Source organism: Sphingobium sp. SA2, assembly GCF_032227065.1.
Lineage (GTDB): Bacteria > Pseudomonadota > Alphaproteobacteria > Sphingomonadales > Sphingomonadaceae > Sphingobium.
Map to the genome: position 1 here is coordinate 1 of NZ_JAPMXX010000003.1, position 55209 is coordinate 55209.

Annotated in this window: 61 protein-coding genes and 4 pseudogenes (1 of these 65 only partly in view); 33 read left to right on the forward strand and 32 right to left on the reverse strand. The window is 60.0% G+C overall.

The genetic code is table 11. The features are described from left to right. Positions 1–48: 48 nt before the first annotated feature. Positions 49–600, forward strand: a complete 552-nt coding sequence (gene mobC, locus OVY48_RS06700) for a plasmid mobilization relaxosome protein MobC (RefSeq protein ID WP_066532656.1) — start codon at positions 49–51, stop codon at positions 598–600. Then, positions 587–1633: a relaxase/mobilization nuclease domain-containing protein gene (locus tag OVY48_RS06705; RefSeq protein ID WP_313922238.1), complete on the forward strand. Its 1047-nt coding sequence runs from the start codon at positions 587–589 to the stop codon at positions 1631–1633. Before mobC ends, OVY48_RS06705 begins: the two co-directional genes overlap by 14 nt. A 33-nt stretch (positions 1634–1666) precedes the next feature. Here OVY48_RS06705 and OVY48_RS06710 read toward each other — a convergent pair. Next, positions 1667–1933, reverse strand: a pseudogene (locus OVY48_RS06710) (Tn3 family transposase); the annotation flags it as partial. 110 nt (positions 1934–2043) lie between these two features. On the opposite strand from OVY48_RS06710, the gene OVY48_RS06715 reads away from it, so the two are divergent. The 5 genes from OVY48_RS06715 (at position 2044) to OVY48_RS06735 (ending at position 6654) form a co-directional block, all read left to right on the forward strand. Then, positions 2044–2481 carry a DUF4158 domain-containing protein gene (locus OVY48_RS06715; RefSeq protein ID WP_313922239.1) on the forward strand — a complete coding sequence of 146 codons (438 nt, stop codon included), beginning with the start codon at positions 2044–2046 and terminating at the stop codon, positions 2479–2481. After that, entirely contained in the window at positions 2367–4901 is a 2535-nt protein-coding gene (locus OVY48_RS06720) for a Tn3 family transposase (protein ID WP_313922240.1), read from the forward strand. Before OVY48_RS06715 ends, OVY48_RS06720 begins: the two co-directional genes overlap by 115 nt. Before the next feature lie 142 nt (positions 4902–5043). After that, positions 5044–5910: a recombinase family protein gene (locus OVY48_RS06725; protein ID WP_086485392.1), complete on the forward strand. Its 867-nt coding sequence runs from the start codon at positions 5044–5046 to the stop codon at positions 5908–5910. Between the two features lie 73 nt (positions 5911–5983). Continuing rightward, complete coding sequence (locus OVY48_RS06730; RefSeq protein ID WP_313922241.1) at positions 5984–6127, forward strand: hypothetical protein; 144 nt, start codon at positions 5984–5986, stop codon at positions 6125–6127. Next, the gene (locus OVY48_RS06735; RefSeq protein WP_313922242.1) at positions 6124–6654 is read left to right on the forward strand and encodes a hypothetical protein; all 531 of its coding nucleotides are present in this window, start codon (positions 6124–6126) and stop codon (positions 6652–6654) included. Before OVY48_RS06730 ends, OVY48_RS06735 begins: the two co-directional genes overlap by 4 nt. Before the next feature lie 36 nt (positions 6655–6690). Here OVY48_RS06735 and OVY48_RS06740 read toward each other — a convergent pair whose 3' ends face one another. Together OVY48_RS06740 and OVY48_RS06745 are read right to left on the reverse strand one after the other, a co-directional pair. Continuing rightward, complete coding sequence (locus OVY48_RS06740; RefSeq protein ID WP_313922243.1) at positions 6691–8058, reverse strand: MFS transporter; 1368 nt, start codon at positions 8056–8058, stop codon at positions 6691–6693. 4 nt (positions 8059–8062) lie between these two features. Continuing rightward, positions 8063–11068, reverse strand: coding sequence for a TonB-dependent receptor domain-containing protein (locus OVY48_RS06745; protein WP_313922244.1), 3006 nt, complete (start codon positions 11066–11068; stop codon positions 8063–8065). Between the two features lie 320 nt (positions 11069–11388). Between OVY48_RS06745 and OVY48_RS06750 the strand changes: the two genes are divergently transcribed. From OVY48_RS06750 to OVY48_RS06765, 4 genes are all read left to right on the forward strand, one after another. Further along, complete coding sequence (locus OVY48_RS06750) at positions 11389–12435, forward strand: amidohydrolase family protein (RefSeq protein ID WP_313922245.1); 1047 nt, start codon at positions 11389–11391, stop codon at positions 12433–12435. A 3-nt stretch (positions 12436–12438) separates the two neighbouring features. Beyond that, positions 12439–13716: an MFS transporter gene (locus OVY48_RS06755; protein ID WP_313922246.1), complete on the forward strand. Its 1278-nt coding sequence runs from the start codon at positions 12439–12441 to the stop codon at positions 13714–13716. A gap of 41 nt (positions 13717–13757) precedes the next feature. Continuing rightward, entirely contained in the window at positions 13758–14981 is a 1224-nt protein-coding gene (locus OVY48_RS06760; RefSeq protein ID WP_313922247.1) for a LysR family transcriptional regulator, read from the forward strand. Positions 14982–15096: 115 nt separating this feature from the next. Continuing rightward, positions 15097–16176 carry a PAS domain-containing protein gene (locus OVY48_RS06765; RefSeq protein ID WP_313922248.1) on the forward strand — a complete coding sequence of 360 codons (1080 nt, stop codon included), beginning with the start codon at positions 15097–15099 and terminating at the stop codon, positions 16174–16176. On the opposite strand, the gene OVY48_RS06770 is transcribed toward OVY48_RS06765, so the two are convergent. Next, positions 16148–16912, reverse strand: coding sequence for an IS6-like element IS6100 family transposase (locus OVY48_RS06770; RefSeq protein WP_001389365.1), 765 nt, complete (start codon positions 16910–16912; stop codon positions 16148–16150). The two genes, OVY48_RS06765 and OVY48_RS06770, sit on opposite strands and share 29 nt — an antisense overlap. Before the next feature lie 63 nt (positions 16913–16975). Between OVY48_RS06770 and OVY48_RS06775 the strand changes: the two are divergent. The 3 genes and pseudogenes from OVY48_RS06775 to OVY48_RS06785 form a co-directional block, all read left to right on the forward strand. Next, positions 16976–17185, forward strand: a pseudogene (locus tag OVY48_RS06775) (DNA resolvase); the annotation flags it as partial. 1115 nt (positions 17186–18300) lie between these two features. Next, entirely contained in the window at positions 18301–18975 is a 675-nt protein-coding gene (locus OVY48_RS06780) for a YgjV family protein (protein WP_313921756.1), read from the forward strand. Beyond that, positions 18972–19571 carry a GNAT family N-acetyltransferase gene (locus OVY48_RS06785; protein ID WP_004212923.1) on the forward strand — a complete coding sequence of 200 codons (600 nt, stop codon included), beginning with the start codon at positions 18972–18974 and terminating at the stop codon, positions 19569–19571. The genes OVY48_RS06780 and OVY48_RS06785 overlap by 4 nt, the downstream gene beginning before the upstream one ends. Here OVY48_RS06785 and OVY48_RS06790 read toward each other — a convergent pair. Further along, positions 19563–19847 carry a DUF6118 family protein gene (locus OVY48_RS06790; protein WP_231736497.1) on the reverse strand — a complete coding sequence of 95 codons (285 nt, stop codon included), beginning with the start codon at positions 19845–19847 and terminating at the stop codon, positions 19563–19565. The genes OVY48_RS06785 and OVY48_RS06790 overlap by 9 nt on opposite strands. Positions 19848–19897: 50 nt before the next feature. On the opposite strand from OVY48_RS06790, the gene OVY48_RS23865 reads away from it, so the two are divergent. Continuing rightward, the gene (locus OVY48_RS23865) at positions 19898–20224 is read left to right on the forward strand and encodes a hypothetical protein (RefSeq protein WP_409593005.1); all 327 of its coding nucleotides are present in this window, start codon (positions 19898–19900) and stop codon (positions 20222–20224) included. Positions 20225–20239: 15 nt separating this feature from the next. Here the strand turns inward: OVY48_RS23865 and OVY48_RS06795 are convergent, their stop codons facing one another. The 5 genes from OVY48_RS06795 to OVY48_RS06815 form a co-directional block, all read right to left on the reverse strand. After that, a complete protein-coding gene (locus tag OVY48_RS06795) occupies positions 20240–20680 on the reverse strand; it encodes a recombinase (protein ID WP_082370061.1) in 441 nt (146 codons plus the stop codon). A gap of 77 nt (positions 20681–20757) precedes the next feature. Then, positions 20758–21864: a replication initiation protein gene (locus OVY48_RS06800; protein ID WP_047167713.1), complete on the reverse strand. Its 1107-nt coding sequence runs from the start codon at positions 21862–21864 to the stop codon at positions 20758–20760. A gap of 385 nt (positions 21865–22249) precedes the next feature. After that, on the reverse strand, positions 22250–22546 hold the full coding sequence (locus tag OVY48_RS06805; protein WP_047167714.1) for a hypothetical protein: 297 nt from the start codon (positions 22544–22546) through the stop codon (positions 22250–22252). Next, entirely contained in the window at positions 22543–23436 is an 894-nt protein-coding gene (locus tag OVY48_RS06810) for a hypothetical protein (protein WP_053000203.1), read from the reverse strand. Before OVY48_RS06810 ends, OVY48_RS06805 begins: the two co-directional genes overlap by 4 nt. Beyond that, a complete protein-coding gene (locus OVY48_RS06815) occupies positions 23436–23705 on the reverse strand; it encodes a hypothetical protein (protein WP_047167715.1) in 270 nt (89 codons plus the stop codon). Before OVY48_RS06815 ends, OVY48_RS06810 begins: the two co-directional genes overlap by 1 nt. A gap of 224 nt (positions 23706–23929) precedes the next feature. Here OVY48_RS06815 and mobQ point away from each other — a divergent pair, with 224 nt between their 5' ends. From mobQ to OVY48_RS06835, 4 genes and pseudogenes are all read left to right on the forward strand, one after another. Then, complete coding sequence (gene mobQ, locus OVY48_RS06820) at positions 23930–24994, forward strand: MobQ family relaxase (RefSeq protein WP_047167716.1); 1065 nt, start codon at positions 23930–23932, stop codon at positions 24992–24994. Continuing rightward, complete coding sequence (locus tag OVY48_RS06825; RefSeq protein WP_231635459.1) at positions 24957–25349, forward strand: type II toxin-antitoxin system RelE/ParE family toxin; 393 nt, start codon at positions 24957–24959, stop codon at positions 25347–25349. Before mobQ ends, OVY48_RS06825 begins: the two co-directional genes overlap by 38 nt. A 120-nt stretch (positions 25350–25469) precedes the next feature. Next, entirely contained in the window at positions 25470–25778 is a 309-nt protein-coding gene (locus OVY48_RS06830; protein ID WP_037447531.1) for a HigA family addiction module antitoxin, read from the forward strand. A gap of 231 nt (positions 25779–26009) precedes the next feature. Beyond that, positions 26010–26465, forward strand: a pseudogene (locus OVY48_RS06835) (recombinase family protein); the annotation flags it as partial. Between the two features lie 24 nt (positions 26466–26489). On the opposite strand, the gene OVY48_RS06840 reads toward OVY48_RS06835, so the two are convergent. From OVY48_RS06840 to OVY48_RS06850, 3 genes and pseudogenes are all read right to left on the reverse strand, one after another. Next, the gene (locus tag OVY48_RS06840) at positions 26490–27254 is read right to left on the reverse strand and encodes an IS6-like element IS6100 family transposase (protein ID WP_001389365.1); all 765 of its coding nucleotides are present in this window, start codon (positions 27252–27254) and stop codon (positions 26490–26492) included. A gap of 60 nt (positions 27255–27314) precedes the next feature. After that, positions 27315–27914: pseudogene (locus tag OVY48_RS06845) on the reverse strand (DUF4158 domain-containing protein); the annotation flags it as partial. Between the two features lie 9 nt (positions 27915–27923). Beyond that, positions 27924–28541: a recombinase family protein gene (locus OVY48_RS06850; RefSeq protein ID WP_015449304.1), complete on the reverse strand. Its 618-nt coding sequence runs from the start codon at positions 28539–28541 to the stop codon at positions 27924–27926. 216 nt (positions 28542–28757) lie between these two features. Here OVY48_RS06850 and OVY48_RS06855 point away from each other — a divergent pair, with 216 nt between their 5' ends. Beyond that, positions 28758–29150, forward strand: coding sequence for a hypothetical protein (locus OVY48_RS06855; RefSeq protein ID WP_054434835.1), 393 nt, complete (start codon positions 28758–28760; stop codon positions 29148–29150). 219 nt (positions 29151–29369) lie between these two features. Here OVY48_RS06855 and OVY48_RS06860 read toward each other — a convergent pair whose 3' ends face one another. The 17 genes from OVY48_RS06860 to OVY48_RS06940 all read right to left on the reverse strand — a co-directional run bounded on the left by OVY48_RS06860 (position 29370) and on the right by OVY48_RS06940 (position 43550). Beyond that, on the reverse strand, positions 29370–29795 hold the full coding sequence (locus OVY48_RS06860; RefSeq protein ID WP_313922250.1) for a hypothetical protein: 426 nt from the start codon (positions 29793–29795) through the stop codon (positions 29370–29372). 33 nt (positions 29796–29828) lie between these two features. After that, positions 29829–31013: an LPD7 domain-containing protein gene (locus tag OVY48_RS06865; protein ID WP_313922251.1), complete on the reverse strand. Its 1185-nt coding sequence runs from the start codon at positions 31011–31013 to the stop codon at positions 29829–29831. Beyond that, entirely contained in the window at positions 31003–32904 is a 1902-nt protein-coding gene (locus OVY48_RS06870) for a type IV secretory system conjugative DNA transfer family protein (protein WP_313922252.1), read from the reverse strand. The genes OVY48_RS06865 and OVY48_RS06870 overlap by 11 nt, the downstream gene beginning before the upstream one ends. Continuing rightward, positions 32882–33874 carry a P-type DNA transfer ATPase VirB11 gene (gene virB11 / locus OVY48_RS06875; RefSeq protein WP_313922253.1) on the reverse strand — a complete coding sequence of 331 codons (993 nt, stop codon included), beginning with the start codon at positions 33872–33874 and terminating at the stop codon, positions 32882–32884. Before virB11 ends, OVY48_RS06870 begins: the two co-directional genes overlap by 23 nt. Then, positions 33871–34947, reverse strand: coding sequence for a type IV secretion system protein VirB10 (gene virB10, locus OVY48_RS06880; RefSeq protein ID WP_313922300.1), 1077 nt, complete (start codon positions 34945–34947; stop codon positions 33871–33873). The genes virB11 and virB10 overlap by 4 nt, the downstream gene beginning before the upstream one ends. Before the next feature lie 187 nt (positions 34948–35134). Further along, on the reverse strand, positions 35135–35977 hold the full coding sequence (locus tag OVY48_RS06885; protein ID WP_313922254.1) for a TrbG/VirB9 family P-type conjugative transfer protein: 843 nt from the start codon (positions 35975–35977) through the stop codon (positions 35135–35137). Continuing rightward, positions 35974–36657 (reverse strand): VirB8/TrbF family protein, encoded by a 684-nt coding sequence (locus tag OVY48_RS06890; RefSeq protein ID WP_313922256.1) that lies wholly within the window; start codon positions 36655–36657, stop codon positions 35974–35976. The genes OVY48_RS06885 and OVY48_RS06890 overlap by 4 nt, the downstream gene beginning before the upstream one ends. 9 nt (positions 36658–36666) lie before the next feature. Further along, on the reverse strand, positions 36667–36978 hold the full coding sequence (locus tag OVY48_RS06895) for a hypothetical protein (RefSeq protein WP_313922257.1): 312 nt from the start codon (positions 36976–36978) through the stop codon (positions 36667–36669). 11 nt (positions 36979–36989) lie between these two features. Then, positions 36990–38018, reverse strand: a complete 1029-nt coding sequence (locus OVY48_RS06900) for a type IV secretion system protein (RefSeq protein ID WP_313922258.1) — start codon at positions 38016–38018, stop codon at positions 36990–36992. A 45-nt stretch (positions 38019–38063) separates the two neighbouring features. Then, the gene (locus tag OVY48_RS06905) at positions 38064–38369 is read right to left on the reverse strand and encodes a hypothetical protein (protein ID WP_313922259.1); all 306 of its coding nucleotides are present in this window, start codon (positions 38367–38369) and stop codon (positions 38064–38066) included. A 2-nt stretch (positions 38370–38371) separates the two neighbouring features. Then, positions 38372–39085 (reverse strand): type IV secretion system protein, encoded by a 714-nt coding sequence (locus tag OVY48_RS06910; RefSeq protein WP_313922260.1) that lies wholly within the window; start codon positions 39083–39085, stop codon positions 38372–38374. 13 nt (positions 39086–39098) lie between these two features. Beyond that, entirely contained in the window at positions 39099–41483 is a 2385-nt protein-coding gene (locus OVY48_RS06915; RefSeq protein ID WP_313922261.1) for a VirB4 family type IV secretion/conjugal transfer ATPase, read from the reverse strand. Continuing rightward, entirely contained in the window at positions 41470–41814 is a 345-nt protein-coding gene (locus OVY48_RS06920; protein ID WP_313922262.1) for a VirB3 family type IV secretion system protein, read from the reverse strand. Before OVY48_RS06920 ends, OVY48_RS06915 begins: the two co-directional genes overlap by 14 nt. Positions 41815–41820: 6 nt before the next feature. After that, on the reverse strand, positions 41821–42144 hold the full coding sequence (locus OVY48_RS06925; RefSeq protein ID WP_313922263.1) for a TrbC/VirB2 family protein: 324 nt from the start codon (positions 42142–42144) through the stop codon (positions 41821–41823). Positions 42145–42179: 35 nt separating this feature from the next. Beyond that, positions 42180–42845: a lytic transglycosylase domain-containing protein gene (locus OVY48_RS06930; RefSeq protein WP_313922265.1), complete on the reverse strand. Its 666-nt coding sequence runs from the start codon at positions 42843–42845 to the stop codon at positions 42180–42182. Between the two features lie 13 nt (positions 42846–42858). Continuing rightward, complete coding sequence (locus OVY48_RS06935; protein ID WP_313922266.1) at positions 42859–43182, reverse strand: hypothetical protein; 324 nt, start codon at positions 43180–43182, stop codon at positions 42859–42861. A 59-nt stretch (positions 43183–43241) separates the two neighbouring features. Beyond that, positions 43242–43550, reverse strand: a complete 309-nt coding sequence (locus OVY48_RS06940) for a hypothetical protein (RefSeq protein WP_313922268.1) — start codon at positions 43548–43550, stop codon at positions 43242–43244. A 159-nt stretch (positions 43551–43709) separates the two neighbouring features. Here OVY48_RS06940 and OVY48_RS06945 point away from each other — a divergent pair, with 159 nt between their 5' ends. The 13 genes from OVY48_RS06945 (at position 43710) to OVY48_RS07005 (ending at position 53935) form a co-directional block, all read left to right on the forward strand. Next, complete coding sequence (locus OVY48_RS06945; protein ID WP_313922302.1) at positions 43710–43973, forward strand: ribbon-helix-helix domain-containing protein; 264 nt, start codon at positions 43710–43712, stop codon at positions 43971–43973. Between the two features lie 283 nt (positions 43974–44256). Next, positions 44257–45039 carry a replication initiation protein gene (locus tag OVY48_RS06950; protein ID WP_313922269.1) on the forward strand — a complete coding sequence of 261 codons (783 nt, stop codon included), beginning with the start codon at positions 44257–44259 and terminating at the stop codon, positions 45037–45039. A gap of 112 nt (positions 45040–45151) precedes the next feature. Beyond that, positions 45152–46033: a toprim domain-containing protein gene (locus tag OVY48_RS06955; protein WP_313922270.1), complete on the forward strand. Its 882-nt coding sequence runs from the start codon at positions 45152–45154 to the stop codon at positions 46031–46033. Beyond that, positions 46027–46617 carry a thermonuclease family protein gene (locus tag OVY48_RS06960; RefSeq protein ID WP_313922271.1) on the forward strand — a complete coding sequence of 197 codons (591 nt, stop codon included), beginning with the start codon at positions 46027–46029 and terminating at the stop codon, positions 46615–46617. Before OVY48_RS06955 ends, OVY48_RS06960 begins: the two co-directional genes overlap by 7 nt. Before the next feature lie 128 nt (positions 46618–46745). Further along, the gene (locus OVY48_RS06965) at positions 46746–47063 is read left to right on the forward strand and encodes a hypothetical protein (protein WP_313922273.1); all 318 of its coding nucleotides are present in this window, start codon (positions 46746–46748) and stop codon (positions 47061–47063) included. A 283-nt stretch (positions 47064–47346) separates the two neighbouring features. Next, the gene (locus OVY48_RS06970) at positions 47347–49122 is read left to right on the forward strand and encodes a ParB/RepB/Spo0J family partition protein (RefSeq protein ID WP_313922274.1); all 1776 of its coding nucleotides are present in this window, start codon (positions 47347–47349) and stop codon (positions 49120–49122) included. Between the two features lie 470 nt (positions 49123–49592). Further along, positions 49593–50465: a zincin-like metallopeptidase domain-containing protein gene (locus OVY48_RS06975; RefSeq protein WP_313922276.1), complete on the forward strand. Its 873-nt coding sequence runs from the start codon at positions 49593–49595 to the stop codon at positions 50463–50465. Between the two features lie 150 nt (positions 50466–50615). Beyond that, on the forward strand, positions 50616–50876 hold the full coding sequence (locus OVY48_RS06980) for a hypothetical protein (protein ID WP_313922277.1): 261 nt from the start codon (positions 50616–50618) through the stop codon (positions 50874–50876). 3 nt (positions 50877–50879) lie between these two features. Next, positions 50880–52160 (forward strand): Fic/DOC family protein, encoded by a 1281-nt coding sequence (locus OVY48_RS06985; RefSeq protein ID WP_313922278.1) that lies wholly within the window; start codon positions 50880–50882, stop codon positions 52158–52160. Between the two features lie 325 nt (positions 52161–52485). Then, positions 52486–52875, forward strand: a complete 390-nt coding sequence (locus OVY48_RS06990; RefSeq protein WP_313922279.1) for a DUF3768 domain-containing protein — start codon at positions 52486–52488, stop codon at positions 52873–52875. 11 nt (positions 52876–52886) lie between these two features. Continuing rightward, on the forward strand, positions 52887–53189 hold the full coding sequence (locus OVY48_RS06995; protein ID WP_313922280.1) for a hypothetical protein: 303 nt from the start codon (positions 52887–52889) through the stop codon (positions 53187–53189). Between the two features lie 6 nt (positions 53190–53195). After that, positions 53196–53405 carry a hypothetical protein gene (locus tag OVY48_RS07000; protein ID WP_313922281.1) on the forward strand — a complete coding sequence of 70 codons (210 nt, stop codon included), beginning with the start codon at positions 53196–53198 and terminating at the stop codon, positions 53403–53405. Then, positions 53402–53935 carry a hypothetical protein gene (locus tag OVY48_RS07005; RefSeq protein WP_313922282.1) on the forward strand — a complete coding sequence of 178 codons (534 nt, stop codon included), beginning with the start codon at positions 53402–53404 and terminating at the stop codon, positions 53933–53935. Before OVY48_RS07000 ends, OVY48_RS07005 begins: the two co-directional genes overlap by 4 nt. A gap of 459 nt (positions 53936–54394) precedes the next feature. On the opposite strand, the gene OVY48_RS07010 is transcribed toward OVY48_RS07005, so the two are convergent. Next, the gene (locus OVY48_RS07010; protein WP_313922283.1) at positions 54395–54733 is read right to left on the reverse strand and encodes a hypothetical protein; all 339 of its coding nucleotides are present in this window, start codon (positions 54731–54733) and stop codon (positions 54395–54397) included. Positions 54734–54829: 96 nt separating this feature from the next. Further along, a protein-coding gene (locus OVY48_RS07015; RefSeq protein WP_313922284.1) for an SOS response-associated peptidase family protein crosses the window boundary here: on the reverse strand, positions 54830–55209 show its 3' portion. 265 nt of this gene lie beyond the right edge of the window; 380 of the gene's 645 nt are visible here — the last part of the coding sequence; the start codon falls outside the window, past its right edge; it ends in the stop codon at positions 54830–54832.

The window sequence follows — 55209 nt, forward strand, 5'->3', positions numbered from 1 at the left end:
GCTCAATCCATTCGGATCGCGCTTAACGGTTGGAGATACCTACCCCCCATGGATAAGACGCTGGGCTTCAAGATCGAGGCGGCCAAACTCGCCAAAGTCGATGCCCTCGCTCAGCCGAGGGGAGGGCGCGGACCTTTCATGCGCCAGCTGGTTGATGCCGTGCTCAGGCAGTCGGGTGCCAGCGACGCGGCGGAAGAAATGGTCGACCGGGAGACAGCCGGTGCACACCGCGTTTATCTTCGGCCGACCCAAACGGAGATGGCCGTCATTCGGCATCGCGCGCAAGAGCAGCGGATGACCCCGGCGACCTGGGCCTTGTCGCTTGTGCGGCGGCACCTTGGCATTGCAGCGCCCGTCGATCGCGAGTTGCGTGAAGAGCTATTGAACTGCCGACAGGCGTTGCAGCGTATCGGTCGCAATGTGAACCAGATTGCTAAAGCCGCGAACAAGATGGCGCTCGCGGATAATGCGGCCGAGATCGCGGGTGAACTCAAAAAGGTCAACGAGCTGCGAGAGGCCATCGGCGCAGCGGTTGAAGGCATCGGCGCTGCGACAAAGGCTGATCTTACCTATTGGGAGGTTGCCGGTGAGCGACTTTGACAGCAGCTTTGAAGCGGGTCAGGTCGCGGCGCTTTTCAAGCCCAAGATCACCGCTGACCCGAACGGACGTGGGGCTAACCAGCTGTTGCGCGGCCTGTCATCGGGCAAGGCGCAACGTGCTATTAGTACGCGGGCACGTCTTGCCCGCGTCGTCGGGCGCGCTCCGGAGGTCATGGTCAAAGTGACAGGGCGGCCCAAGGGCAAAAGCCATGCGGCGGCCCATTTCGATTATATCGGTCGCAAAGGCGACGTTCCGCTTGAGACGCGCGACGGCGATATTCTCTCTGAGAAGGACGATCGCGCCGCTCTCGCGCGTGATTGGGGCGATCCTGCCTACTGGCGTGACAGTTCGACCGTTGCCGCCGTGAGCATGGTTTTCTCGATGCCGGCAGGAACCGACCCCGATAAGGTTTTGTCCGCTGTGCGTGAAGTCGCGCGCAGCGAGATCGCCCATGAATGGGATTATGTTCTGGCGCTCCATACCGACACGCCGCGTCCCCATGTCCATTTGACGGTTGCAGCGCGGGGGGACACTGGACGCCGGTTCAATCCACGTCCGCAAACGCTCCACCAGTATCGTGAGCGTTTTGCCGAGGAATTACGGGCGCGTGGCGTGAGTGCCGAAGCTACGCCGCGCGCAGCGCGTGGTATTGGTCGTGCTGGGCAGAGCATGGCACTGAACCAGATGCGGCAGCGTTACATGACAGGCACGGCCCCCGCGCCGTTGGCGAACCGCAAGATCACCGCAGCGGCGCAAGATCAGCATCGAGGCCGAGCGGAAGCGCCGGAATTTGTCGGGCGTGGCCGACAGCAATGGGATGAGGCCCGCAAGCGTTATCTTGCGGCTGCGCAGCGGCTTGGAGAGAGCGCGGACCCGGCAGATCGTCAATTGGCAGATCAGGTGCGCCAGTTTGTGAGGGCGGGCAGGGCACCGACAATCCATGAACAGTCGGTTGCCGCGATCGAGCGGCAGAGCCAGCAACGCGAGCTATCGGGACAGAGGGGGCGACTGCCTTCTGAACCAGGGGTCTGAGTAGCAACGGAACAGAAAACCTACATAAGGATTTCAAGGCTCTTCGTCCGGATCGGCGGTTTTCGGATCACGTAGCGGCCTGAGTTCACCGCGAGCGACGAATTCCGGGAGTGTGAAGGCGTATCGGCCGAGCATGTTGACGTGGCCGAAGCCGAGCGGCGAGAGACGCGCGACATCCTCCGGCTTGGCGTCGTAGCCTTCAGTGACGAGCTGGTTGATGGCGGCGTCCATGTAGATCGTATTCCAGAGCACGACGAGATTGACGACCAGGCCGAGCGCTCCAAGCTGGCCCAGTCGGCCCCAAGCTGCGATTTTGGCCAAGTCGGAGAACGTTTTGGGAACGTGGCATTCGGTATTGACGATGGAAATCATAGAAGAGGACAGTTCGCTCCATCATAGGGAGTGGGTTGATGGATCGGAGTATTCCGGGCGGGGATTTGATCGGACGATGGAGCCTGAGCTTTGCCGATATTGATTTTGTAAATTCGAAGCCGGCCCTGACGCGCCTTGGCCTCGCCGCGCAGCTGAAATTCTTCGCTTCCCTGGGGTTTTTCGCGATCGATCCCGGCTCAATCCCTACCGATGGCCTCTCGTATCTGGCCGAGCAACTCGGTGTCGAGGCTGGCGAGATAGCCGGTTATGACTTTTCCAGTCGGACAGCACGACGGCATTGTGCGGAGATCCTGATCCATCTTGGATATCACCGCATGAAGCGGGTGAGTCGATCAATGCCATGCTTGAGCATGTTTTCCTGTGGTGCCGGGACCGGCGTATTTATGGGCCGTCGCGCAAGGAGCTTGAACGTGTCGTTCGCTCACAACGGCAAGATTATCTGGACACCTGGCTGATCGGAGCCAGTGATCGGCTTTCGTCAGATGCGGTGGCGTTATTGGAAGCCTCGCTTGCCGATCCGGACAGCTCGACCGGATTCAACAGGATGAAGGGTGACGCCGGACAGGCAACGCTCGACAACATTCTCGACGTGACCGAGAAACTCGCCTTTATCCAGAGACTTGATCTTCCCCATGATCTCCTGACGGCTACGGGCAAGCCATGGGTCGATCAGATTGTTCGCCGCGTTGCCGGTGAAAAGGCCTCGGAGATGCGCCGGCATGCGCCGGCGCGACAGCTCGGCCTTTATGCGATTTATCTAATGTCGCGGGAGGCGCAACTCACTGACGCGATGATCGACCTGCTGATCGAAACCGTTCACAAGATCGGAACGCGCTCGAAACGCAAGGTGGTGGGCGATATCGCGAAAGACATCGAGCGGGTCTATGGAAAGGAGCGCCTGCTGGTCGAGATCGCCAGCGCCTCGATCAATGAACCATCGGGGCGCATCTGCGATGTCATTTTCCCGATCGCCGGTAAGGCCAAGCTGGCGGCGATCGTCAAGGAGAGCCATGCGAAGGGCGCTCTGGACCGGCGCATCTACAAGGTGATGCGTGGTTCCTGGGCCAATCATTACCGGCGCATGCTGCCAAGCCTGCTTTCCGTACTTGAGTTCCGGTCGAACAACGCGGTGTGGCGGCCGGTCCTGGCGGCCCTCGACTGGATCAGGAGCAAGGTGGATGGCGGATGCCGCTTCGTGCCATTGCAGGATGTTCCGATCGATGAGGTGATTCCAGCGCGATGGCGCAGTTCCGTCATTGATGACGATGGGCGGGTAAACCGGATCAGCTATGAGCTTTGCGTCCTGACGCAACTGCGCGACCGCATCCGCTCCAAAGAAATCTGGGTGGTCGGGGCGGATCGCTATCGCAATCCCGATGACGATCTTCCCAAGGACTTCGAGATCAGGCGAGATGCGTACTATTCCGGCCTCAGCCTGACGCCAGATGCGCAGGCGTTTTGCGCCTCGATCCGGGAGGAGCTTGAACGGGAACTGTTGCTCCTCAATGCCAATATTCCACAAAACGACAAGGTCCGGCTCCTGTGGCGCGGCGACAACCGGATATCGATTACACCGTTCAAGCCCTTGCCCGAACCGAAGGGTCTCGCTTCGATCAAAAGCGAGATCGGTCAGCGCTGGCCGATGACCGGACTGCTGGACGTGTTGAAAGAGGCTGCTCTGGACACGGGATTGATGGATGCTTTCGAAACGTCGGCCTCGCGGGTTACCCTGTCGAAAGCAGCCTTGGCTCAGCGTCTTTTGCTGTGTCTCTATGGCTTGGGCACGAACGCCGGGCTCAAGCGGGTCGCTGGCGCAACACCCGATGTCAGTTACGAGGAATTGCTGCATGTCCATCGCCGTTTCATCCACGCGCCAGCGCTGAGGGAGGCGTGCGCGCGGGTAGCAAACGCGACACTGGCAATCCGCAATGCCGCAGTATGGGGAGATGCGGGCACGGCATGCGCGTCCGATTCAACGAAGTTCGGCGCGTGGGACCGCAACCTGATGACGGAATGGCACGCCCGCTATGGCGGCCGTGGCGTCATGATCTACTGGCATGTGGAGAAGCGCGCGACCTGCGTTTATTCCCAGCTCAAGCGGTGCTCTTCCTCGGAGGTCGCCTCCATGATCGAAGGCGTGCTACGCCATTGCACCGACATGGAAATCCAGCGCCAGTACGTCGATAGCCACGGCCAGAGCGCAGTCGGCTTTGCGTTCTGCCGACTCCTTGGATTTGAGCTTGCCCCGCGGCTGAAAGCAGTGGCACGCCAGAAACTGGCCCTTCCCCAAGCCGGCATGCGCACGCGGCTTTCCAATTTACTGCCGATCCTCTCCAGCCCGATCGACTGGGACGAGATCGAGCAACAATATGACGAAATGGTCAAATATGCCGCTGCCATGCAATCGCGCACCGCCGATCCGGAAGCGATCCTGCTCCGGTTTGCCAGAGCCGAAGTGATGCACCCGACCTACAAGGCGCTGAGTGAACTCGGCCGCGCGGTCAAAACAATCTTCCTATGCCGGTATTTGCGTCAGGAGGCATTCCGCCGCGAGATCCACGAAGGGCTGAATGTGGTTGAGAACTGGAACGGCGCTAATGGTTTCGTGTTCTTCGGCAAGGGCGGCGAGATCGCCACCAACCGCATCCATGAGCAGGAAATCTCCGTTCTGGCGCTACACCTCCTGCAAGCGTCGCTGGTGTATGTGAACACCCGCATGCTTCAGACCGTACTGGTTGAGCCGAAGTGGGCGGGGCGGATGACGCCGGAAGATTATCGTGGTCTCACGCCGTTGATCTACAGTCATGTGAACCCTTATGGCCGCTTCGACCTCGACCTGAACGACCGGATTGATTTTGGACGGCTTGCAGCGTGAGGCGGCTGATCGGCCTATAACATTTGGGTACACCCCAGAGTGATAGGGCCGAGTGACACCATTCGTCTGTCACAAAAGGGTGGGTTTGCGCTCAATGTGACGATACACTGCAAGAGCCACCCTAATGTGACGGATTTTGCACTTGGCTCGTATCGGATATGCCCGCGTCAGCACCACGGACCAGGATCTGGATATCCAGATTGGCCGCCTCAAGAATGCAGGTTGCGAAATTATCCGTTCCGAGACCGGATCGGGGGCCTCGCGGAGCGGGCGCACGGAACTGGAAACGATCATGCAGTTTATGCACACCGGCGACGAGCTGGTCGTGCTGCGGCTCGACCGGCTCGGCCGCTCCACGCGCGATGTCCTGAACCTGGTGCATGAGCTTGATGAAAAGGGAGCTTCGCTGCGCATCCTTGAGCCAGAGGTGACGACGGCGGGCGACACGGGGCGAATGGTCATCACCATACTCGGCATGGTCGCCGATATGGAGCTGAAGTTCATCAAGGATCGTCAGCGCGCCGGGATCGAAGCGGCGCGCGCCGAAGGCGTTTACAAAGGCCGGAAGAAGAACGTCGATGACGATGAAATCCGCCGTCGCCTTGCCGCCGGCGCCAGCAAGGCCCGCGTTGCCCGCGACCTGAAGGTCTCACGAATGACCGTCTATCGGGCGCTCGACATTATTCCGTCACAGACCAAACTGCCGGAAAAGCCGCCCACTGCCAGCATCGCCCTGCATCTGATTATCGAGAACTTCAACAAGCGTGGAAGAGGTAGAAAACCCGCTCGGGAGCGGATTGAGGCGATGCTGGAACGCGACTACGCCATGGTAAAAAACGGCAATTGTGATTACAAACTGACCGTCGCCTATGACCCCGATCCGGATGGCATTTCCCTTGATGAGGAAATCCAAAGCCTCCTCTCCGAGATGTTCAACATCGCAGAGAGCTACAATTGCTCCATGGAAGCCGATATCTACGAGGTCGGTGGTCAGCAACGGTCCTGGTAGAATCAATCAAGCGTTCAGTGTTCGTTCTTCAACCTGGCCAAAATCGCAGCTTCGGGCCGACTGGGCCTACCTGGTGTGCGTCCTGCTGACCGCCGCCGCCGCGCGGGCGGCTGCCCAGAAAGGCACGCATCAGGACGTGTTGCTGAACCACGTATCGGCCATGGGATATTCCGCCCTGTCGGAACTGAGCGCATATTTCCAGAAGGTGACGGCATGAACCAGTCGTTCGATACCCAATTGCAGGTGGTGCTCAGGGCGCTGGGTGAAGTCGTGCTGCCCGCACTGGGCGGCGCAGAGAAACATGTCGTCGAACAGCTCCATTTGTCGATGGCGGCGCTTACTTTAATGAGCGAGCGCCTGCCCCATGCGCGACGTTTCTACCGTGGCGAATTGCTTGTCTATGGCGCGCTCGCTGATGCGGTTGCCGACATAATCGGCACGCACGCTCCCAGCGATGCGGATGATCTGCGCTCGTTCGCCCAAAGCGCCAGGACATTGCTGCAAAGCGCTACCGCCGAATGGACGGACTATATCGACGCCACCCGTGACCTGCGCGCCCGCGTCGCTGGCGTGACGGAGCGCAGCGCGGGTGCGCCCTATGAACAGGCGCTCGACCAACTGGTCATCGCCACATCGACCGACCTGCACCTGCAATCGCGCCTGTGGTGCCTACCCTTCGGCTTCGAACTCAAGCCAGAGGATTTGCCAAAGCCTGCATGGCTGGGCCAAGCGGAGAAGCTGTAATGGTGTCCGGTTGCCTGTGAAGCAGCCCCGCCAAGCCTATAATCCCCGTTGCCTTACCAGCCGTACAATCGCCAGCGCAGCTACAAACGCAATGCCAAGGGGTAGCAACGGCACAAGAAAGAGATCCTGCGCACCTGCGCTGGCGCCACCCAGGACCAGTGCCCCGATCAGCGGCCCGCTGATGGAACCCAGCCTGCCCACTCCAAGGGCAAACCCCACACCCTTGGCGCGCATCGCGGCGGGATAGATCAAGCCCGCCGACGTATTGATGGCCGTTTGGCTGCCGATCAGGCTCACGCCGCAAAATCCCAGTCCCACTGCAAGCCACACGTCAGGCAGGGCGACAGCCGACAAGAGGCCCAGGATCGCCCAAGCCCCACCCAGCAAGGCCACGACCAGCCGCCAGCGCCATCGACCCAGAATAACGGCTACCACGATGCCCCCTGCCGCCCCGCCAAATTGCAACATGGAGTTCATGACCGCAGCGCCTTTGGGCGACATGCCGCTGGATTCCAGCGCAAGCGGGAGCCAACTGCTGAGCAGGTAAATGCTCATCAACACCCCCACGAACAGCATCCAGACGAGCGGGGTGATAAGCCGATACGGGCCTTCGAACAGGCTGGCGGCGGGCTGGCCGCTGGTCGTGGCATGGTCGTTTGGTCCCACGACGATCAGGCTTGTGTCGGAAACGGCAAGGCCGGGCTTTATCCGCCGCAACAATGCCACCATCTCTGCCCGGCGATTGGGGTGCAATGCCAGAAAAGAGGGCGATTCCGGCAGGACAAACCAGATCAGGATCGCCAGCAGGAGCGGCGCCGCGCCGCCAATCTGAAACAGAATGGGCCAGCCCTGCGCGGGAACCAGCGTGGCGGCAGCCACCCCGGCAATGGCACCGCCAAAGCTGATGCCGACCGTCACCAGCGCGGTCATCATCGGACGGACCCGGCCGGGAGAAAATTCGGCGGCAAGGGCAATGACATTGGGCAACACGCCGCCAAGACCGATACCGGTGAGGAATCGCAGGATCGCCAGTTCCGTTGCGGTGTCGGCCCATCCCGTTGCAATACAGAAAGACCCGTAGAGGACCGAACCCAGGATAATCGCATTGCGCCGTCCGAAACGGTCGCCGAACCAGCCGATCGCAGGGGCACCGATCAGAACCCCGACCAACCCGGCGCTCAGCGCCGATGCCAGCGCGCCCCGCGCTATCCCCAAATCCCGCACGATGGCGGGCGCGGCATAGCCCATCGCCTGAAGGTCGAAGCCATCGGCTAGAAGGGTCAGGAACAATATCGCGAAAACCTTGAGATACAGGCCAAAAACCGGCTGGTCATCGACGATATGTCCGACGTCTATCGCCTGACCGCGCGCCATTGCAGGGGTATCGAACGGGGAATCTGGCACTATGTTAAATCCTGGCACGGAAGGAAATGAACGCCTGCCGACCCAACACGTCATAGGTGCTGGTATCGGTGTTGCCGAATGCGGACCCGACCTGTGGCGGCGCCTTGTTGGCGATATTGGTCACGCCGCCGCGGATTTCGAAATTTTCATTGACCCCGATCCGCACATTCATGTCGAAATAATCATAGGCCGGAACGCCCGGAATGATGCTGGCGGCGTTGGTGACGCGTGAGGAATCTTCTACCGAACTCAAATGACGCCATGTGAATCCGAGAGAGAACATATCCTTGCTGTAGGTGGCTGATACCACCGATTTCCATTGCGGCTGCACGATACCGCCATTGCCGGTCGTGCCGATAAAGTCGAGTTCGGGCGAACCGGGCAGGCTTCTCACCAGGAAGCGGTCGACATAGGTGCCGATGAGGTTGAACCGCAGCGCACCCGGATTGCCGCCGACCACGCTTTCAAGGGGCAGCACCCAGTCGATCTGGCCATCGATGCCCGATGTCTTGAACGACGCCAGATTAAGCAGAGGCTGGGTCGGATTGGCGATAGCGCCTGTGCCGGGCGACCGGTCAATCTGCTGGCAGTTGATGTTTGTGGGATCATAATTGGGGTTCGACACGCCATCGCCATTGAAACAGCGGCTCAAGGCGACAGGCACGCCCAGCACGCCGATCGCATCGCTGATCGAGATATTATAATAGTCGATCGATGCGGTCAGCCGGGACAGGACGGACGTTGCGAAGGGGGATTTGAGAACCAGGCCGATCGAATAGGTGTCGGCGCTCTCTTCCCGCAATGCGGCATTGCCTTCATTGGTCGCGAACACCGTATTGCCGACATAGGTATAGCCCGCGATCGCTGACGCAGGCACGCCCTGCGCGACGCACAGCGCCGATACACGTGCGCCGTTGGGTCCGGTGCGATAGGCACCGCGCACATCGCACGGATCGCCCGTGAAGGCGGGCGCGCCGGTTGGCGACAGCGGCGCTCCCAATGTCACGCCCACGCTATTGGGGGCGGCAAAAAGCTCGCCGACGCTTGGCGCGCGCACCGCGCGGGAATAGCCGCCGCGCACACGCACTTCATCGACAATGGCCCAGTCGATATCCGCCTTGTAGGCGCTGACGCCGCCGATCGAGTCATAATTGGAGTAGCGATAGGCCGCGCCCAGATTAAACTCCTTGATAAAGGGCGTGTCATGAATCAGCGGGGCGAGCAGTTCCGCGTAGATTTCACCGACTTCGGTCGATCCCCCGCCACTGCGCGATGCGCCATAGCCTGTCAGGTCAGCCGCCGCGACCACGGGGTCGGCGGTGAAGGCGTAGCGGTTGCGGCGATACGTGGCACCGGCGGCGAATTTCAGCGGTCCGGCCGGCAGGGTGAGCACGGTACCCTGGATATTCGCTTCCGCTGTCTCCTGCTTTAGCACGGTAGTGTTCACCGCTTCGCGCAGAATGAAGGATTGGCAGCTTTGCGAGATGGGCTGATCGCCAAACAGGTTAAGCCCGCCTTCGCACAAGGGCGATACCGCCGCCACTGCACCACTGGCAGGGCGCCCGGCACCGCCAAAGGGATCGCGCAGCAACTGTTGCAGGGCGGACGCCGAAACGCCGCCGCGCAGCGTCGATTGATTTTCCGTCCGGCCATGCGTGAACGACACGTCCCACGTCCAGCCAAGGCTGGTGATGTCCCCTGAAAGACCGGCAACCACCTGATACAGATCCCATTCTTCCCGCTGGGTGCGCGGACCGAGCGGAAACAGGAGCTTATTATAGACAAAATCGCCTGCGGGATTGCTGCGGGAATTGAGCAGCGTCTTGAGATCGGCGGGAATGAAGGGATTTGTGGCCGGGACGAACGTGACCTGGCCAAGGCTGCCGAGCGGCGTGATCGAAATGCCGACATCGGCAACATAGGCCGTATATTGTCCCTGAACGAACGCCTTGAGCGTGTCGCTCAGTTCATATTCCGCGCGTGCAAAACCATTGAAACGCTCCAGGGGAATCTGGATGTCGTAATAGAGACCGGACGCTTGCAGCAGGGTGTTGTTCTGCGACCGGATCAGATCGTCGATCGGCCCTTTATAATTGAAGATCGGCGCTGTCACCGGGTTGGCCGTGAACAGCGACCCGTCATTGTTCACGCCGAAACCCCGCGTGCGCGATACGGTGGCGGGCGGCGTGCCATAGCGGTTGAATACGCCGTTCACGGCAAGCTGGCTGGGCGGATTGGCGGACAAATCCGCAACGCCGGTGGGCAGAAAGGCGATATTGACGGTGCCATTTTCCGTGAAGAAGGATCGATCCCGGCGCTGGACACGTTCGCGGCTGGTATAGTCCAGCGCAACAAAGACATTGCCCCGCCCCTGCGCGAAATCGGTTCCGGCCAGCAAGCCAAGCTGGCGGGCAGCCGCGTCACCACGGGTCGTCAGATTATATTGCCCGTCAATCTGAATGCCCTCAAACCGATCGCGCAGTTTGAAATTGACCACGCCTGCCATGGCATCCGACCCATAGGTTGCCGATGCGCCGCCGGTAATGGTTTCGACATTCTGGATGAGCTGCCGGGGGATGGTATTCACGTCGATCGTGCCATCGCCGTTCGATGGCTGCGCGCGTCGCCCGCTGATGAGCACCAAGGCACGGTTGGTGCCCAGCCCGCGCAAATTGAGGTTGGCCTGTCCGCCACGGGACGGAAAGGCGTTCGCCTGTCCAGTCGATGGCGTGAACTGGGGCAAATCGTTCAGCGCGCTTTCGATCGTTACGGCACCGCGATTTTCGATTGCCGCAACGCCCAGCGTCACGATGGGGCTGCTGGCGGTATAGTCCTGTCGCGCAATGCGCGATCCGGTCACCGTGATGTCGGCTGCGGCAGGCGCAGCGGGCGTGCTTTCGATGCTGTCTGCTTGCGCGATCACCGGGGCGGCATCACTGGCGGGGGTCGTTTGTGCATATACGCTGGTGGTCGACAACAACGTGCACATCATGCCGGTTATCAGGCGCATTCTACTCTCCCATGACTGTCGGCCGGTTCCGTGGCGCGATCTCATATTCGGTCCGGTCTGCGCGGTCGGACGATACCGATGCACAGACCTTTTCCCGGCCCGCTTCCTGTCATACTGGTGTGCGGCTAGCTATTTCGAATTGGCGTTTGCTATAAGAAAAATCGACCAAGATCATCCACCGCCGGACAATATGGCTGCCTTGTCTCGATTTTTGAATATCTCGCACAGCTTCCGAATATCGTGGAGACGTGGAAAGTCTTTAAGCGGTCGCCACACATTAGCGCCGCACTTGGCGATAATCTGATGCAGGAGAGATAAGGATGCAGGCGCTAGCAACCGGCGGGCAGCAGGGCTATCTTCGGATAGCAACCGAGGAGGCTTTCATAACGCCGCAGGTTCTCGACGGTTATCGGCGACTGGTTGCGCAAGGATATGACGATCCGGGGTTCGAAAGCCTATGGGGGTTTTATTCGACATCGGATGCGGACCGGCCGACATTCATCCGTGACGGGTTGCTCGACATGGGCGCGCAGCGGATCGCCCATATGGACGCAGCGGGCATCGATCGCGCGATCATAGCATTGACCGCACCGGGAACGCACGTGTTCGATCGCGATGAAGCGGTCGCTCTGACCATTGATGCCAATGACCAGTTGGCCCAGGCCTGCCTGGCCCATCCCGACCGTTTTGTCGGCATGACTGCGATCGCCCCGCAAGACCCGGCCTTTTGCGCCCGCGAAATTGAGCGAGGCGCGGCCATGGGCATGAAGGCGGTGATCCTGAACGGCCATGTTCGTGACGAATATACCGACGATCCAAAGTTCTGGCCGATTTTCGAGGCCGCCGAGGCGCTCGACCAGCCGATCTATCTGCATCCCCAAGGCCCTTCACGCCACTTGATCCAGCCGTTTCTGGAACGTGGCCTGGATGGCGCGATATTCGGTTTTGGCGTTGACACTGGCCTGCATCTTTTGCGGCTGATCGTCATGGGTGTGTTCGATCGCTTCCCGAAACTGAAACTGGTCGTGGGCCATGGCGGGGAAGCCCTGCCCTATTGGGCCTTCCGATTGGATTACATGCACGCAGCGGGCATAAGATCGCAGCGCTATCCCATTCTCCAGCCGCTGAAACTGACGATTTCCGAATATCTGCGGCGGAACATCTATGTGACGTTCAGCGGGATGCCATGGGAACCGGCGGTCAAGTTCTGCCGCGATACGCTGGGCGCGGACCGCATCATGTATGCCATGGACTATCCCTACCAATATCAGCCGCAGGAAGTGGCCGCGATGGATGCACTCGCCTTGGAGCCTGCCGAAAAGAAGGCGTTTTTCCAGGGCAATGCCGAACATGTGTTCAATCTTTAGCCCATGTGGCGTGCGCCCAAAGCCCGGCCAAATCCGCGTTTCGGGCGGATAAGCGGCACGACATTATCGCCACTCACCCACCGGCTGTTCACGCTGCTCTGGGTCGCGACGCTGATCGGCAATTTCGGCAATGCGTTCCAGGCGGTCGGCGGTTCGTGGCACATGACGTTGATTGATGATCGTCCCGACATGATCGCGCTGGCGCAGACTGCCTTTTCCGCACCGATACTGGTGCTGGCGATGATCGGCGGAGCACTCGCCGATTTGCATGAGCCGCGGCGGATCATGGCGCTGGCCATGCTGACAGCAACGATATTGTCGTCGATGCTGGTGCTATTGGTGACGCTGGGTTTGTTGAATGCCTGGGCACTTATTGCGTTGCTGTTTGCGTCCGGCGGCTGCCTGGCTTTCTACAATCCCGCCATGCAGGTCGCGATCGGTCATATCGTCCCGCGTGAGGATATTGCCGGCGCGGTAAGCCTCAATATTCTGGGCTTCAACGTATCGCGCACTTTGGGTCCAGCCATCGGCGGGATTATCGTCGCTTTTGGGGGTGTCACGGCGGCATTCGCCTGCACGGTAGCGACCTCTCTTTGCGCGATGGTGATGCTATGGTCCTGGCACCCTCTCGCCAATCGACCGCCCCGCGACCGGCGCAACCATGTCTGGCATGCCATTGGCGAAGGGTTGAACAGCATCCGATCCAGCACGCCGCTATGCACGCTGCTGATACGCGCGCTGGCGTTTACATTTTGCGGCAGCGCGACCTGGGCATTGATGCCACTGATATCGCGTGACCTGTTGCAAGGCGGTCCGCAGCGTTTCGGGATGCTGCTGGGCGCATTAGGGCTGGGGGCCGTGATCGGCGCGGCGCTCAGCCATCGGGTGCGGGCCAGATATGCCAATGAAACGCTCGTCCGTGCGGCCGGGATCATCTATGGCACATCCTGCCTGATCGTTGCGATCGCACCCGGTTTTCCGGTCACGACCCTGGCCCTGATCGTCGCGGGTGCAGGCTGGGTGCAGGCTCTTTCCGGCTTTGGCGTGATGGCACAACGCTGGTCACCCCGCCCGGTCATTGGCCGGGTCAGCGCCGCGACGAGCAGCGTGATCTGGGGTGGTATGGCGGCGGGCAGTTGGGGCTGGGGGCATGTCGCAACCGCCGTGGGGGTCGCCCATTGCATTGCCCTGTCCGGTGCGGCCATGATCTTGCTGGCCGGTCTGGGCCTGCTGTTGCCGCTGCCTGCCCATGAGGATGCAACACCGATGGCCGGGCGCTAAGTGCGATTGCCCGGCCGGCCGCCATCGGGCTATGAAGCGGGATGAGCACAGCGGCGTTTCAGCTTAACATACGGCATCTGCGTGGTGTGGTGGCCATTGTGTCGCGTGGCAGCATGAGCGCGGCGGCGCAAGCCGTTAACCTGTCGCAGCCTGCGCTGACACAGGGGCTGGCGAAGTTGGAGCGGCAAATCGGCGTCGCATTATTCGATCGCTCGCCAAATGGGATGAAGCCCACAGCCGAAGGGCGCATTCTGGCCTATCGGGCGGAGGCGGCGCTGGGTCATCTGGCCAGTGTGATGCGCGAAATAGGCGTCAGCCATCCGCGCTCCTTTTCGCGGCCGGAATATCTGGTCACCGCCACGCAACTTAACGCCTATCTCAGTTTTGCCGAAGCCGGCAGCTTTGCCGGAGCGATGCAGGCGATCGGTTTGTCGAAGGCGGCGCTGCATCGCGCCGTGCGCGATCTTGAACAGTTGGTCGTTGTGCCCCTGTTTGAACGGCGGGCACGGTCGATAGCACTGACCGGCGCAGGACGAACGGTGGCGCGCGGCATTCGGCTGGCGGCGGGCGAAATCAATGCCGGTATTGCCGAAATCCGCCCCGACCGCGGCAGCATCGGTGGCCAGATTACCGTCGGTGCCATGCCCTTGTCGCGGGCCTATGTCCTGCCGCGCGCGATCGCAGCCTTCACCCGTATCGCGCCTTATACCCGTATAGACGTGGTGGAGGGCGCGTATAAGGAACTGGTCGAGCCGCTGCGTGATGGCATCATAGATTTGATTATCGGTGCCTTGCGGACGCCCCATGCTCCCCCGGACCTGATTCATGCGCCGCTGTTCAGCGACAGGCTCGCCATCGTCGCGCACGCTGGACATCCGCTTTGCGGCGTTGAGGCACCGACACTCGACGATCTGGCGCGCTATCCTTGGATTATCGGACGCGCCGATACACCGCTCAGAGCGTTATGGCATTCGCTGTTCGACGGGCGGGATTTGCCCAAAGCGCCGATCGAATGCGGGTCAGTGATTACCATCAGAGGCATTCTGCGCGACAGCAATTTCCTGACAATCCTGTCGCCCGATCAGGTTGCCGCGGAAATTGATCGTAAAGTCCTGGCCATGATTGGCGAGCCTTTGCACGATCAGGTCCGAACAATCGGCATCATCACGCGCGCGCTATGGCGTCCGACCGTTGTGGAGCAGCGCTTCATCGAGCAAGTCCACCTGGCAGCGGAAGCACCGCGACGCTATCATGACCCGATCTGAAGCAGAACTGCCTTCCCCTGTTCAACGACGAGCCAATGTTCAAGGCATCAGGATTTGGTTGCGATAGCGGGAGTGTGTGTCCTACCATTGCCCATAAGGACAGCAGGGTGACTGGATGACCACCAGTGCGGACACATCGCAATCAATGCAGCATGTCAGTTTTCTGACAGGTGGCGGTGCCATGGACGCGCTGTTCCGTTCGATGGACTGGACGGGCACGCCCCTTGGCCCACCATCAATGTGGCCGCTGCCACTCAAAACGCTGGTCGGCGTAATGCTGGGTGCCGATCAGCCGATGTTCGTTGGCTGGGGACCGGACCATATTCTGCTCTATAATGACAGCTACGCCGCAATACTGGCAGACCGTCATCCGCAATCGCTGGGGCGAGCATTTTTCGACGTCTGGCCCGAAGTGCGCGCCGATCTGACACCCCTGTTCCAGCAAGTATCCGCCGGTCAGGCAATCCATATGGACGATATCGAACTGTTTCTCGATCGCCCCGGCAAACCAAATGAAGCCCATTTCACCTTTTCCTACACGCCCGTCCGGGACGAAAGCGGGGCGGTTGCCGGCCTGTTTTGCGCGTGCATGGAAACATCCGTACAAATCCTCGCCGAGCGCGCCCTGCGCGAGGCGGAAGCGTCGGAACGCAACCGATTGTGGGTTCTGACGGAAGATTTGCTGGCACGGGCCAATTTCGAAGGGCACATGTCCGCCGTCAATCCGGCCTGGACGACGCTTCTTGGCTGGCCCGAAGCGCATCTGCTGGCTACCCCTTATTTGAACTTCATGCATCCTGATGACGCCGACATTTCCTTTGCCGCTATCGAGGCAATGGCGCGAACAGGCAAGCCGACGCGGTTCGAGAATCGCATTGCAACCACAGCCGGGGAATGGACATCCATTGACTGGACGGTTTCGCCAGAACCAGGCGGCCTGAACTTCATCGCCATTGGCCGGGATTTGACCGATGCCAAGCATGTGGAGCGGATGAAAACCGAGTTTGTGGCAACCGTCAGCCATGAATTGCGGACGCCGCTGACGTCCATCACCGGGTCGCTGGGCCTGCTGTCGGGTGGCGCGGCAGGCGCTCTGCCCGATCGCGCAGCACGGCTCTGTTGCAAAGATTGGCGGCAGTCAGAGGTAGGCTGTCGCTCTGCGCCGATCAGGCGGCTGCTGCGAAATGGTGGTTGAGCATGCCCATGGCCTCCGTCAGCGCCGAGGGCCCAATGCCAAAAGCTCTCTCCACAAGGCGCACCTCGCCCCTGATGCCGGGCTGCAGGCACCAGGGGCGAGCCTGTCCTTTGCGCAGGGCTCGCATGACTTCGAATCCCTTGATCGTGGCATAGGCCGTGGGGATCGATTTGAAACCGCGCACCGGCTTGATCAGTATCTTGAGCTTTCCGTGATCGGCCTCGATCACGTTATTGAGATACTTCACCTGCCGGTGGGCCGTCTCCCGGTCCAGCTTTCCTTCGCGCTTCAATTCGGTGATCGCTGCACCATAGCTCGGCGCTTTGTCGGTATTGAGCGTGGCAGGCTTTTCCCAGTGCTTCAGGCCTCGCAGGGCCTTGCCCAGGAACCGCTTCGCTGCCTTGGCGCTGCGGGTCGGCGACAGGTAGAAATCGATCGTGTCGCCCCGCTTGTCGACTGCCCGGTACAGGTAGGTCCACTTGCCCCGCACCTTGACGTAGGTTTCATCCAGGCGCCAGCTCGGATCAAAGCCACGCCGCCAGAACCAGCGCAGCCGCTTCTCCATCTCCGGGGCGTAGCACTGGACCCAGCGATAGATCGTCGTATGGTCGACCGAAATGCCGCGTTCCGCCAGCATTTCCTCAAGGTCGCGATAGCTGATCGGATAGCGACAATACCAGCGCACCGCCCACAGGATCACATCACCCTGGAAATGGCGCCACTTGAAATCCGTCATCGTTCCGTCCGTCCAATCTCCGCCAAGCATGCTCAAGCTTCACGATTTTTGCAACAGAGCCCTGCAGCGCGGGCACGTGGCCGCAAACTCGGCCGGCAACTGGGGGAGCGACCCAAGTCGGACCGCCTCGCGCCCAAAGTGTTGGCGCATATCGCTGAGGGGCGGAGCTATCGCTGGATCGCTCGCGACCTGGGACTCAGCAAGAACACGGTCGCCGGGATCGTGGCTCGCGCACGGGGTAACGTGAGCCCTGATGTCACGGTGACGACATGACCGGGGCGTCTGGACGGCTGCGTCCCGATCCCCGGCGCAAGGCGCGGTTTCGCGAAATCGCCCGAGGCATTGTCGCCAAGGATCGCTACAATCGGAAGTACGGGATCGCCGTCGACACTGCTGGCGCCATCGCGCAGGCGCTAGAGCGCGCGTACCGCGATGGAGTCCGGGACGACCCGGCCGCAGCCGTTCAAGCGCCCGAACAGGATGATGCCGGCCCGCTGGAATGGGCGTTGATCCCACCACGACCGCGAGATGCCTTCTGGAGTATCTGCCTAGGGTGTCATTTCGCCCTCAGCCGGAACCGACCCCCCTTTGATCTCCACCGACGCCTGGGGCGCGTTGGCCGAGTAAAGCGGTCGGATCGCAACCACCTGATCTAGTTTCACGCTGAGGGCGCTTTTGTCGGCGAGCGTGAGCGTAACGAGGCAACCACCTTTCACTCCTACGCTCGTGATCCTGCTGTTCCGCACGAAACCCGGCCAAGGCTTTGCGACGGCTGTGCCGCGGGTCAGCATGTCCTGGACGAACTTCGACGCACCCGCGGCGGTTCGTGGTTTGGCGGGCACCACCTGCTGAGCCGCCACGGGCGCTGCGCTTCCGAGCGAAAGTGCGTAGATCAATAGGTCAGGACGATGGGGCATCAGTGAACTTTAGCCGACCTTAGTCCTGCGTGGCGATAGGCGGAGGCGGCGCGGGCGCCTGATGCCGGGCGGGAAACAACGGCACGCCACCCCTATGATGGCCGTAGCCGTAATCACCTACGTCGAGCTGGAGAAGGCAATTCGCATAGCTCTCCGTTCCAGGCTGGAAGCCGTAGCTCGCACACGCCGCCCGATGGCGAGCGGCCATTTCTCGCGGACTGACGCAGCCAGAAAGCACGAGCGACGTCGAGATGGCGAGAAGCTTGAAAGCGTCACGCACCATTGTCCTGGTCCAAACAAGGGCGGAACCCAAGGGGAAGAGCGCCGCGCTGGACGCAGAATGAACCAGTCCTCGTCAAAAGCCAAATGCCATTGTGGCCGGGACTCGCGATGGGAAAGCGGTCGACGACAACGCCACATTAACCTTCTTCCTTCACGGTGGAAGCCGGACCAACCCCGACGCGAGCGTGCATGTCGCTTTTCCTCGATCAAACGTTTGCGAGCACCGGGTTAGCTGCGATCCTATTCGGGGCTGTTGGTCTCGGCTGCGTGGTGAGCTGGCCGCTCCTACCCTCGCGCCGGGGAGCGCTCATGGTGCAGGGCGCGGGCGCGGGCGCATTCGCGCTTCACTTCGCGCTGATCGGCGCGCCTACCGCTTCGGCCGCATGCGTTCTTTCCCTGATGCAGCTCACCGTCGCGCTGGTGATTCGTGACCGGGTTGCCAAGCTCGCGCTCGACGGCGCGACGTTGCTCGCGCTGCTGTTGCTCACCGTGGCGACCTGGCATGGAATCCTGTCCGGCCTTGCCGCTTGCGGCGGTGCATCTTCTTTCATTGCGCGGACCCAGCGATCAACGACGCGGATGAAGATCGTCTTTCTCGTGGCCGCGCCCTTCTGGCTGGCCCACAATCTTCTCATTGGCGCACCGTTCGCCTTGGCCGTTGATCTTGTATCGGTCGCGGGGAATCTGCTCGGGCTTTTTGCCTTTTGGAAGCGGGAACAGCGTCAAGCGGACGGGCCGCGCAGCCTCAGCTATCCGGCGCGGCTTTCCCCACGTCACGCTTTCCGCTCTGGTCACCTTTCCCTCGGCAAACTCGCGATCTCAAAGCGCGCGCGCGCGTTACAGGGAGTCCAGATCCTCACATGACACAGGTAATATACGCGCGCCCACTCCCGCCGGCGCGTTCGATAGCTCAAGTAGGCGGAAAGCAGAGCTGGAGCGAGCTACGGCCGGCGAACCTTGACGACGCTAAAGCTTTGGTACGCTTGAAGATCGCCCTCGCTCGCGAAGCGGAACATATGATCTTCGATGTCCGGGATCGAGGGGAACTCCTGCGCCGCACAACTGCCGAACTAAACGCCGCCGTAGCCGGCGAGCGAGGCATCTTCGTCCTGCAACGCATAGGCGACCTCGTCGGCTACATAGATGTACGGAGCGTGTGCATCGAAGGCGCTGCAGAATTTGCCTCTTTTAATCTGGCTATCCGGACACGGTGGCAGGGACGTGGGCTTGGAGCAAGCCTGGTGAAGTCCGCCGAGGAATGGGTACGTCGCCGTGGCTTGCTCTTCCTGATCTTCCACGTCGCTGTTCGCAACGACCGGGCGTTCGCATTTTATGAACGGCTTGGCTATACCGTGTGCGGAGATGTTGTGGCAGCCAATAAAGAATCAGGCGTTATTGGCGATTACTACGCGATGGGCCGAATGCTCGATGCTGATGCTGAGGAGGATGCGTTAGCGTGATGCATAACTATCATCCCGCCTTTCCAGACTGACTCTGATCGTACAGCGCACCGTCTCAGCGGCCTTCACCGCTGCCTTCTTGCAACCCTCGATCGCTTCGCGGTTGGCCGTTACGATCCTGTTACCGGCGATGATCGCGCTAAACGCGGTCGGGCTGGCGCTCTGCATCATGCGCTGACCCGCTTCCCAACGAGGCAAGTCGAGCGTCCGCGCCGCCATGCGCTCGGGCCATTGCCAGCTCGCCGGCGCGATCTCGCGCGCGACGAGGCCCGGCACGATCGCCCACCCGCAACGGCACCGTCGCCATCGATCGGGTTACCTATTCGGTGCCTTCCCGCCTCGTCGGACGGCGCCTCAACGCGCATCTCTTTGACGATCGCATTGAGCTCTTCCTCGGTCCGGACAGGGTAATGTCCACGCCGCGTGTGCGGATCAGCCATCCCCACCGGGGGCACAGCATCGATTTCCGGCACATGATCGGTAAGCCGCGCACCGACACCTCATCGACGCGACTGTCGATCCCGAACGCTTCCGCCGCTCAATACCGTTGCGGATGTGCTGGCTTTCGCCCGCGAGAAGATCGCCGTTCTGACCGGCATGCCCGGCGATACGATCAAGCTCGACCTCAAAATGGGGGTGTAAATCTCATTTGATGGATGTGATCGCGGTCATTCGTCAGGACGGCCAAATAGACGACCGAAAAACCCCCTCTTGGATTCCGTGGGGCCGGGTCCGGCCAGCAGTCCGATCACTCGGGCTTGAGCCTCACGCCGTTCCTCATCCGATTGATCGAGGCGACGACGAAGGTCGTCGATCGTGCCGTCCCGATCGCGCAACTGTTCCAAGGCAGCATCAAGACGAGCCTGTAATACATTGGAATCTGACCCGTTACGGGTGTCAGCATTGCCGTTGCGTAGCGTTTCAAATGGTGTTTCGGTTACTGGTGCGGCTGACTTGGGAGGATACACCCGGTGCAGTTCGACTGGCTCAATCGAGAAAGAACCGTCATCCTTCTTTGTCGCAGAAATTCGACCACTATTGATGGCTCGCGATATGGAAGCCTTGCTAATACCTGTCGCCTTTGCGGCTTCTCCGAGGGTGTAAGCCATTTTATCCGTCCCTGTTGCGGATCGTTTCAAAACGTGATCCGCTAACTGTTAGCAGAAACGGTCAGGTGGCGAAATGGTCAGACTCTGCCCCACTTGGTGGCACACCCCGTAACCCATTTCGTCCAATCTGCCTTGAGGGCATCCCCTACCAATTTACGGCGCTGTTCGGGGCGGACGCGAGCATACTGATCCGCTAGGCGCTGTACGGAGTGACCACCGCCTAGGGCCATTCCGATTGCATGAAGCTCCGGGGTCTTGAACTCGTCCACCTGATCGTCGGCCGGCCAGCGTAGGGTGTCCGAAACCGATAGCCGAGAAGCCGCCGAGGCGATGAGGCTGGCGGTGTCGACGATGGTTTCTGTCGTCCCTTCCCGGCGGGCCTTTCGGCCGCTGCTATGGCGTCCTGCCTCATCGGCCGCGGCGTCAGTGGCGTCGTCGTCTTTAGGGGTGAAGGTCAGGGTGACGTGGGTGATCTTGCCCCGCGCCCCGCGCTTTTCCGACCAGTCCATCGTGAAGGCAGCGAGCTGATCGATTTCGGCTTTGCCAGGTGTCAGCACCAGACGCCGGAAGTCGGAGAAGTTGGGCATCGAATTAGAGGGTGCGCCAAGCCGCTCCCGCAGCTCATCGACCGTTCCGGACCATGTGGGGCTACGCCGTCCAGCCAGCAGGCAACCCATCTCATAGAGGGTGATCGCATACTTCGACCGGAAGGCGAGCAGAGCCGCCCGGTTGAGGCGAGCGTAGTAATCGCTCCCCTGTAGGATTGCCCTAGCCGGTGCCGTGAACTCCCACTCGACGGTGGCCCGGCCGTCTTCGGCATGTTCGTTGAGCGTCCAGGCAAGCAGGGCAGCGGTGAGCGTCGCCGCACGCCCTTGCGCCGAGGTCGAAGGCATTTGGAACTTCACATCCATCAGCTCATCGAGGGTGTCCTGGATCCGATCATTGGCGTTGTGGGTGCCTCGCAGATCGCGCTTGGCGATGACATGTGATCCCGGTCGCCACGCTTCACCGGCAGCTTTGGCGATTAGAAGGGCTAGGGTCTTGCGGGCCGCCAAAGAGGGTGACGTACCCGCGCCGAACCGTGCTTCGATGAACTCGCCAGCTTTGACGATGGCATGACCGTCACGAACCGAGATCGTGGAAGCCGCCTTCATCGTGCGGCCGATAGGAAGGTCGTCGAGCACAGCATGAGCTTAGCCAGTTACGACATAAGATCAACGTCAATGTCATAGATCGCACAGTTACCCCATTCCTCACGGGGCACCCGATCCGTCGTAACTGAGCACCCCATTTGTCGTAGGTGCTCACCCCATTTGTCGTAACTGAGCACCCCATTTGTCGTAGGTCAGGCCATTTTTCCTATATGAATCAACAGACAAGCAACCCCTGAATCATAGAATCAATAGAATCTAGAATCATCGCGCACGCGCGAGGCTGGCGTTGCATGATGACAAGCGGAATCGGCCTTCGGCCGATGCACCGATGATGCGTGCCGGCTACGCCGTCACAGGGGCGGCCTACCGGCCGCAGGCTTGGCGAGGAAGGAGTCGGGGCGAAGGCATCGTGCCATCATTCGCCGGTCGTCACGCGGCGAGGGGGTTTGCCGTCGCGCTCGTGGACAACGATCGCAGACACGCCGGAGGCGGCGATGCGATCGATCAGGCGATCGGCCTCCTCGTACTGGTCGCTGGGCCAGTCGCGGGCGACGTGGACGCGATCCCCGCCGATTTCCAGCGTCAGGTGCGAGATTGAGGGATCGAGGTCGAGCAGCCGCGCCATGTCCGCCTGGGTATCGAGCGTGACGCGCCGGAGATCATGTCCGGTCATGATGAGCTGCCAGGTGCGGGTGCGATCATCTAGGTTCATGGCAGCAGCCACCCGGTGTAGGATTTGGCATCAGGGTTCGCGCCGAAGCACCAGTATACCCCGTCGCGCTTCTCTCGCTTCCAACCGTGATCCTTGGGACAGGCGGCAATGGCGGGGATGGTCTGTTCGCTTGCCTGATCGATGCGGCGGGCGAGCTTACCGTTGACGGTGTTGGCCCAGCTCGCCGCAGCCGTTTCATCACGGGCGCGGGCATAGCCTTGCGCCTCGCCGGCCCCGTTACCCAGGTAGTAGCCGTAACCCCCGGCAATCGGCACCAGCAGGGCGAAGCCGGCGAGCGCGCCGTTCCACCACCTGTCCCACCGGCGCCGGCGCTGCTCATGGGCGCGGCGATCGGCGGCATCAGCCGCAAGACGATCGGCCAGGGCGGCGTGCGCGGCCGTGTCAGCGTCGATCCGACGTCGCAGGGCCTCTCCCGCCCCGGCAAGGCCGTCCGTGGCTCCACGACGCGCGCCAGCCTCTGCACGGGCCTCCAGGGCGGCAGGATCGACCAGGCGGGCCGCTATGACCTTGTCACGGGCTTCCTCGTCCTCGGCGCGCTGTGCGTCCCTGGCGGCGGCATCGGCAAGGCTGGCGCGCACATCGGCCACCAGATCGCGCAGGGTACCAAAGCCGGCGAGGACGCGCTGGATGTTGGTGTCGAGGTGGGAGAAGAAACTGTGCGCCTGGGCGGCGTCGGCGACATCGCGCGCGCGACCGGCGGCAGAGGGTGGCGGATCGGGGGGCGTGTCGAACTCGGCGGGATCGAACCTGCCGGCCGGGGCATCGGTTCGGCTCCCGCCACGAGCCATTCCCTTTCCGCGTTCCCGCTCGTTGAGCTGGCGGGCCTGTTCGAGCAGGCGACGGGGGTCGTCGTCGCGGTCGCGGTCCATCAGCGATCCTCCCCGGGCAGCGTCCATCCCTCGAACGGTTTGCGATCCTGATCCCGGCTGATGCGGTGGGTCAGTTCGGAGACGATGCCGGCGAACCGCTTGTCCTTGCTGGCGGCGTCGATGAGCAGTCCGCCCAGGATGATCTTGCGGCGGGTATCGAGACGACGGCCCTCGGCAGCGACACGGGCATTGAGCGCGTCGAGACGGGCCTTGGCCTGGTTGACCCGTTTGCGAGCCTGTTCGATGGCTTCGGGTGTTGGTGCCGCCATACCTTCTCCGCGTGAAAGCACGATAACAAAGCGAGCATAGCTCAAACCAACAAACGAAACCACCCGAGACGACGATAGGAGACAAGGGCGCACTTTAGCATTACTGCGTAATGCGTGCGGCAGGGATACCCTGCACCCATGTCGCGATGCGACAGCGGGGCCTCCGCCCCACACCCCGACCAGCGCAACGCCGCTGGACCACGTTGGAGAAGGCAGGCGCGACGATGGCGATCTACCATCTGGCGGTGAAATCGGTGTCGCGCTCGACCGGGCGCAGCGCGGTCGCGGCTGCGGCGTACCGGACCGGCGCTTGTCTCGAAAACGAGCGCGACGGCCTGGTGCACGACTACACGCGGCGGGGCGGCGTCGAGGACGCGTTCATCGTCGCCCCGGAAGGCGCGGAGTGGGCGCAGGACCGCTCCGCGCTGTGGAACGCGGCCGAGGCGGCGGAGAAGCGCAAGGACGCCAAGGTCGCGCGAGAATATGAGCTGGGGTTGCCGGCCGAGCTGGACGCCGGCCAGCGCCGCGACCTGGTGCGTGCTTTCGCGGAGGATATCCGCAACCGCTACGGGGTGGCAGTGGATGCCGCGATCCACGCCCCGCATGATTACGGCGACGATCGTAACCACCATGCCCACGTCATGACGACGACGCGGGTAGCGGAGGCGGACGGGCTGGGGGCGAAGACGCGCCAGCTCGACGTGCGCTCGACGGCCTCGGTGGAGGTGGAGGCGATCCGCGAGCGGTGGGCCGGGATGGTCAACAGCGCGCTGGAACACGCCCAGGTAGCCGAGCGGGTCGATCACCGCAGTTACGAGCGTCAGGGGCTGGATATCGAACCGACCGTGAAGATGGGCCATGCGTCGGCCGCGATCGAGCGGCGCGCGTCGGCCGAGCAGATCGCGGCCGGCAAGGAGCCGCACGCCGTTACCCCGCGCGGGCAGATGAACGAGGCGATCATGGAGAAGCGGGGGCTGGGCTTCTACATCGAGCGTGGTCAGGAGCGGATACGGGAGTGGTCCCACCAACTCCGCGAGCGTGCCGATCTAGCGATGCAGGGCATGTCCAGCTTGGTCCAGGGCGCAGCGCGGGCGATGCGATCGGGGCTACAGACCAGCAGCGAGGGCGGGTTCGGGGCGGTGCCGGCGCTCGACCAGTCACCCCAGCGCGACCAGGTGCCGGCGATTGAGCTGGACCAATCGGGGCAGCGTGGGCGGGATCGGCAGCGAGAGCAGGAGCTAGACCGTCAGCGTGGACGTGACGGGCCGGATATCGGGTTCGGGCGGTAGGGTCGCCGCCGAAGAATCGTTTTCGGCAGAGTGTAAGGTAATACTTGACAAATGTCAGGAAATGCCTTACAATGTGTCTATGATTAAAACATACACCAGCAAGGCGCTCGAAGCCTTCGCCACCAAGGGAGATGGCTCAAAACTTCCCGTCCAGAACCACAACCGCGTTCGCCGCATCCTGCTCACGCTAGATGCTGCCACGAAGCCCGAGGACATGAATGTTCCGGGCTTTCGCTTTCATGGGTTGAGCACCAAGCCCAAACGATATGCAGTCGATGCCAGCGGCAATTACCGGGTCACATGGGCTTGGGATGACGGCAATGCGATCGACGTGAATATCGAGGATTATCATTGAGGAGGGGCAAGCCCCTCCTAAAAATCTGTCAGCCAATGCTTGACATGTAAGGCTTTAGTTTACATATAGAGCTTATACAGAGACGCATGATGATCTGGGATCGGCCCGGACAGGAGACAGATGATGAACCAGCTCGTATCCGGCCTTGCCCCGATGCACCCCGGTGAGCTGCTGCGGGAGGACATTCTGCCCGCACTCAACAAGCCCAAGGCGGAGATCGCCAGGCTGATCGAGGTGTCGCGGCAGACCCTCTACGATATCCTCGCTGAAAAGCAGGATGTCACCCCGACTATGGCGCTTCGGATCGGCAAGCTAACCGGCACCACGCCCGAAATGTGGGTGAACATGCAGCGCAATTACGACTTGCGTGTGCAGGCAGTGAAGGACGCCGATATCATCGCGCGTATCCCTACGCTCGAAGCGGCGTGATCCCTTTATCAAAATTGCAGAAGGGCGGGGGTAGCCGCGGGCGCTCTGCCTCATTCATCGTCAGCGCCGCTTCGTCAGTCGGTAGGTCGAGTAGGGCCGAACGCTGTCGGGCGCTGAGGATATGGCGTCTCGGCATGCACGGCTTGTCCCCATTGAACAGAAGTCTGTTTTGGACAACACTGACCCCACGCAAATCAAGGCTTTTCGAGGCCTAATTCCAGAAGGGTTCAATTGGGACAGCGCGCCGCCATCTACGCCAGGGTTTCGACAGCCGACCAGTCGTGCGAACGGCAGCTCCGCGACCTGGCCGGCTTTGCCGAGCGTGGCGGCTATGAAGTGGTCGAGGTCTTCCGCGAAACCGCGTCGGGCATGAAGGCCAACCGTTCGGCGCGGGCTGAGGTGATGAAGCTGGCGCAGGCACGCCATATCGATGCGATCCTCGTTACCGAACTCAGTCGCTGGGGGCGTTCGACCCAGGACCTGCTCGATACACTCAACCGGCTGTCGGGCTGGCGCGTGTCGGTGGTCGCGATGAGCGGCATGACGTTCGAGGTCGATACGCCGCATGGGCGGATGATGGCGACGATGCTCGCAGGTATAGCCCAGTTCGAGCGCGACATGCTGAGCGAGCGGGTCCGCTCTGGCCTTGCTGCAGCGGGCTCTGTTGCAAAGATTGGCGGCAGTCAGAGGTAGGCTGTCGCTCTGCGCCGATCAGGCGGCTGCTGCGAAATGGTGGTTGAGCATGCCCATGGCCTCCGTCAGCGCCGAGGGCCCAATGCCAAAAGCTCTCTCCACAAGGCGCACCTCGCCCCTGATGCCGGGCTGCAGGCACCAGGGGCGAGCCTGTCCTTTGCGCAGGGCTCGCATGACTTCGAATCCCTTGATCGTGGCATAGGCCGTGGGGATCGATTTGAAACCGCGCACCGGCTTGATCAGTATCTTGAGCTTTCCGTGATCGGCCTCGATCACGTTATTGAGATACTTCACCTGCCGGTGGGCCGTCTCCCGGTCCAGCTTTCCTTCGCGCTTCAATTCGGTGATCGCTGCACCATAGCTCGGCGCTTTGTCGGTATTGAGCGTGGCAGGCTTTTCCCAGTGCTTCAGGCCTCGCAGGGCCTTGCCCAGGAACCGCTTCGCTGCCTTGGCGCTGCGGGTCGGCGACAGGTAGAAATCGATCGTGTCGCCCCGCTTGTCGACTGCCCGGTACAGGTAGGTCCACTTGCCCCGCACCTTGACGTAGGTTTCATCCAGGCGCCAGCTCGGATCAAAGCCACGCCGCCAGAACCAGCGCAGCCGCTTCTCCATCTCCGGGGCGTAGCACTGGACCCAGCGATAGATCGTCGTATGGTCGACCGAAATGCCGCGTTCCGCCAGCATTTCCTCAAGGTCGCGATAGCTGATCGGATAGCGACAATACCAGCGCACCGCCCACAGGATCACATCACCCTGGAAATGGCGCCACTTGAAATCCGTCATCGTTCCGTCCGTCCAATCTCCGCCAAGCATGCTCAAGCTTCACGATTTTTGCAACAGAGCCAGCGTATCGAGCCGGGTACGTTGCTCTGACGTCAGCTTGTCGACCAGGCGGCGATGGACGTGCGCGGCGACTCGCGTGCGGACCCGTGCGATATCGCGCTCGAGGACGGACAATCCCGGTAACATCACCTTGAACTCGAGCAGCCATGTCGCGGCTGCGTCGAACAGGGCCGACGGTCGATCGGTGCCCGTCCAGCACAGCGCATACAGGAAACGATGCAATCGGAACGCGACGCCGGGATCGGAGAAGACTCGGTAGCCATAATGAATGCGGATGCGCGGGCCGTGCCGCCATCGTCCCTTGGTCGCGCAATATCGCGCCATTAGTTCGGCCGATCCGTCGATCGCCAGTTGGTCGCCAGCAAATCGCGTGACGGACGCAGGTATTTGCGCCGGATCTTCGAGAAAAGTGCCGAGCAGCCTCAACGAGCCAAGCTGCACCGCGACACCGAGCCGGTTGTGGTCGCCGCGGTGTGCGCCGATGAACGCCCGGTCCGCATCGTCGAGATGAAAGTGCCGCGCCAGCTGTTCCGAGGTCGGATCGCCTACGAAGCGACCATATCGCAGTGCCTGGTCGTCCGAGAGAAAGCTGACTGGCACCGCTTCACGCTATGCCGCTGCCGCGGATCTGGTCCCGCGCTTGGCCAACAGTTCGCTGGCCCGCTCTCGCGGCTGTCCTTTGGCGTCGACATAGGCATAGAGTGTCGACACCGATACTCCGAGCTGGACAGCGACGTCGCGCGCGGCATTGTCGCGGTCTGCCATCAACGCCATTGCGGCCTTCAACTTCTGTTTCGTCATCACCCGTGGCCGCCCGCCCGCGCGGCCACGGGCCCTGGCCGCAGCCAGCCCTGCCATCGTGCGCTCGTGGATCAGGTCGCGCTCGAACTCGGCCAGGGTTGCGAAGATGCCGAACACTAACCGGCCCGTGACGGTCGTCGTATCGATATCGCCGGTCAGCACCTTCAGGCCGACGCCGCGCTTCTGCAGATCTCCGACCAGCCCGACGACGTGAGGCAGCGACCGTCCAATTCGGTCGAGCTTCCAGACAACAAGAGCGTCGCCATCACGCATGATATCGATTGCCTTGTCGAGCCCAGGCCGTTCGGTCGTACGGCCCGAGCAAACGTCGTCGAAGATCCGGTTGCATCCGGCACGATCGAGCGCATCACGTTGCAGATCGAGATTCTGCTCGCCCGTCGACACCCGCATGTACCCGATCAGCATCGACGCCCGCTCCCTCTTGCATCAATCTATCGAACGATGGGTTTACCGGCTATAGGTTTCTGGACGGGTAGATGTGAGATTGAAGGCCGTCCAGTGGGTCGATCGCGTTCGTCGGACCGCTTCGCATCAAACCGGGGTTTGTTGTGACGTTCAGGCAAGGCTTTTGTGGATGCCACCGGTGGAGCATGGGGGAAAATCTCTTGCGAGCGAAACGTGATGACTGACAACGACGACCACCAGGATGTCGCGGACCTGCCGCCAGAAGATAAAATGGGCTTTGCTGTTCCGAAGACACCGACCCACTCGCTCATGCTTTTGAACAGCTACATGCGGACCGACATGCTGCAACACATCCATTTGCGCCTTCATAAGATGAGGGATGAGAATGGACCTGGTTCGCCGTTGCATCATATGGCGAAAAGCCTCGAACAGGTTATCGACACCTGGGACGGCATCAATCTGTTCGAGTGCTTTACCCGAAACCGATTCTACATCGATCCGGATTACGAGTTTCGGCCGGAGCAGGATTACCTCCACGACATCAGGCTGATGAAGCATCACCTCAAATGTCACAGGAAAATGATCAAGGACCTGGATAGCTGGCGCTAACTAACCGAGCTATGCGGGAAAAGTCGGCTGATCCCTTATGTAGGTTTTCTGTTCCGTTGATACTCAAACCCCAACCAGTGCCGCCACGTCCGCCTACACAGCGCAAACGATAAAGCCGGTGGCAGCTGCCACCGGCTAGGCCGAACCCATCCCGATTTATGTAACGTCGCGGATCGCAGGCGTGTTGTGGTGGTGGCAGCTGCCACCAACGACCCCTCCCTATCTTACTTTGAGCACTTCGGCATCTAACATCGGCAAGGCAATCGGAGGGTGCTCTTGGTCATAGCGCTCACGCGCGCGGCCTTCATCTATTCCATATGCGGCACCCAGAAGCATTCCTATGAACAGCACCGGCACCATTAGCAGGAGGATAGAACCAAAGCGTGTTCTTCGACGGTAGCGCTGGGCGCGAAGCGCGTCGATTAGGGTTTCCACCGCAAGGGCAATCTGGTGGGCGTCTTCGCCAACGGATGCGAGCAAATGTTCGGCGGCCGATAGAGGGCGACTTGGCCGGTTTTCCACTTCGCTCAGATCGGAAAGGGCGAGGTTTTTGGAATGGATCAGAAGAAGCAGGGCTTCGATATGGTCATCGAGGGCGCGTGCGCCCTTCGATGACGGCGGATCAGGCCGTAGGATGTTCATCATGCGACTCCTTCTCCTTCGCGGCACATGCCACGCTTAGCGCGACCGGTTCGGCTTTTTCTCCTGCTGGCGGAGCGTTATGTCCTCCCGCGCAATGCGTGTGGCCTCATTCTGGCGCTGTTGCTCGAAGCGAGCCGCAGGAACCGGCGCGCCGGTTTCAATCCGCTTGGCCACAGTTTCTTTGGCTCGCTCTATAAATCGGTCCCTGTCGTCCTTTTGCGTGAAGCGGGTTTTGGCTTCGATCGACGCCGCCAGGACGTGGGATTGAGCAGCCTTGAATTGCGGATTGGTCGCGTTCTCACGGTGCGAGTTACGCCGAAACTGATCGGCGGCGGAACGTGATTCCGAGGGGTCTTGCTTTGACATGCTCGCTCTCTTTGTTGGGTCTTGCGCATCACGGGCCTTATCGCGTGCGGCCAGTCTCTCACCTTCGAGCTTGAGCTGGGCAGACGGCTTAAAGTCTTTCACTTCGACGCCTGACCGAGCCGCTTCCAGATAGACCGCTTTCTTGAAATCGTCGCTCCCATTGATGCGGATCGACTGCCAGCCATTGTGTTTAGCAATGGCGATTGCATCGCCAATGGCATGGTCCTTGTTGATGCGAATGCCGTCCTGTCCCTTGATCGACATATCGGGCCTTTCATCGCGGCCGCTACGAAAGAGGTCATCACCGACGCGCAGATATTTGCGCTCGATCTGCGAAGGCAGCGCCATACGGCCATCATCGACTTGCTTGGTTTCTTTCTGCGCCGACTTCGACGGGGGATCAGAACGAGCGGGCTGTGCCGCCTCTGGGCGTTCCGACCTGGCCCGCTCGCCTTCCTGAATATTGAGCGATTTTTCAGCCGGGGCGGACGGTGTTGCTTCGCGCTTCACTGTCCGAGGCCAAGCGGCCACATCGGCTTGTGCTGCTCGCTCTTGGCTTTGCAGTTCGTCAGACGATCCTCCCCGTTTGAGAGCCTTGTGGTACTCTTCGACGGCAGGGGTAAGATATTTCGCTACCGGCGTTGAACCATCATTCTGCCAGTCTGTGGTCGCTAGAACGGCGGTTTTTCCGCCTTTCTGCATCGTCAGCGCATGGTCATGCTGTCTTTCCAGCTTGGCAAACGCCTGCATCGCGTCAGGGAAATTCGCGAATGGCTGTTTGCTGTTGCCCGGTCCATGAATCTCGAAGGAGGGCGATTGTGCCGCCTCGCGATCGGTGGTGCCCTTATCGGCCATATTCTTCTCCCTCACTTAAAACCAAACTACGGCGCTGCCCCTCCCATTCCTCTTTCGTTGGGTCCGGGCCGAGAATGTCGTCCATGTCGATCAAACCGAATGCGCCTGTCCCATCCTTCACCGTGAGGTTGGGAGCGTCGCGATCGAGCGCGAGAACGTCATCAGGAATATCCTGCACCTGATCGTCATCGAGCGCCGAAAAGTCGTTGAATGCTGCCAGCTCTTCATCGGTCAGGTCATCGTCCGGAGCCACCGGCGCGACCGGCTTTGGCAAAGCCGCAACTTCTGGCGCCGGTTGAAGGCGCTTTTTGAACACGCCTTCCTTGAAGTAGCGGATTTTCTGGCCGCGAATGACCGGGATACCGCCACGGACCACCAGAATGTCATCCTCCGACATTTCCATCAACTCTTGCGGGAGCATGAGCGCGCGGCGCTGTTCGGAAATCGTCTTGCTCCGATTGGCGAGCATCCCGTGTATCGTGAGTGACCGGCTTTCTGCCTCCTGGCCAAGATAACCGAGACGTTCCGACAGTTCCTTGGCGACACGCAATTCCTTGGGCGTAAATGCTACTTCAACGCCGCAGTTCGACACAATGTCGTCCGCTCCATGCTCACCATAGACCTGGCGCAGCTGCGACCGTGATTGGATGACCGGCAAGAGACGAAGCCCGTAGCCACGCACATACGAAAAGGCGTTTGCAATGACTTGAGCGCGGCCAAGCCGCGCAAATTCGTCAAGGATCAGCAGCACCGACAGCTTTTCGTCTTCGCCGGGCAGGTTCCTTGTGTTGAGGTCGATGAGCTGTTGGAAGAACAAATTGTAGAGCGGCGCAACGCGATCCAATTCGTCTGGCGAGACGCCGAGGTAGATCGAGGTCGGAACGCGGCGAAGGTCGAACAGCGAGAAGTCACTTTCAGCAGTGGCGCGATCGACAATAGGATTGATCCAGAGGTTCAGCTTGGAGGTGACGGTCTGGACGATGCCTGTAAACGTGTTGTCGGCGCTGGACGTGAAATCAGCCAGCGCCGCGCGGCATCCTTCGGATAGCCCGCGATCGACCGCTTCCTTGGCAAAGAATGCCTTCATCCCCGGCATCGTGATCGTCCGGTATATCTCACCAATTGAGAACGGACGTTCAGGCTTTGACGCGATCCACGCGGCTATGCCGACAAATCCGGTGCGAGCCGATTCTGTCCAAAACGCTTCGCCCTTTTCCGGGGGTACGAAGAGCATTGTCGCAATCTTTTGCAGCTCAACCAGGACTTCAATCTCATCTGCCCGGTTGATGTAGCTAAGGGGGTTATAGCGCGCTGTGCGCCCTTCCTTGTCGGTAGGATTGAACAGCACGACCTTTTGGCCGCCTGCACGGCGAAAGCCCGCTGTAATCTCATAGTTCTCGCGCTTAATATCCAGCACGACGACTGAATCGGGCCATTGGAGCAAATTTGGGATGACGATGCCGACGCCCTTGCCCGAACCAGTCGGGGCTTCGAGCAACACATGCTCCATCTTCCCGACCATGAGAAAACGACCGCGCACGCGACCGAGAACAATGCCCTTCTTTGCACGAAGGCCGGCGCGCCGAATTTCTCCCTCGCGTGCGAACCGGGCTTCGCCGTGAAGGTTTTTTTTGGGCTTAAGCGCGACGATCAAGAGCAACACCGGCAGCGGCACGCCAATGACAGAGGCCCGCCAAAGGGCTTCGATCACGACCGGATCATGACGATAATACCAAAAGAAACCGGGCAGCTTGAGCGGATCATATGCCGAGGCGGGCAACTTTAGAAAGAACCAGGCCGCGGTGCCGGTCAGCAAGCCGATCAGCAGTAGCGTGACCGGCACAAGGACGAGGAAAAGCGTGAACCGGTTAGCGCCTGTTGTCTGGGTCAAAATAAATCTCCGTCACGCGGAAGCGGCCATCGACCTTCTTGGTCTGGACCACCACATCAACCAGCAGCTTCAGCAAGCTGCGAATGTCGTCGCGGGCGAGATCCGCCCCGCCTTCGCTTTCCTTGACGAGCAAGGTCAGCTGCTCGAACGCCAGTTCTGCCGAATCCGCGTGGATCGTCGTGATTGAACCGGGGTGGCCCGAATTGACGTTGCGCAGATAGAAAAAGGCCGTGCCGTCGCGCAGCTCTTGCAAGAGAATGCGATCAGGCTTCATCCGAAGTGCCGATTCCAGTAGATCCTTTGCGGAAATCTTGGCCGTGCCTTGCTTGTCCTTCGCATAGAGCATGTGGACCACGTTGCGATGTGGCACCACCAGTTCGCGCGTATCCTCAATTGTCAGCAAACGCTCATGCATGGGGATCAGTTGGATCAGGCCCTTTGAGATCGTCGTCTTTCCCGATCCGGTAGCCCCTGAAATCAGGATATTCTTGCGCCCTTCGACTGCCTTGCGGAAAAATTCGACATGCTTGCCCGCGTCGAGCAATTCGCGAAGTTCAACGTCAATTGGCGACACGCGGCGGTCAGCGACCTTTGTTTCGCTGAACAACCCGCCGCGTTCAAAGTCTTCCATTGTCATCGTCACGGATGACGGTTTGCGGATGGTGATGGACACCGTTCCCGCAGGCACCGCAGGGGGAACCACAAGCTGCACACGCTCACCGCTTGGCAGGATTGTTGAGCAGATCGGGTTAGTCGCGCTTATGTCCTGATGGGTGAATGCCGCCGCCGCACGCGCGAGTGACAGCAGCGATTTTTCCGTCAGTTCAGGAAGGTCCATCCAAGTCCAACCGTCACGGGTTTCGATGGCGGCCTCGCTGGCGCGGTTAATCACCACTTCCGTTACGTCCTCACGCGCGAGCAAAGGACGCAACGGAAGCAAGGCGTTCTCGAGAACCGCCGTATTGCTCATTGAGGCCGCCTCAGCCGTAGGCCATAGATTTTCGAGAAGTCGAAATCCCGCGCGACCATGATACCCACTTCCGCGCCTTGATTGATCCGAAGCACCGGCTGAATTTGCAGCGTGTCGCGCAGGATCGTGTCGGAGGCTTGGCTAGGAACGCGCGTAACATTATCCGCGTCGGACACTTCCGAGGCGGCGATCGAGGACGCATCGTTGAGCGAGCTGAACAACAGCGCAGCCCCGAAGCGTTCCCAAAAGAAGTTCTTCACTCCGCCTGCCATGCCGGAACGCCCGAGGGAATCGCTGGCAGGTGAACCCACGTCGATCGCAACCCCGCGTGGCGTGACCGCGCGGTTCCACACCGCAAAGAGACGATACTTCCCGCGCTGGACGCCAGTTTGATATTCGCCCAGGACGCGCGTTCCCTTTTCGAGCAGAACGACACGCCCGTTGTCCGAATATACGTCGCGTGGAACGATGCAGCTGACATAGCCCGGTTGGCTGGAATCCATTGCTGTTTGCAGCACGCATGGAATGAACGAACCGGCCAAAATCAGCATATCCCGGTTGCCAATGTCGGTGCCCGACACGCGATCAATCTGCGACGTTTGCCGCAGATTTTCGAGGTTGGTCCGGCGCGAACCGCCTTGCCCACCTTCATCGCCAGCGCCCAAGCCAGGCCCCGCGCCGCCTCCCAAGAGCGATCCAGCTGACCCGGTGGCAGCTGCCACCGCCCCACCCATGCCGCCACCGTTTTCACCGCCATATGCCATGATACCGGCACGGCGCTGTGCCTCTGCAATGACTTGCCGTTCAGATTTTTGCGGACGCCCATTCGCGCCGCCAGTGCGCGGCTGTTGGCTTCCGTCGAGCGAGGGCACTTCGGTCCCTGTGACCGGCGCATTGGGATCATTCGCTGCATCGGCAAGCGTGGGCGCAATGATCGTCTTGGGATCGTAGGCCGCAAGGTTTCTATCATCAGGCTTTTCCGCCTTGTCGGCCGTCGCTGTGGGATCGCCGCGAAGTGCGTCGATCGTGCTGAAACCCAACACCACCGCACCGCAGGCGATGGCGGCCAACACAATGGCTTTCTTGGGGTCAACCGACCTGTTTGGAAGCGCGGCGATCTTGGCCTGGCGCTCGCTTTGATGCTCGATTTCATCGGCCGCAGGGACTGGCTGAGAGGCGAGAGGCCGAGGATCGACCGCTTCGCCCTGTGAAATGCCATTGTCGCCCTTCGGCGTGCTCTCATGATCGTTCGTAGCCATGTTACTGACCCCCCGTGGTTCGCTCGACTAGCCCGGAGGCCGTGTCGGTTTTGGGATCGCGCCCATAATAGTTGGTGGTCCGGTTATGGATGCACAGCACTTCCAGACCCCGGCGAAGCCGGATGGTCTGATAGATGCCGTGCAGCACCACATATTCATCGCGAACATCGAAGGGAGCGATGGCTTCCGATCCATCTGGATTGACGACGAAGAACGCTGGCAACTCACGCTGGTTCGGAAAGCGCATGACCGTGAACTGGCCGTTGTCCGAGACTTCCGACGGCTGAATAGCGGTCGATCCTTGCATGATGTAATCGGCGTTTCGCTTGCCTTCCAGCACGCCAATATCGAGCGCGGACTTCACTGCCCCTCGCTCCAACGCTTGAAGCTGGGCCAGCTGCGCCATTGCCGCTTGCGCCTGTGCTTCGGCGGCCTCTTGCTCAGGATAGCGAAATACGACCGTGTAGAACCCGCTGCTGCGCTGCGTAGGCGAAAGCGCGAAGCGATAGCTACGCGGGCCATAACGCGAGCGAGTGATGACCGTCAGATTGGTGCGGCCTGCCTGTTCACGCGGTTTGATGAACAACGAATTTGCGGCGGGGGCGACTTCCCAGGACACGGTATCGCCCAGCGCCACATGCTCGACCACTTCATCCTTTGCGAACACGATTTCAGTGGCGACACGGAACACGCCGGGAATCTCATAGACCTGCCGGTCATTGTAATTCGCTTCACGGACACGATGATCCAGCATTGTGGCACGAGGGGTTTCCTCAGCCATTGCCGGGGCAGCGGTCAGCGCGATCGCAAGCGCCGCTGGTGCGCTCCATTTCAACAAGGTCATTGGGGCACCTCCACGTCAGCGCGATAGCTTTCAACCTGATAGCCAAGCGGATTTTTGAAGCGGTCCACTTCCTGGCTAGGCGTGCCATCGACCTTGAATTTGATGGTTGCGACGGCATCGGTTTTTGCAACGGTTGAGCCTGTCACCGCCTCCTTGGTGAAATAGACTTGAGCGACGTTGCCACCGAGGAAGGACACTCGCTTAACTTCCACGAAAACATCGGTGCGGTTCGCCAAGATGTTTTGCGGACTTTGAGGATTGTCGGTCTTGTAGAACCGCGCCCAGCGGTCTTGTTCAGGTCTGGCAGACATGACCATGACAGCACTGAAATATTCATTCCGTGCAGCTGAAATCCAGCCCTCGCGATAGCGAACATAAGTGGCGAGGAAATACTTGCGGACAGCCTCGTCATACGTGATCGACGCATCGCCGTTCAGCTTGGCCGTAATCGCGGCTTCACCGCTATTACGGTCGACCGTGATAACGTAAGGTTCAACGGTCTTGAGAGGCGTCAGGGCTGCAACTGCCACAACGCCCGCGATAGCGAGAGCGCCAGAGACACCAGCGACGGCCCACGCCAGCTTTTTGGAGCGCTCTGCCGCCGCCAGCCTGTCACGTTCCCAGCTTGCAGCCTCTTCAAAATAGGCTTTCAGCTCATCTTTGGGGATACCACTTGCCATCTTAATACCTCAGCAATTCGAGAAAATCTGGCCGCGCAGAGACGCGCTCAGGCGCGGCACTTCGGCGGCCTGCCCGGTGCTTGATTGCTCATTGCCCGGTTCGGGTTGAGTATCCGCAGCGCCTTCCGGCGCGATCGGCGCGTTCTGCTTGAACACATCGACGTTGGCCGGGGCGGTTGGCTGCTCAGGCTGCGATGGGAGCGTAAGACCATGCGGATTTGCAGGCCGCATCGGTCCCGAGCATTTGGCAGGTTTTTTGACAGGCTGACCAGCGCAGGCCGCCAGCGCCAGGCAGATTCCGAGTCCAAGCAACTTGTGCATATTTCTCACCTTCACGCGTTTCTGATTGAGTTTCCGCCGCGATAGCGGCCGATCGCGGACGAGACGCCGCGACCAATTCCAGCGCCTATCGAACGGCCAGTGCTGTAGGCCCCCGCTGCCGTTTGGTTCGCGCCAGAGGCCAGTCCCTTGCCGCTAGTCACCACCGCGTTACCGAACTGCGAAACCATCGCCGCTGCGCCGCCGCCAAGTGAGGCAGCAATTCCGGGGATCTGAATGAAGAAGAAGCAGGCGAGTGCATTGAAGGCGATGATGCGAACACATGTGTCCCAAATGTGCTCAAAATTGCCGTCGAAACTGGCGCTTGCTGATTCGGCAACATTGGCAACGACCAGAACCAGCAGCAGCGCAAACAGCGACAGCATTAGGAAATTCAGGACGGCACCGAGCCAGGAGAAGAAATAGCCTCTCGTGGAATCGTAGAGCAAGGCGGCCATGAAGATCGGGCCGACCACAGCCAGACATGCCAGCGCAAAGAGCGCGTAGAGAACAATGACAAATCCGACAGCGAGCGCGAACAGTGCCGCAACAGCTGTCAAAAGGATGATGATTGTCGCGCCAATGCAAAGCATGATCGCCGACGCTGAGCCTTGCAAATCCCACATGCTGGCATTCTGCTCAGCATACTCTTTCGTGGCCTCCTGCATTCCTATCAGCGCTTCATCCACCCGCGCAAACATCGCATCGAACGTCCCGCCAACGCCATCAGGCGATCCACCAATGACCGAGGCAAATTCATTGGGGAGGCCAGTTACGATCATCTGCGCGATCGACGCGCCATAAAGGCTTGTCACTGCCCAATAGAGAGCCGCGAGCATGAGCGAGCGATAGACATATTCGCGAAACGGATATTGCACGGCTCCACGCATGATCGCGTATCCGAGCAGGATTACATAGATCACAATCCCGGTGCGGAGCGGACCGGAAATCCATCCGACGAACCCGGCGTAATTGGACACCACGACCGAATTGAGTTCGTTGACAAAGCCAGTGTAGGCCGTTGTGAATAGATCGTATTCCACCAGATCGCTCCGCGTTTATGTTATTAAATCGGGCCGTGGAGGGTTTTACATACCCGCCGCAGCGCGTGCGCGTGCGCGTTGCTCGTCTCGATCGCGTGAGTATTTGATCGAAGAAATCTTCGATTGAATGCCGCCGCAGTTCCTAGCGACCGGAATAGGAAGATCCGACTGCTTGAGTTCGCTGTTCATGATCTTGTCGCACTCCGCGACGATCACCGGGATTTGATCTTCATTGGCTTTGAGCCAATCCAAATCCCGGTAAGTCATCAGAATGTCAGGAAACACGGGCGCGCGGTCGCAGCTGGCAAGTATGCCAGCTGCGCTGATCGCAAAGACGACCATCTTCTTCATGGTCAAATTCCCGCCGCCGCGCGAGCGCGGGCGCGCTGTTCTTCTCGGTCACGACTATAATTGGATAGGGATTCGGCGGTTTTGGCGGAGGCTTCCGCACGCCGAGCGCGCTCCATGGCATCAATGCGAAGCTGGTCGTTCATCATCGACGCACTTTCGAGCTGGATGCGTGCCTGGAGATCGGCAACTTCCTTGGCAGTCGATGCCGTCGCTAGACGGCCACGCAGCTCTTCCAGCCCTTCACCTCGCGACGTCGCAGCCTCGCCCATGCCTTCGGCCATGGCCTTATCCATCGCGATCGAGCGGGCAGACTGATAGCGAACGTCGCTCTGGTCGCCATTACCCGACACGCCAAGGCGTTCGAGCATGTCCTGATAGATGGCGTCGGAACGCCCACCGTAGCTGCCACCACCACCGAAATCGCCGCGCGCCATTTTTTCGAGCGAGCTTACATCGACATTCAACGAGCGAAGCGTGTCCGTCTTGAGCTGATTGCCGATCGAGGACACATCCGTCAGCTTGTTCAGATCATTGTATAGTTTTTGGGCTTCGGCAATCTGTTGGCGACCTTGCTCAATCATCTGCATGGTCTTCTGGATTTGCTCGACATGTTTAAGCACCGCAGTGCTATCGAATGTCGGAATCCCTTGTGCGCTGGCTGGCGTCGCGGCCATAAGGCTCCCGATCGACACAGCCGCTAAGATTAGCTGCTTCATAATCTCACTCCTTTCAGCTTGGGCGCCGGCGCCGGTGAAATTCCGGCAACCAGAGCTTCGGATCATTGCCAAGTTCGGCAATCACTTCGCGGGCCACGCCCGTTGTCTCAGCACGGCCCGACAGCACGGCCAGTTCGTCATCCATGCCCATGAGATCGAGGCCGACCACAACGGAGTCATGGCCTTGCTTGACGAGGAATTTGCGGCTTTCCGGCGACAGCTCTTCGCGGACCAGCTTAAATTCGGCCTCGGATAGCGAGAACCCTTCGATGTAATCGCGGCGCTGGCCGAACGGATTGGGCAGGAAGATTTTCGTCGCAACCTGTTCCAAGATTGAATGGCTGATCGTTGAGCGCAGCGCATCGGCAGGCGACTGTGTTGCGAAGACGAGGAAAGCGTTGCGTTTGCGGTAAGTCTTTAGGCCGTCCTGGGCGAATGCAGTGAATGCCGGATCAGCCAAGGCCTTCCAGAATTCATCAATCGCTATGACCATGCGCTCGCCGGTTAGGAGCGCATCAATCCGCTCGAACAGGTAGAGCATGACCGGAGTGCGAATTTCGGCATTCTCAAGGAAATCCGTCATGTCGAAACCGACGAACCGGGAATTGAGCGACATGGAATCTTCCACGTTGTCGAACACCCAGCCAAGATTGCCTTCCGCTGTCCACTTGACGAGACGCGCGCCGACGCCGCCCGCATCCGACATGCCGAGCATGGTGCGCAGCGCCGATAGCGAGCGATGCTCGCGAGGGAGCTTCATCACCGATTCAATGCCATCGTCGATCAGGTGCGATTCCTGCACACTGATCGGTGCGCCTTCCTGTTTCACCAGTTGGCGGATGAAGCGGCCCAGGAACGCGCGATGCGATGCCGTGTTGTCGAGCGCCTTAAGTGGCGCGAAGCCCGTAGGCTCGCCATTCCGCAAAGCCAGATATGTGCCGCCGCTGGCGCGAACGAAAATCTCCGCGCCCTGATCCTTGTCGATGAAAATGTGGCGCGCGTTGAACTTTTCGAGCTGCGCCATCAAGAAGTTGACCAGCACCGTCTTGCCGCCGCCCGATGGTCCGATGACCATCGAATGGCCCAAATCAGCCGAATGGAAATTGAAATAGTAAGGGCTACGCGCGCTTGTCTTGAGCAAGGCGACAGCAGGCCCCCAATGGTTGCCATCCTCATGCCCAGCAGGAAATGTGTGGAACGGTGAAAAGGCCGAGAAGTTGAGCGACGTGATCGGCGCTGGACGCGCACGCCACGCGAAATTGCCGACCAGCTGCGACCAGTAGGCCGCTTCGAGAGCCGCGCCTTCACGCGCCGCGACCATGCCGGTATCCGCCAGCGCCGCGCGCGCAATCGACATATTATCGCGCAGTTTCTTCAAGTCGTCGGCAAAGACGGTCAGAGTGAAATGATGATCGCCCAGCACAAAGCGGTTCGACTGCAAGGCGTCGGCTGCGTCGATCAGCTCGTCCATTTGGCTGAAAGCCTTGTCGCCCGCGTTCGCCATCTGCGTTTGCCGCAGCCTGAAACGCTCTGTGGCCTTAGCCCGCGACAGGAATGTGAAGGACTGTGTTATGGCGAGGCTGAAATCGACCGACAGCAGCGATTCAAACTGGCGAGGCGTTGTCGATGACGGATATTCGCGAATGCCGAAAATGCCGCCGAACATGGAATCGTCGGCATCCCGAATTTCAAATGTCTCCGAGCCGATGATCGCACGGCTCGCGTAGAGCGCGGAGCCGAGGCGACCGCGCACCAGCGGGCAGCGACGAAAGCGACCCGTCATGACCTGGTTCAAGACTTCCAGCGGTTCCGAGAACATGAGGCCGCGACGCTCGTAAACGCCGACACGCCGGGGGCGGACGCGCAACAAGAGCTTTTCCAGATCGCGCACCTTGTCTTCCAGAAGTTCAAGGGCTTCCGCGATATTCGCGTCCTTGTCGTCCTGTTTTTTGCGCAGGAAATCGAGCAGTTTGTCGGTTGTGTTGGCCGTTGGCCGAACCACCACCGTCATGAAGAACCGATTGCGAAACATGCGTTCCGCCGTCATCCGCTCATAATATTTCTGGTCGAGGCGCGCAGCAAAGTGGGAGCGGAATGTTCCGCCCGGATAGTCGCGCACGCGCATACGAAGCAGATGGGTCCAGATCGAAACCCGTTCGTCATGGACGTTGCGCCACACACCGTTGAGGCGCGTGTGCCAATCGTTGAGATCACGCACGTCCGATGTTTCAAACGGACGGCCATCCATTTCGAGCATGAGCATGAGATCGCCATTGTCGAGGGCAATCACATGCTCATTCACATGCCGCGAATAGGGCAGGAACTTCTCGGGCATTTCCTCCCGTTTCGCCTTGTCAAAAGGCACCTTGTCCGCAAGCGCGCTTCTACCGAATGCCACGACCAAATCCCTTTCGTTTGATGCCGTAAAGGGGCAGCGGCGTGTAGCTCGACCCTCCCCAAAAGACGCGGTTCCGGTTGGTCGCTTTCGTGCGGCCCCACAGGAAGATCAGGCGGAACGCGTTCACATCATGGCGCACGACGAGACGCGCCAACGCATACAGAGCGATGGATGCAGCGCCGCCGTAGAGAGGATTGCCCGAGCCGACCAACGTGATCGCCCCCGCCATGATGATGAGCGCGCCCGCCTCAATAGGGACACCCGCCCACAGCGCGGGGCGGGTGACGGCCAAGAACAACGGGTCTTTGGTGATTTCTTCCTGACCGTCCATGTCCGATCAGCCCGTAATCGTGTCGACGATCCAAGGCGCGGAGAACACGATCACCACACCAACGACGACCGTAACGAGCATCTGAACCGATGCGCGGCCCAGGAACCACAGCAGACCGACGACGATGATCGCGATGATCGCCAGCGTCCGCAGCAGGCCATTGCTCAACAGGCCGAGGATATTGTCAGCCAGCCCTTCAAAATTGGCCTGCGCAAATGCCGGTTCGGCCACCAGCAGACTTGCCAGCAGCGAGAGCGGAAGAGCGCGAGCCATGAGAGGGGATGGCTTAAGGCGTGCCAAAACCGCATCGAGGCGGCCTTCGGCCTTCATTTTCCAGCTACGAAACATTCGATACTCCTTTTCGCTTAAGAACCTGCCCGCGCGAGGCTCGCGCGGCCAAACACATCCCATGCAGGCGGTGCAGGCGGGGGAGCCGACTGCATGTTTTCCGCTGCGATTTCCGCCAACTCTACCGTCACGCCATCACTCCCTGCGCTGCCTTGCGGCCCGCTCAGACCTTGATCGGCCACGGCATAGGTTGGGATAGCGGTGGCAGGACGACCGCTGATGCGGCGGCCTGCATTCTCCACGCGGGCGACATAGCCGTTGCGGAAACCTCTCGATTGAGAGCCGGTGTTATACATGCTGAGTGCGACCCGAAGGGCTTCTTGGGGGACACGCCCCGCCTTGGCCGAACGGTAGTTTGACAGGAGCACGCGGCCTGTTGCCTCGACGTTGGGGCACTGCTTGAATGCAGTTTCCCATGTCAGGCCGAGCCAGGCCATGTTGCGCGAGTTGATTTGGCCGAGGCCAAGATCGACGCTGTAACCGCGCGCCACATAATAGCGCGCCGTTGCAACGGCCTCCGCCTCATTGCGGGGTTGGCGTGGTTGTCGAGCCACGCCGTTGACGTTGATCGCGTAAACATAGTTCGAAGATTCCGCATCCACGATCGCGGCGATCGTGTGCGGCGCTACCGCTGGAGCGCATTGCGCAGCCAGCGATAGAATGGCCCCGGTTTCGAGAAGCACGCCCTCGCCCCGGTCAGTTGCGCGGCTGATAGTAGGTTTGTTGCCGTCCGTCGGTCCAACGGACCGTCAGCTGACCGGGCCGACCATCATCCGGTTTCTTGTATTTGGTTTTGGAAATGCCGCTGCCCGAGCAGGTCGGGAAACCGCCGCCGAGAGACAGCACCCGCCATAGCTTTGTGATTGGCGGAACGCATGCCCCGTATTGCGTCGGCCCCCCCGGATTCGAGAGGCAGAGAACGACCTCACAAGCCCAGGTGTTGTCCGACGCCATGGCGGGGGCCGATTGTACGGAGGCCCCCAAAAGAGAGACGGCCAGCGCGAAATTAAAAGCTTTCATTGCTTTCTCCCTCACATCGAGATTTATACACATATCACGATGAAGGGAAAAGCCAAGGCTCAAAACGCTACATTGTTGCTGCACGCCTTGTTTGGGACCACTCGGATATGGTCATCTTCATATCCGTAATCGAGCACGACATGCCGCACCGCACTTGACAGTCGCTTGTATGTTTTAAGCGTCGGCTGCTCAAAAAGGCACACATTCAGCCATTTGTCGCCATGCCACGATACCTTAACATTGATGATCCATTCACTAGACGGCAGCTGAACGATTTCTACCGAATGGATCAGCCCCCCAGGGGGGCGGCGCGTTGTTAGCTCGCGTTCAAAGATCGGATCATACTGCCAATCATCACTTTGCAGCATCGTGATTTGTTCCTTTTTGCCGATTGGGTTATGTCTATCCCTGCTTGCAACGAGAGGGCAAGCCGCCTTGTCTTCTCTTGCCGTGTACGCACATTAAGAGCATCAAATATGGGCGCGCGCCTGTCGGGCGTCCATTTAACGCATTGTCTATGGGAAGCTATGGCTCGACCAAAACGACAGGAAGACCCCCTGCTTCCGGTTCCGTTGCCCCGGCGACGGCCGAGCCGCGCCAATACGCGCGCTCTGGGGACGTGGGTGAAGCCTGAATTGGTTCATCAGATCAACGCTCTCGCCCAGGACGAGGACACTTCGGTTTCTGCGCTATTGGAAGAAGCTGCGATCCAGCTTCTTAGAGATCGCGGGATCGAGTTTCCCGACTACATGCGCCACTATCGCAAGGCCGACGCCGAGGTAGCGCCATAAGCGTATCGACACGCTTATTCTTGCCAAGCCCTAAAAGTTAAGCCAGTTATGACCCGCTGATTCCGCAAGGAGTCGGCGATTCATCTGTTGTTTGGGGGTGGCTCCCCCGGACAACGGGCAACAAAAAACCCTCGCTTGGCTGAGCGAGGGCTGTTTGTACCGCCAAAACGGGATCAACTATCTGTCCCTTTTATCGGCGGTGCTTCGGCAAATGTCAATCCTGAAAGCGTGCTTTCGGGAGCGATGGTGCTTGGCCTGGCGGGACCGACAAAAGGAGGTCGTTATGACCACTTCCATAGGGTCCGTGCTGCGTAGCAGCGGGATTGCCAATATCGAGCGCGCCCTATCGGCGCGCTCCGCAAGACCGCGCGCTAAAGTCTGGAAAAACAGCATCGCCGTAGGCCATGAGCAGCGCGTCAAAGCGTATATGCCCATCCGTAATGCCCGCCAGATGAGGGAAATGATCGAGGCGGCCAAGCTCTATGAACGGCAGACACTGGCCGAGCGGCGAACAACGACACCGCGCATTCGCAACGGTGCGATCGGGCAGGCCGGTATCCAGATCATCGAGTTCATGGCGCGCATCATCGACTATAGCAGCGGCGCGCTGTTCCCCAGCCTTCATACGATTGTTCAAGGCACAGGACTTAGCAAAAATTGCGTCGTTCAATCGCTTGCGCGCTTGAAGGAGGCACGCATCCTCGATTGGTTCCGGCGTTACGAGCCCATCCCCGAAGATGAAGTGGATGGCGCTGGCCCTCGCGTAAGGCAGGCCACAAACGCCTACCGTTTCCTGTTCCCCGCCTTCCTCGCAAGGATTTTCGCAGCGCGCCGCCGTCGCGGCATTGCCGCCGACACCGCGCCTGCGTGTGAGCAGTATCGCCAGATCGAGGCCGCACGCGACATGGACCGCATGATGGACCAGTTACCATTGTGGGAGCTGCCCCGCGAGCAGCGTAACAAGCGCGAACTGGCCGACAGCCTCTCTAGCTTAGCGCGAGCGCTTGGCATGTCTGAACGCGAGTCATCGTCAAGGGAAGATAACCCTCGGAGATATTTTATATAGAATGGCCCTAGCCGGGCCATCCGCATTTTATGCATATATCCCGACTGTTTGCCCTTCATCGTGAAATATGTATAAATCCCAATGTTGGGATACCGTTGACGGAAGAAGCTCGATGCAGATGGACGTGGAATCACGCGCGCGTCAGATCGTGGCGGAAATGGATGGCCAGTGGCGCGGTGCCTATGGGATGGTCTGTTGCCCAGCCCATAACGACCGCAATCCTTCGCTCCAGGTCACGCCCGGAAAGAAGGCAGTGCTCTTCAAATGTTGGGCCGGTTGCTCGAAGGAAGCTGTTTGGGCGGCCCTCAATGGCCGTAACATAAATCGGCACACCAACGGCGAGGTCAAGGAACGGGCGAACGAGCCTTCACGCCGCAAACTGGCGCTACAGCTTTGGGATTCCGCCGTGCCGATCGCTGGAACCGCAGGCGAACGCTATTTGCGTTCGCGCGCGATCGACCCCACCGGCTTGAAGGTCCGATATGCCCCGCGGTGCATAGTCGGTACGCCCGAAACTCGCGAAGTTCATGCGGCCCTTCTCGTTCCGTTCGAGGCCGACGAAGGCATAATTGCCGTGCAGCGGATCTTGCTCGACCCGGCGACCGGCGAAAAGCGATACCATGCGGCGCTCCGCGAGGCCAAATTGACACTTGGCCTGGTCCGCAGTGCCGCCATGAGAATTGGCGGTCAACCAGATGGCAATGTACTGCGCATCGCAGAAGGTTTTGAAGAGGCCGTTTCCGTCACGCAGCTGACCGGCGGAAAATTCAAGGTGTGGGGAGCAGGCGGCATCCGCCGATATGGCTTGATCGCCATTCCCGAACGCATCCAGAAAATCGTCATATACTCGCAACACGGCCCGGAAGCAGACGAAGCGATCGAGGCCGCTCGCGACCATCTGACCGCCAACGGCCGCGAGCTGAAAGTGATCCTCCCACCCGCCCCGGCTCCTATGGACTGGAACGATATTCTTCAGGAGAAAGCCCGGTGCTGATCCACGGTTATAAGAAATGGCCGCGTAATCAGAAGATCGCTTTGCCGATCCTCTCGGTTTTCGCGTTCGGCGCATTGTTCAATCAATTGCAGGGACGGCGAGACGAGCCGACCTCAATATTCGTGGAAAATCCGCGCATAATTGACGGTGATACGCTCGAAACGACCAATGGACTACGCGTGCGGTTTTCAGGGATCGACGCGCCCGACGATGACGGCAAAGGCAATTTTCCCAAGATCGCGGCGAAGCTCTATTTGGAGGAGCTGGTGGCACGAAACGGCGGTATGAATTGCACAAGCAAGTTTCTCGATCAGCCTCTTACAATCGAACCGATTTGTAACAAAAGTCGGACCAGTTGGGGCCGGTCCAATATGTCATGCCGGTTCCGTTCAAATGGTGCGTCGGTTTCCGCAACAATGGTGCGACATGGCTATGCAGTCGATTACAGGGCGCATTCAGGGTTGGCGTATGCCCGGTTCATGAAGCAGGCCGCCGACGAAAAACGAGGTCTTTGGGGCGAAAATTACGAGGACATGCGAAATCTGGCGATTGAGAGAGGCCAGTTACCCAATAAGTGCAAATGATAGCAGCCGGGAACCTGCCCTATTCCATCGCACGGCTGCGCCGCGCGCTTCCACGGAGCCAGCGAAGCCGTCTCCGCCCATTCGGGTAACGGTCAGGGCTAGAAGGCATGGACAGGAGCTTGCCGGGAATGAACATGATTCAGAGCACCGCCAAAATCCAATCCGACGATCCGCCACAGTTCGGCCGCGATAGGGCGGCGGCATGGCTGATCGCCGCGCTTATGGTCGCCAGCGGGGGCATAGTCGCTCGCCTCATCCTCGACTATCCAATGCTGCTGCCCAACAGCTATGTTGGTTTTGTGATCTATCGCTGTGCGCCCGCCTCCATACTCATATGGGCATGTGCCGGCGCAACGATTGCCGTCAGCCCCGCGCCAAGATTGCCCGTCTTGCTGATCGCACTGTGCGGCTCGATTGCCGCGTGCTTCGCGCTTTCCGGCTTTTAACGCCATCTGTTGAGCGGCCCAGGGCCGCGCGCCGTTGGTGGTGGCAGCTGCCACCGGGGGAACACCAAGGGCCACCGCCCTTTCGTTCCCGAAGCATAATCGACAGGACCGAGTTGCACGGCAAGTTCAGCCAGGCCGACGCGCTCACGCGCGACGGGGCTGTTCTAGCCGTGCGGCCCGCACCACTCCCATCGATTTTGCTTCCCCCTCCCCATCCCGCGCTTCGCCAGCGGGTCAGAGCCGCAGGCCGTAGGCAGCGGCTTCGCCTAAAAGGAGTGAGACAATGACCATCCAGAACATCGCTTTGAACAAGCTGGCACTTTCTGACCTCAATGTTCGGAAAGTGAAGCCCAAGGAAATCGAAGCCCTCGCAGCTGATATTCAGGCGCGTGGCGTCCTGCAAAATCTCATCGGTTATGACGAGGACGGCAAGATCAAGATTTGCGCTGGTGGACGGCGCTACCGGGCCTTGAAGCTATTGCAGAAGGCCAAGACCATCCCCGCCAATTTTGAGGTGCCTGTTGATCTTCGCAACAAGGACGATGCACTGGAAATCTCTCTTGCTGAAAACGCGCAGCGCGAAGCGATGCACCCCGCAGATGCCATCATGGCCTATCGGGCAATCATCGACAGCGGCAAAGAGGTTGACGATGTTGCGGCATCGTTTGGCGTCTCCCCCGCCTATGTGCGCCGCGTGTTGAAGCTGGCAGCACTGCACCCCACCATTCTCAAAGCCTTCCAGAAGGACGAAATCGGCATGGGCGCGGCACAGGCATTCGCCCTAACCGACGATCAGACCCGCCAGCTTGAGGTATTCAAGCGCACAGGCGACAACGCCCACCAAATTCGTGCCATGCTCACCCAGGAGAAGATGGCCGACAACGACAAGCATTTTCGGATCGCAGGTGAGGAAGCCTATGTCGCCGCAGGCGGCACCTTCACCGCGGACCTGTTCGGAGAGCGCCGCTATTGCGATGATGCGGGCCTCGTAATGGACCTTGTGCAAGATCGGCTCGAAGCGGTCGCAAAGGCTGCGCGCGATGATGGATGGCGCGATGCCGAGGCGCAGCTTTCCCGGCCCGACTCCTTTTGGATGCGCAGCCATCTTGAACCCGCAGGCAAGCGCGATCCGAGCGACGACGAACAAGACCAGTTGGCGCAAATCGAGGCTGCTATCCAGAAGCGCCAAAGCGAGATTGATGAAGACGAATACGATTATGATGATGATTTGCGCGCACTGACACGCAAGCATGATGCCATTGCATCCGGTTGCCGCGTCTTCACCGCCGAGCAAAAGGCCGACCACACCCTTATCCTGTTCATCGGGCATGACGGCATCGAACAGGTCGCGTTTACCCGCAGCGCCAAAGGGGGCGCAGCCGATGGGCCAAAGCCTCCACGGCCTGACTATTCGCAGAAGGTCATGGATCAGCTGGGCGCAATCCGCACCATGGCCGTTCGCGAGGTAATTGCCACTGACCCCGAACTGGCGTTGGACGTGCTGTTGACCGGCCTCTTGGGGCAGGTTCGCGGCGGTGTCTATTCGTGGCAGCAAGCCGCAGAAATCAAGGCCGAGCAGAACGCATTCCACGTTGACGAAACGATCATGGCCCATTCCGTGATGCGTGACATTGACGAAATCGCACAGGCTGATCTTGATCGCGTTGCCGAAAGTCCGGCACTGGATGACATGCGGCAGCTGGACACGGAAACCAAGTTGCGACTGCTGGCCTACTGCGTAGCCTCGCAGATCACGAGCCTTTCGTTCCATACCGACCGCGACCAACAGCTAGCGCAGATCGCCAGCGCCGCGCAGATCGACATGGCGGATAAATGGGAACCCAATCAGCCCTTCTACGACCAGCTAAGCAAGGCAACGCTCTTGAAGCTGCTGGACGAAGGTTGCGGCACCGAGGCTGCTACCAATTGCCAGACCATGAAGCGCGGCGATCTTGCCGTGACAGTGAACGAGCGTCTTGCGGGGCGGCGTATCCTGCCCCCGGCGCTTCGATCTTCTGCCCTGCCCGATACCGACGAAAGCGCAAGCGAAGCGGCATGACGGCACGGGGAGCGCGCCTCACTCCCGCGCTCCCCGAAACTTGGGGTGGTGGCAGCTGCCACCACCCCCTTTTCATTTGATTGTATCCATTGCGGAGTGAGGCACCAGCTGAACGGTTTGCGCGCGGGCACTGCAAATCGGCAATAATGGGCGGCCTTCGCCGCGCGCTTTTGGATTTGCCAGCTGCCACATAGGATCGAGCGGCCCAGGGCCGCGCGCCGTTGATGGTGGCAGCTGCCACCGGGGGAACACCAAGGGCCACCGCCCTTTCGTTCCCGAAGCATAATCGACAGGACCGAGTTGCACGGCAAGTTCAGCCAGGCCGACGCGCTCACGCGCGACGGGGCTGTTCTAGCCGTGCGGCCCGCACCACTCCCATCGATTTTGCTTCCCCCTCCCCATCCCGCGCTTCGCCAGCGGGTCAGAGCCGCAGGCCGTAGGCAGCGGCTTCGCCTAAAAGGAGTGAGACAATGACCAAGGAATCGAACCGGATCGACATTTATCAGGCCGTCACCGACGACATTCTTGCGATGCTCGAAACAGGCACAAAGCCTTGGGTGAAGCCGTGGACCGGAGGGCCAACCATTCCCTTGCGCCACAATGGCGTGGCCTACCGTGGCATCAACGTCTTGAGCCTTTGGGCGAGCGCCATGCGTCAGGGCTTTTCCTCGCCCTATTGGCTGACCTTCAAGCAGGCAATCGAGCTGGGCGGCAACGTCAGGAAGGGCAGCAAAGGCACCACCGTTGTCTATGCGAACAAACTTGTCGTGAAGGATTCCGAAACCGATGACGAGCGCGCCATTCCCTTCCTGAAAAGGTACACGGTTTTTAACGCCGATCAGGTTGAGGGGCTGGATGGCAAATATCCCGCGCCTGTTCCGATCATTAGCAATCCCGATTGCCGCGATGCTGAACTTGAAGCCATGTTTTCACGCATCGACGCCACCATTCATATCGGCGGATCGAGCGCCTACTATGATCCTCGCGCGGATTTTATTCAGATGCCGCCATTCGAGGTTTTCCATTCCGCAGATGATTATTACGCCACGCTGGCACATGAGGCGGTGCATCTTGCAGGACATGAGAGCCGCTTAAACCGTAAGACTCTGATTTCAACGAACCGCGCAGACTATGCGCGGGACGAACTTGTCGCGGAATTGGGAGCCTGTTTTATCGGCGCGATTATCGGCTTCAAGGTCGAGGATCGTGAGGATCATGCCGCATATATTGAGCATTGGTTGACCGCTCTTCGCAATGATAAACGTGCCATTTTCGAGGCCGCTCGCGAGGCTCAGAATGCCGCCGATTATCTCCTAGCGATCATGACCGACCAAGGGAGTTGAACGCCGCCCGTTCCATGGCAAAACAAAAGCCGCCGCGCAAGCGCGGCGGCTTACTCCCAAAGGGGCATATTTGGGGGCGATTCAATGTGGTTTATATACATATCCCGAAATGTTAACTATGGTCGGGAGAAGGTCGTTTTCAGGTGCAAAATGGAACATATCATCGACACCTACCGCAGTAAGATCAAGGCGATGGGCTATAATCCCCGGCGGCAAGAAGATTTGCCTGCTGTGATGGATGCTTATTGCGAAGCTATCGCAAATGTCAAGATCGAAGGGTTAGAATTGCTTTCCAACGATCATGCGTTTTGCTTGTTGTTGGTGGAAACCGAAATACCCGTCGATGTAGCGATTGGGCTGGCACAGGAATATAATCGTGAAGTCCTGAATCGCCAGAAACTCGCTGCATGACAGGTGATTGACCCATACACTTGGCGAAACAGCACCGTTCTTCGGAATAAGCTGGGACTGCGCGACGATAACATTCTCAAAGAGCGGGAAGCCTTCTTCTCGGTATTCAGGCATGGCGAGCTGTTGGTTCAGCGCGCCGCGCCCGCTTCGACGGCGCGCGAGTATCGCGACCTTCATAAACATCTGTTTCAGGACGTTTATGATTGGGCCGGTAAATTCCGAAATGTGGACATAAGCAAACCCGGCAGCACCTTTGCACGGGCGCATTTCGTACCGCGCAGCATTGAGCATGAGTTTGGCAAGCTGCCCGACCTTGCAGCGCTCAAAGCCATGGATCGCGACCGTTTTGCCGACGCCATGGGGCGGCACATTTCAGAGCTGAACGCCATCCATCCTTTCCGCGAAGGGAATGGCCGCACCATGCGGCTGCATTTGCAGCTTCATTCCGTGGCAGCTGAGAAGTTTCTTTCAATCCAGGCCATCGCGCCAAAAGACTGGATGGATGCGAGCAAAGACAGCTTTCACACCGGCAATCATGCATCGCTCACCAAAGTCATTCGCGATGCGATGCCATTGGCACACAACCGCACGGAGCCTTTGCGCGGCCCAGGTGGCATTGCGTTGCCGCCTTCTATGGAATCGCTGATGCCCGCAGGCGAAGGCCGTTCCATGAGCATCGAGCAGGCCAAGGAACAGATCAGCCGATACTTGCCCACGGCGCAGGCTGTGGCTTCTAGGCAGGTTGAGCAGTTGAACCGGATTGCCGAAACGTCGGCAGACATGCGCCAGCTGGCGACACGTTCGGCGCAGGAGCTTGCTTTCTTCCGAGATCCGAAAGGGCCGATGCATCATTTGCAGATGATCGAGCAGCGCCGCTATCACCAGATCGAGGTCAATTGGTCGGAGGGTATGGACCCACTACAACGGGTTCGCGCGATCAGCGGCGGCGCTGCTGTCTTTCTTACGAAGATGAACGATCGCGACATTCAAGCCGCCGATCGCGCGCTTCGATTGCAGGCGATGCCTCCCGGCGTCAGTCAAGTTGATCTACGCCTTGCCGAGCAATTCCAGAAAAACACACCCGACCAGAATCGGGCTGATGAAAGATTGGCGCCGTTCCAAGCCGCCATTGACAAGCGGCTCGCTGACGCCGCCCAGCGGGGCGTGCCAAAGGATCAGATTGCGGCGGCGGGAGAAACCGCAAAAGCCAATGTGATAGCCGCGTTGCGCGAAGGCAGGGCAACGCCGCAGCCTACCGAGCAAACCAAGGGCCGCGAACGCTAAGAGTGTGCGGCCCTTGGCCGCGCGTTTTTGGATTTGCCAGCTGCCACATAGGATCGAGCGGCCCAGGCCGCGCGCCGTTGGTGGTGGCAGCTGCCACCGGGGGAACACCAAGGGCACCTGCCCTTTCGTTCCCGAAGCATAATCGACAGGACCGAGTTGCACGACAAGTTCGGCCAGGCCGACGCGCTCACGCGCGCCGGGCCTCTCTAACCGTGCGGCCCGCACCACTCCCATCGATTTTGCTTCCCCTCCCCATCCCGCGCTTCGCCAGCGGGTCAGAGCCGCAGGCCGTAGGCAGCGGCTTCGCCTAAAAGGAGTGAGGAAAATGGAAGCAACCCCGGAGCAGATCGCGACGATTGCGGCGCTGAACGACCTTGCGCGGCGGACTATGGGCGTCACTTGCCGCACCGTCATTACGCAGGGCGTGGCGGCGCTGGACAGCAGCACGCAAACCAACATCATCAAGATGGTCGAAGCCTTTGAGGATTTCACCACCGACAACGATCCGAGGGGCGAGCATGACGCCGGTTTCCTTTATCGTGACTTGACCGGCCAATGGCACACCAGATGGACCGCAGAGGACGCGCGGCCTTCCCTCTCTGTCATGTGGAAGATCGACTATTATGATCGCGAACTTGAATATGGCAGCGCCGAGCCGTGGAACCCCGATGCCACAACCCGCGTGCTGACCATTCTTCTCGCTAACGAATATTGAGGGAGGCAACCATGAGCAAAATGCCCCCGGTGATAGAACTTAGCTGGCGCGATGAAAACTATGGTGCCGTCTGCGCCGTCGCCGCCTTTCGCAACTATGCCGGATCGCTCGATTGGAGCGACCGAACCCAACAGCGTTTTCGCGGATGCCTGAAACGAGCGGGCTTCGCGTTCCACGATGGCCGGTGCAGCTATATCGCCAGCAGCGGCACCCGTGAGGATCGACAGCGCGCCCTTTGCGACGAGCTGGCCCGCGCGGGCTTCCAGATCGACAGCGGCGACGTGCGCGCCCTTCCCATCAGCGAACAGGAGTGATCCACCATGCAACCCATGCGACACCTTGACCGGGACACCCGCCGCGCGCGCCTTCTGGCGGCGCGGACGCGGCCCGTTGGCGGCATAAACCGGCGCGGCATCTTCACCGGCCATTGGGACGGCGGCGATGTGGTGCGCCAGTTTCGCGGCGACAATGGTTCGTGGATTGGCCTTGCCACCTACAGGCCAAAGGATGACCCGGAGCCGCAGCAATGAGAATTAGCAACACCGCGAGCGCAGTCCGCGTCACTCTCTCCCCTACCGAGATAGGCGAGTTGCAATTCGTGATCGAGGCGGCAGAGCGCGCAGGGCATTATATGCCCGCGCGCGTCCCCAACATCATAGCGGCGCTGGCGAGCAGCGCCGCCGATGTTCGGACGAAGCAGGCCGCGAAGCGTGTGGCGAAAGATAGAGCGGAACGGATCGAGCGCGTTCGCCGCGAGCGCGAACAGCAGTTCATGCTGGGCGACCGTTACAGTGTCATGGCGAGCCGCGCCGACTACGCCGACGCGGCTCGCGATCCTGACGCCCGCCGTTGGGTTGAACTTGTGTTTCATGAGATCATGGGAAGGCCCCTCCCCGACCAATGCGAAATTCGGCGCGATGTGTGGCTTGTTCGCGTGGTCCAATTGGAGGGCGGGACATTCGGTGCGGTTGTGGGTTGCGATTGCACCGAAACCTCCGACCTGGCTGAAATCACCTGCGTAGCGGAACGCATGATTTCTCGCTTTGAGGGCGAGGTTTGAGCAACATTTAAGGCGTGTGGGGTGGTGGCAGCTGCCACCGCTTGGATTGTGGCTTCACGAAATTGTGACGCGCAGAGCGCCCACATTTCTGAAAATCCGTTGTATAACCTCAATCGAGCGAGGGCGGGGCCTGTAGCAGCGGACCCCGCTAATCCTCTCGCTCAAAGGAGGTGATGTGATTTGACAGCATACGAAGCAGCACAATTGACGATTGCAGCCGTTGCGCTTGTGGTCGCGATTGTGAAGCTGGGGAGGTCCGATAAGGGCTAAGCCAGCGGGGCGGGTGGTCTAGCAGGGCTGCCCGCCCTAAAAGTTTGAACCCGCCGCGTAGCAGCGCGGCGGGTTCAGGTAGGTGTGTGACTGACGCCGCACACGAAGCAATCCCTATATAGCCTCTTTTCCCTGCCAATCCAATAACCGCCTTTTATAGCCCGATTTGCGGCTGACCCGGCAGATGCATCAAACTCCGATGGCCGATGGCAAAAGTATCAAACATGCAAGCTGGCCCGCCACATTTCCGGCCAATTGATAGCCACTGTCGGAAAACCCATCATCCCCGGCCATCCACGTCGCGATCAACCCAGCGGCCCAGCCAATTCCCGGCAAAAGCATGATTTTCATCACAGGTTGGGAGATCGCCAATAGCGCGGGCGTCTCAAAGACGCCGCTGAACCCCGCCAGTGATGAAACCGCATGGAGAACGACCGCCACGCCGACCAAGATCATTTGAGCCAGCATGATATACTGGACCGCTAAAAGTGACGTCTCGTTATAGGCGTATCGTGTTTCGCTCAGCATGATCTACTCCCTCTGAGCGCAGCATATCTTACTCACTTTTGAGAGCAAGCCATGAGCGGACAGGTCGCGGCGCTTCGCGCCGGTCACACGGGAGGGCTATAGCAAAGGCCCCGGTCGCGGTGCTTTTCGCTTCACCCAAGGAATATCAGTTCGCTCGACGGCCATCCTCTCAGCCGGATATGGCCGATCAAATTGATAAAGATCGGCAAGCGGCGCTGTTAGCCAGGTGCGCCAATGCTCTGGATCGAGGATAACCGGCGAGCGATCGTGAATGTCGGCAAACTCAATGCAATTGTCCGTCATGACGCCAGTGTATGAGAGGCCCCAATCCTCATTCGACCACAGCCCCGCCCACGCGAAAATCGGTTGATCGGGAACCGACAACCACGCTTCTGTCATCTTGCCCTTCGCACCGATGGCCTCTGCAAAGCGCGCCGTGGGAATGAGGCAGCGGTTGCCGGGGTCTATCGCCCAGC

What these genes read in the sequence shown, in the direction of transcription:
- virB11 (WP_313922253.1), bottom strand. Translation starts at nt 33,874, where the DNA reads ATGAGCAATACGGCGGTTCTCGAGAACGCCTTGCTTCCGTTGCGTCCT.
- OVY48_RS06795 (WP_082370061.1), bottom strand. Translation starts at nt 20,680, where the DNA reads ATGGCTTACACCCTCGGAGAAGCCGCAAAGGCGACAGGTATTAGCAAG.
- OVY48_RS06955 (WP_313922270.1), top strand. Translation starts at nt 45,152, where the DNA reads ATGCAGATGGACGTGGAATCACGCGCGCGTCAGATCGTGGCGGAAATG.
- OVY48_RS06920 (WP_313922262.1), bottom strand. Translation starts at nt 41,814, where the DNA reads ATGGACGGTCAGGAAGAAATCACCAAAGACCCGTTGTTCTTGGCCGTC.
- OVY48_RS07005 (WP_313922282.1), top strand. Translation starts at nt 53,402, where the DNA reads ATGAGAATTAGCAACACCGCGAGCGCAGTCCGCGTCACTCTCTCCCCT.
- OVY48_RS06980 (WP_313922277.1), top strand. Translation starts at nt 50,616, where the DNA reads ATGGAACATATCATCGACACCTACCGCAGTAAGATCAAGGCGATGGGC.
- OVY48_RS06965 (WP_313922273.1), top strand. Translation starts at nt 46,746, where the DNA reads ATGAACATGATTCAGAGCACCGCCAAAATCCAATCCGACGATCCGCCA.
- OVY48_RS06855 (WP_054434835.1), top strand. Translation starts at nt 28,758, where the DNA reads ATGACTGACAACGACGACCACCAGGATGTCGCGGACCTGCCGCCAGAA.
- OVY48_RS06935 (WP_313922266.1), bottom strand. Translation starts at nt 43,182, where the DNA reads ATGAAAGCTTTTAATTTCGCGCTGGCCGTCTCTCTTTTGGGGGCCTCC.
- OVY48_RS06975 (WP_313922276.1), top strand. Translation starts at nt 49,593, where the DNA reads ATGACCAAGGAATCGAACCGGATCGACATTTATCAGGCCGTCACCGAC.
- OVY48_RS06840 (WP_001389365.1), bottom strand. Translation starts at nt 27,254, where the DNA reads ATGACGGATTTCAAGTGGCGCCATTTCCAGGGTGATGTGATCCTGTGG.
- OVY48_RS06905 (WP_313922259.1), bottom strand. Translation starts at nt 38,369, where the DNA reads ATGAAGAAGATGGTCGTCTTTGCGATCAGCGCAGCTGGCATACTTGCC.
- OVY48_RS06760 (WP_313922247.1), top strand. Translation starts at nt 13,758, where the DNA reads ATGAGCACAGCGGCGTTTCAGCTTAACATACGGCATCTGCGTGGTGTG.
- OVY48_RS06865 (WP_313922251.1), bottom strand. Translation starts at nt 31,013, where the DNA reads ATGGCCGATAAGGGCACCACCGATCGCGAGGCGGCACAATCGCCCTCC.
- OVY48_RS06860 (WP_313922250.1), bottom strand. Translation starts at nt 29,795, where the DNA reads ATGATGAACATCCTACGGCCTGATCCGCCGTCATCGAAGGGCGCACGC.
- mobC (WP_066532656.1), top strand. Translation starts at nt 49, where the DNA reads ATGGATAAGACGCTGGGCTTCAAGATCGAGGCGGCCAAACTCGCCAAA.
- OVY48_RS06715 (WP_313922239.1), top strand. Translation starts at nt 2,044, where the DNA reads ATGGATCGGAGTATTCCGGGCGGGGATTTGATCGGACGATGGAGCCTG.
- OVY48_RS06750 (WP_313922245.1), top strand. Translation starts at nt 11,389, where the DNA reads ATGCAGGCGCTAGCAACCGGCGGGCAGCAGGGCTATCTTCGGATAGCA.
- OVY48_RS06950 (WP_313922269.1), top strand. Translation starts at nt 44,257, where the DNA reads ATGACCACTTCCATAGGGTCCGTGCTGCGTAGCAGCGGGATTGCCAAT.
- OVY48_RS06940 (WP_313922268.1), bottom strand. Translation starts at nt 43,550, where the DNA reads ATGCTGCAAAGTGATGATTGGCAGTATGATCCGATCTTTGAACGCGAG.
- OVY48_RS06885 (WP_313922254.1), bottom strand. Translation starts at nt 35,977, where the DNA reads ATGACCTTGTTGAAATGGAGCGCACCAGCGGCGCTTGCGATCGCGCTG.
- OVY48_RS06780 (WP_313921756.1), top strand. Translation starts at nt 18,301, where the DNA reads ATGTCGCTTTTCCTCGATCAAACGTTTGCGAGCACCGGGTTAGCTGCG.
- OVY48_RS06925 (WP_313922263.1), bottom strand. Translation starts at nt 42,144, where the DNA reads ATGAAGGCCGAAGGCCGCCTCGATGCGGTTTTGGCACGCCTTAAGCCA.
- OVY48_RS06995 (WP_313922280.1), top strand. Translation starts at nt 52,887, where the DNA reads ATGAGCAAAATGCCCCCGGTGATAGAACTTAGCTGGCGCGATGAAAAC.
- OVY48_RS06765 (WP_313922248.1), top strand. Translation starts at nt 15,097, where the DNA reads ATGACCACCAGTGCGGACACATCGCAATCAATGCAGCATGTCAGTTTT.
- OVY48_RS06785 (WP_004212923.1), top strand. Translation starts at nt 18,972, where the DNA reads ATGACACAGGTAATATACGCGCGCCCACTCCCGCCGGCGCGTTCGATA.
- OVY48_RS07000 (WP_313922281.1), top strand. Translation starts at nt 53,196, where the DNA reads ATGCAACCCATGCGACACCTTGACCGGGACACCCGCCGCGCGCGCCTT.
- OVY48_RS06810 (WP_053000203.1), bottom strand. Translation starts at nt 23,436, where the DNA reads ATGGACCGCGACCGCGACGACGACCCCCGTCGCCTGCTCGAACAGGCC.
- OVY48_RS06770 (WP_001389365.1), bottom strand. Translation starts at nt 16,912, where the DNA reads ATGACGGATTTCAAGTGGCGCCATTTCCAGGGTGATGTGATCCTGTGG.
- OVY48_RS06745 (WP_313922244.1), bottom strand. Translation starts at nt 11,068, where the DNA reads ATGCGCCTGATAACCGGCATGATGTGCACGTTGTTGTCGACCACCAGC.
- OVY48_RS06945 (WP_313922302.1), top strand. Translation starts at nt 43,710, where the DNA reads ATGGCTCGACCAAAACGACAGGAAGACCCCCTGCTTCCGGTTCCGTTG.
- OVY48_RS06970 (WP_313922274.1), top strand. Translation starts at nt 47,347, where the DNA reads ATGACCATCCAGAACATCGCTTTGAACAAGCTGGCACTTTCTGACCTC.
- OVY48_RS06895 (WP_313922257.1), bottom strand. Translation starts at nt 36,978, where the DNA reads ATGCACAAGTTGCTTGGACTCGGAATCTGCCTGGCGCTGGCGGCCTGC.
- OVY48_RS06990 (WP_313922279.1), top strand. Translation starts at nt 52,486, where the DNA reads ATGGAAGCAACCCCGGAGCAGATCGCGACGATTGCGGCGCTGAACGAC.
- OVY48_RS06850 (WP_015449304.1), bottom strand. Translation starts at nt 28,541, where the DNA reads ATGCTGATCGGGTACATGCGGGTGTCGACGGGCGAGCAGAATCTCGAT.
- OVY48_RS06830 (WP_037447531.1), top strand. Translation starts at nt 25,470, where the DNA reads ATGATGAACCAGCTCGTATCCGGCCTTGCCCCGATGCACCCCGGTGAG.
- OVY48_RS06805 (WP_047167714.1), bottom strand. Translation starts at nt 22,546, where the DNA reads ATGAACCTAGATGATCGCACCCGCACCTGGCAGCTCATCATGACCGGA.
- OVY48_RS07010 (WP_313922283.1), bottom strand. Translation starts at nt 54,733, where the DNA reads ATGCTGAGCGAAACACGATACGCCTATAACGAGACGTCACTTTTAGCG.
- OVY48_RS06735 (WP_313922242.1), top strand. Translation starts at nt 6,124, where the DNA reads ATGAACCAGTCGTTCGATACCCAATTGCAGGTGGTGCTCAGGGCGCTG.
- OVY48_RS06910 (WP_313922260.1), bottom strand. Translation starts at nt 39,085, where the DNA reads ATGAAGCAGCTAATCTTAGCGGCTGTGTCGATCGGGAGCCTTATGGCC.
- OVY48_RS06755 (WP_313922246.1), top strand. Translation starts at nt 12,439, where the DNA reads ATGTGGCGTGCGCCCAAAGCCCGGCCAAATCCGCGTTTCGGGCGGATA.
- mobQ (WP_047167716.1), top strand. Translation starts at nt 23,930, where the DNA reads ATGGCGATCTACCATCTGGCGGTGAAATCGGTGTCGCGCTCGACCGGG.
- OVY48_RS06890 (WP_313922256.1), bottom strand. Translation starts at nt 36,657, where the DNA reads ATGGCAAGTGGTATCCCCAAAGATGAGCTGAAAGCCTATTTTGAAGAG.
- OVY48_RS06720 (WP_313922240.1), top strand. Translation starts at nt 2,367, where the DNA reads ATGCTTGAGCATGTTTTCCTGTGGTGCCGGGACCGGCGTATTTATGGG.
- OVY48_RS06815 (WP_047167715.1), bottom strand. Translation starts at nt 23,705, where the DNA reads ATGGCGGCACCAACACCCGAAGCCATCGAACAGGCTCGCAAACGGGTC.